Source organism: Burkholderia theae, assembly GCF_048565265.1.
Taxonomy (GTDB): Bacteria; Pseudomonadota; Gammaproteobacteria; order Burkholderiales; family Burkholderiaceae; genus Burkholderia; species Burkholderia theae.
Map to the genome: position 1 here is coordinate 2,429,196 of NZ_CP183461.1, position 56,966 is coordinate 2,486,161.

The window sequence follows — 56,966 nt, forward strand, 5'->3', positions numbered from 1 at the left end:
GTTCCAGTTCATCACGCTGGCCGGCTTCCACGCGCTGAACTACTCGATGTTCAACCTCGCGCACGGTTATGCCCGCACGCAGATGAGCGCGTTCGTCGAACTGCAGCAGGCCGAGTTCGCGGCAGCCGACAAGGGCTTCACGGCCGTCAAGCACCAGCGCGAAGTCGGCACCGGCTACTTCGACGCGGTGACGCAGACGGTCGAGCGCGAAGCATCGACGACCGCGCTGCACGGCTCGACCGAAGACGAGCAGTTCTTCGACGGCAAGAAGGTCGCGTAACACGCGTCACGCGTCGCATCGATGCCCGCCCTGTCTCGCGACGGCGCGGCATCGGCAACAGGACAACAATCAGGGAGGAGACGGCAGGCGCGCGATTCCGATCGCGCGACCGGCCGCGCGGCCCGCGGGCCGCCAGCAACGACGCGCGCCGGCTCTGTCCGGCGCGCCCTTTTTCCATGGCGCGACACGCGTGGCCAAGGCCGGCACCGCCCTACCGATAGACGATCACCGGGATTTTCGTATGGGTCAGCACACGCTGCGTCTCGCTGCCGATCAGCAGGCTGCCGAGCCCGCGGCGTCCGTGGGACGCCATGAAGATCACGTCGCAGCCGCCGCGTTCGGCCGCCTCGATGATGCCGAGATACGGCGACGGATGCACGCTCGTCCATGTGTCGCAGGCGACGCCGGCCGCCTTCGCGGCCGCTTCGACCTCGTCGAGATGCGCGCGCGCCTCGCGCTCGCTGCGCGCCCGGAAATCGGCGGGCGGCTCGATGATCACTTCGGAAAATGGCGAGTACGGATACTGCGGCAGGCACGCGTAGGCCGTCACGCGAGCGCTGACCGCGCGCGCCAGGTCGATCGCGCCGTCGATCGCCTTCTGCGACAGGTCGGAACCGTCGGTTGGAACGAGGATGTGCCGGAACATCGCGCCCTCCTTCGTCAGTCGCACGCCGCGCGCCGCGAGCCCATCCGAGCCGGCCGCAACGCATCTGGCATGCCTGTAACGATTGTAGTGTGCGAAACCGCGCATCCAGCACCCGAAGCGGGTTCGCCCTCATATCGGAAACGCGCGGGCACGCGCGGCCTACTCGCCCCAATAACCGGGCCGTTCGTACGTGTGCTTCAGGTAATCGAGAAACAGGCGCACGCGCAGCGGCAAGTGCCGGCGCTGCGGAAACACCGCGTGGATGCCGATCGGCGGCGCGGCGTACGTGTCGAGCACGCTGACGAGCCGGCCGGCCGCGATGTCGTCGCCGACTTCCCACCACGAACGCCACGCCAGGCCGTGGCCGGCGAGGCACCACTCGTGCAGCACCGCGCCGTCCGAGCATTCCATCGTGCCGTTCACGCGGATCGACACGACTTTGTCGTCCTCCTGGAACGCCCAGCCGCGTTGCTGGTTCGCGTTCGCCGCGAGCGCGAGGCAGTTGTGCCGCGCCAGTTCCGCGAGCGTGACCGGCGTGCCGCGCCGCGCCAGATACGCGGGAGACGCGACGCACACGCGGCGGTTCTCGCCGAGCTTCAGCGACACGAGCGACGAGTCGGGCAGCTCGCCGAGCCGCACAGCGCAATCGAACCCTTCGTTGACGAGATCGACCATCCGGTCGGACAGGTCGAGCGTGACCGACACGTCCGGATGCTCGACGCTGAATTCCGGCACGAGCGGCGCGACGTGCCGCCGGCCGAAACCTGCCGGCGCGGAAATGCGCAAGTGGCCGCTCGCCTTGACGCCGCCGGCGGACACGCTCGCCTCGGCGTTCTGCATGTCGTTGATGATCCGCTGGCAATCCTCGAGGAACGCCGAACCCTCGAACGTCAGCGTGAGCTTGCGCGTCGTGCGCACCAGCAGCTTGACGCCGAGCCGCTCCTCGAGCGCATCGAGGCGGCGGCCGATGATCGCCGGCGCGACGCCTTCCGCGTGCGCGGCCGCCGACAGGCTGCCTTTCGCCGCGACCGCGGCGAACGTTTCTATCTGTTTGAACCGGTCCATGACTCGCAAGGACGGCGCTGCCGCCCTTCAAATGGCTTAAGCGCTCAAGATTAGGTATATGAAAGTAAAAGATCAAGTGATGATTTGCGTCTTTTTTAGCACCTACGATCACGAATAGAATCGGTCCGACCTCTGAAACTGGAGCGCAAGGCTATGTCGGCCACAACGACACTCTCCTCTCCCGACGCAATCCTCTTCGACGCATTCGGCACGTTGTTCGACGTGCGCGCGGTCGTGCCCGCGGCAGAACAGATGTTTCCCGGTCACGGGGAACGGTTGTCGCAGCTGTGGCGACGCAAGCAAATCGAATACTCGCAGCTGCGCACGCTCGCCGATCCGGCCGGCGCCCGCTATCGCCCGTTCCGGGACATCACGCTCGACGCGCTGCGGTTCGCCGCGCGCCGGCTCGGGCTCGCGCTGAACAGCGCGGCCGAGAAGCGGCTGATGGACGAATACGCCTGCCTGTCCACCTATCCCGACACGGTGCCCGCGCTGCGCAAGCTGCGCGCGCTCGAACCGCGCCCGCCGCTCGCGATCCTGTCGAACGGCACCCCGCAGATGCTCGACATCGCGATCAAGAGCGCCGGCATGTCCGGATTGTTCGATCGCGTGCTGTCGGCCGACACCGTGCGCGCATACAAGCCGAGTCCGGCCGCCTACGCGCTCGGTACCGCCGCGTTCGGGCCGAACCCGCGCAACATCGTGTTCGTGTCGTCGAACGCCTGGGACGTCGCCGGTGCCGCGTGGTTCGGCTACACGACGTTCTGGCTCAACCGCACGGGCGCGCCCGCCGAGGAACTCGGCGTGCCGCCCGACGGTACGGGCACCGGCATGGCCGACCTGCTCGCATTCCTCGCCACCCCGGCTCCGTCCGGCAGACCCGCAAACCGCACGCGCCCCGGCCCGGGTGCATGACGTTCGCCATGCTGCCGCCTTCCCCCTTCACCGAAACCGCAACTGACCGACCAAGGAGATGAGACTCATGAGCACCCCGATCACGCTGCCGCAAGGCATGGCGATCACCGGCGAAATCAAGCCGGGTTACGAAGCGATCCTGACGCCCGACGCGCTCGAACTCGTCGCGGCGCTGCACCGCACGTTCGAACCGCGCCGCCAGGCGTTGCTGCAGGCGCGCGTCGAGCGCACCAAACGCCTCGACGCGGGCGAGCGCCCCGACTTCCTGGCTGACACGAAGGCGATCCGCGAAGGCGACTGGAAGGTTGCGCCGCTGCCGGCCGACCTGCAATGCCGCCGCGTCGAGATCACGGGCCCCGTCGAGCGCAAGATGATCATCAACGCGCTGAACTCGGGCGCCGATTCGTACATGACGGACTTCGAGGATTCGAACGCGCCGAGTTGGACGAACCAGATCGACGGCCAGATCAACCTGAAGGACGCGGTACGCCGCACGATCTCGCTCGAGCAGAACGGCAAGTCGTACCAGCTGAACGACAAGGTCGCGACGCTGATCGTGCGTCCGCGCGGCTGGCACCTCGACGAGAAGCACGTGACGGTCGACGGCCAGCGCGTGTCCGGCGGCATCTTCGATTTCGCGCTGTTCCTGTTCCACAACGCGAAGGAGCTGATCGCTCGCGGTTCGGGCCCGTACTTCTACCTGCCGAAGATGGAAAGCCATCTCGAGGCGCGCCTGTGGAACGACATCTTCGTCGCCGCGCAGGAAGCGGTCGGCGTGCCGCGCGGCACGATCCGCGCGACGGTGCTGATCGAGACGATCCTCGCCGCGTTCGAGATGGACGAAATCCTGTATGAACTGCGCGAGCACAGCTCGGGCCTGAACGCCGGCCGCTGGGACTACATCTTCTCGGCGATCAAGAAGTTCAAGAACGACCGCGATTTCTGCCTCGCCGAGCGTTCGAAGATCACGATGACGGTGCCGTTCATGCGCGCGTACGCGCTGCTGCTGCTGAAGACCTGCCACAAGCGCAATGCGCCGGCGATCGGCGGGATGAGCGCGCTGATCCCGATCAAGAACGATCCGGAAGCGAACGACAAGGCGATGGGCGGCGTGCGCTCGGACAAGCAGCGCGACGCGACCGACGGTTACGACGGCGGCTGGGTTGCACACCCGGGCCTCGTGCCGATCGCGATGGAAGAGTTCGTCAAGGTGCTCGGCGACAAGCCGAACCAGATCGCGAAGCAGCGCGACGACGTGCAGGTCGAGGGCAAGAACCTGCTCGACTTCCAGCCTGAAGCGCCGATCACCGAGGCCGGCCTGCGCAACAACATCAACGTCGGCATCCACTACCTCGGCGCATGGCTCGACGGCAACGGCTGCGTGCCGATCCACAACCTGATGGAAGACGCGGCCACGGCCGAGATTTCCCGTTCGCAGGTGTGGCAGTGGATTCGCTCGCCGAAGGGCGTGCTCGACGACGGCCGCAAGGTCACGGCCGAACTCGTGCGCGAATACGCGAAGGCCGAACTCGACAACGTGAAGCGTTCGGTCGGCGGCAACACGCAGCCGTACGAGCACGCCGCGGCGATCTTCGAACAGATGTCGACGTCGGAAGGCTTCACCGAATTCCTGACGCTGCCGCTGTACGAGGAAATCTGACGAAGCTGCCCGCCGCGATCGGCGACCGGCCACGCGCCGCCGCCGGTCGCATGCGATGACGGCATGAAAAAAGCGCCCCGCAGGGCGCTTTTTCTTTGCGGTGCGAGCGGCTGCCGCGCGGCCGATCAGGCGGCTTCCCGCTCGCGCCGGTGCTGGACCCAGTCGCCCGACTCAATGCGCGGACGCCCGGCGACCGCGTGCGCGGCGATCGGATAATACAGGCAGGCGTACTGCCGGCCGCCGAGCTCGACGGTCACGTGTTCCGGCTTGAACAGCGAGTCGACGCCCGGATAGACCCGCTCGATCTCGTCGAGCACGGGGACGAGCTGCTCGTCGACCTCGTAGACGTCGCCCCAGACCAGCGACTTGCCGGCCGGCCCGGCGATCATCCCCGGATACGTGCCGAAATCGTACAGTTCGCCCGGCAGCGCGACCGCGCCGAGCAGCGTCGGCGCGGCAATCCCGTGCCTGGCGGCCGCATGACCGATGTCGTTGGCCTCTCCGGTTCTCAAGGTGCCGTAGACGAATACGTGGCGCATCGTGGTTCTCCTCTTCGATTCGTATGTTGCCGTGTTCGCGCGCGATTCGTGCGAAATCGCCCAAGCATGGATAGACCATCGCATCGGCCCGATGGTTCGAACCCGCAAGTGCGCGCGGCCACGGCCGCCGCCGTGGATTCGCCAGGCTCCATACAAAGTTCATTTGAACACGGCATGATCGCCCGAAAAACCGCCGCATGCGCACGCGCGGCACCTTCTAAAATAACGGCATCGCCGCCGCGCTGCCCGAACCGTCCATGAATCCGCCCGTCCCAGCCGACGTATCGAAACCATACGACGTCATCGACATCCCGCCCGAATTCGCGCCGACCGCCGTCCATCCGATGCGCGTGCGCGCCCGGCAGGTCGATGCCGGCCGCCGCATCCCGCTGCACACGCATGCGTGGGCGCAGCTCGCGTACGCGTCACGCGGCGTGCTGCGCGTCGCGACGACCGGCACGACCTGGATGGTGCCGCCGTCCCGCGCGATCTGGGTGCCGCCGCACGTGACGCACGAGGTCGTGATCGTCGAAGAGGCGTATCTGCGCACGCTGTATATCGACGAGTCGATCGTGCCGGGCGGGCTCGACGCGTGCCGGGTCGTCGAAGTGACGGGACTGCTGCGCGAGTTGATCGTCGCGCTCGACGCACGTGACCTGAGCGCCGGGCGCGAACGCCTGCTGTGCGGGCTCGTGCTCGACGAGCTGAGTCACGCCGAACCGTTGCCGCTCGCGGTGCCGATGCCCGACGAGAAGCGGCTGCGCATGCTGTGCGAATCCGTACTCGCGCACCCGGCGCATGCGGAGTCGCTCGAACACTGGGCGAGCGAGGTCGGCGCGAGCACGCGCACGATTTCGCGGCTCTTCAAGCAGGAACTGGGGGTGAGCTTTTCGCAGTGGCGCCAGCAGGCATTGCTTGCGCGCGCGATCCCGCTGCTGAACCAGGGCCGCCCGCTGTCGCATATCGCGCGCGAACTCGGCTACCAGAGCCAGAGCGCGTTCTCGGCGATGTTCCGCCGCGCATTCGGCGAAAGCCCGCGCGCGTTCATGCTGCGCGGCTACGAGCACCGCGGTGCGGAAGGCAGCATCGCGGACGACGACACACCGGACGACGATGCGATCGGCTGACCGTCGTGTTCCGGACGCGTCAGCCGTTCAGACCGGCCGCACCATGTGACGGATCGATCCGAGTTGTGCAAGCCGCGACCCGGCGACCTGATACCCCATGCGCAAGTAGAGACGCGCGGCGGGGTTGTCGACGAACACGCGCAACTGGAGTTCCTGCAGCCCGCGCGCACGCGCCCAGCGGTGCGACATGTCGAGCATGTAGGTGCCGGCGCCCTGCCCGCGATGGCCGGCCGCGATCTGCACGTCGCGGATATGCAGCGAGTCGCCCTCTTCGGTCACCCGCAGCACGCCGATGCGCTCGCCGTCGGCCTCGAGGATGAAGTTCTCGGATTCGCGCCAGCTCGCATAGAACAGGTCGCTGCGCCACACGAGCCCATGGCGCTTGTAGTAGCCGCCCATGTTGCCGTGCGTCAGCGCTTCGGCGAACGGGAAATCGCCGGGCTCCGCAGGCCGGAGCTGATACAGGAGTCGCAGGTCAGTCGGATCGAGCATCGCGCAGGGATCAGGAACGCATCCCGCCACGATATAGCGCAGTCGCGTACGGATGCAATCGTGAATTTCTCGGAGCGGCTCGGCGCCTGAGACCCGGACGTCACGCGCCCGCCAGCCTGCTAACCGGAAACACAAATGAAAAAGCCCGCACAAGGCGGGCTTCTTCATTTTTTTGGCGGAGCGGACGGGACTCGCCTACATCCTGCAGGCCGCGGATGCGCGTGCACGCGCATCCCTTCGAGTCCCGCCGGAAGCCGCGCGGGCGGCTTCCTCCGCTCCGCAGTCACGCGCCCGCCAGCGGGCGCAACCGGAGATGCAAATGAAAAAGCCCGCACAAGGCGGGCTTCTTCATTTTCTGGCGGAGCGGACGGGACTCGAACCCGCGACCCCCGGCGTGACAGGCCGGTATTCTAACCGACTGAACTACCGCTCCAGTCTTGCTTCTTGCCTGGCAGGCGTCGGTTACTTCCTGCCGGCGCATCGTTTGTTCGAACGACGCCGAAATCTGGCGTCCCCTAGGGGATTCGAACCCCTGTACTCACCGTGAAAGGGTGATGTCCTAGGCCTCTAGACGAAGGGGACAACGTACTGCTTACATCTTTAATGAAAAAGCCCGTTCAAAAACGTTTTTTGAACGGGCTTCGTTCTGGCGGAGCGGACGGGGCTCGAACCCGCGACCCCCGGCGTGACAGGCCGGTATTCTAACCAACTGAACTACCGCTCCAGCTTTCTGCACCACCGCCTGCAGGACATCGTCACGTTCCTGCACGCGTTGCGACACTTCTACGAAACGCCGCTGAATCTGGCGTCCCCTAGGGGATTCGAACCCCTGTACTCACCGTGAAAGGGTGATGTCCTAGGCCTCTAGACGAAGGGGACAGCGTACTGCTTACATCTTTAATACAAAAGCCCGCTCAAAAACGTCTTGAACGGGCTTCGTTCTGGCGGAGCGGACGGGACTCGAACCCGCGACCCCCGGCGTGACAGGCCGGTATTCTAACCGACTGAACTACCGCTCCAACTTCCTTACCCAACCCGCAGGACGTCGGTTACGTTCCTGCAAGCCTCGCGACACTTCTATGAAACGCCGCTGAATCTGGCGTCCCCTAGGGGATTCGAACCCCTGTACTCACCGTGAAAGGGTGATGTCCTAGGCCTCTAGACGAAGGGGACATAATCTTTTCAGATCTGTCTGACTTTCGCTATTCACTTCTCATCAACAGCGAAGGCCGAAATTCTAACTGCTTTAGATCGTTCTGTGAAGCATTTATTACTACCGCTGCTGCTTCGCAAATCAATCCAATTTGTTCTGTTGGTGGAGGTAAGCGGGATCGAACCGCTGACCTCTTGCATGCCATGCAAGCGCTCTCCCAGCTGAGCTATACCCCCTTGCAGAACAGAAATGAGATTATATGGACCGTTTTTGAACTTGTAAATACCCTTTTTGCGATTCGAGCGAAATTTTTGCGAAGCTGCCGCACTGTCACGTACGGACAGCTTCATTCGCATACGAACCTCAGGCCAGTGCGGCCTCGATGCGCGACACCACGACGTCGCGACCGAACAGCACGAGCACCGCGTCGATCGACGGCGTATGCGTCGTGCCCGCCACCAGCAGGCGCACCGGCATCGCGAGCTGCGGCATCTTCAGCTTGTGCGTGCCGAGCGTCGCCTTCAGCGCAGCGGACACAGCCTCCTTCGTCCAGTCGGCCGCCTTCAGCGCGACGACGAGATCGGCCAGTGCCGGCCGCACCGCATCGGTCACGTGCTGCGCAAGCGCGTCGGCTTCCGGTGCCGGCACACGGTAGAACATCGTGGCGCCTTCGGCGATCTCCTTGACCGTCGTCGCGCGGTCCTTCATCAGGCCGACCACTGCGTCCAGCGCGGGGCCCGTCGCGATCGCCGCGTCGTCGATGCCGAGCGCGTCGAGGAACGGCTTCGCCAGCGCCGCAAGACGTGCGTTGTCGGCTTCCTTGATGTAGTGGGCGTTCAGCCAGCTCAGCTTGCTGTGGTCGTACTGCGCGGGCGACTTGCCGAGATGCTCGAGGTCGAACCATTCGACGAACTGTTCGCGCGAGAAGATCTCGGCGTCGCCGTGCGACCAGCCGAGGCGCGCGAGATAGTTGACGACGGCTTCCGGCAGGAAACCCGCGTCGCGATACGCCATCACGCTCATCGCGCCATGCCGCTTGCTCATCTTCTCGCCCTGCTCGTTCAGCACGGTCGGCAGGTGCGCGTAGACGGGCGCCTCGCCGCCGAGCGCGTTCAGGATGTTGATCTGGCGCGGCGTGTTGTTCACGTGGTCGTCGCCACGGATCACGTGCGTGATGCCCATGTCCATGTCGTCCACCACCACGCAGAAGTTGTAGATCGGCGTGCCGTCCGGGCGCGCGATCACGAGGTCGTCGAGCTCTTCGTTCGAGATCTCGACACGCCCCTTCACGGCGTCCTCCCAGACGACCGTGCCCGTCAGCGGATTGCGGAAGCGCAGCACGGGCTTCACGCCAGCCGGCGGCTCCGGCAGCACCTTGCCGGGCTCCGGACGCCACGTGCCGTCGTAGCGCGGCTTCAGGCCGGCCTCGCGCTGGCGTTCGCGCAGCGCGTCGAGTTCCTCGGCCGACATGTAGCACGGGTACGCGAGACCCTTCTCGAGCATCTGCGCGAGCACCTCGCGATAGCGGTCCATCCGCTGCATCTGGTAGATCGGGCCTTCATCGAAATCCAGGCCGAGCCATTGCATCCCCTCGAGGATCGCGTCGACCGCTTCCTGCGACGAGCGCTCGACGTCGGTATCCTCGATGCGCAGCACGAACGTGCCCTTCATCTTGCGGGCGAACGCCCACGGGTAAAGCGCGGAGCGGATGTTGCCGAGGTGGATGAAGCCGGTGGGACTCGGCGCGAAGCGGGTACGGACAGGACGGGTCATAAACGGTAACTCGAACGCCTGGGGCGCATGAATGATTCGACGCGGGATCGACGGCGGCAGCCCGGACAGCAACGGGGCCGGCGACACCCGGAACGGAAAAGAAGCCGGAATTATACTCGCGCCGGACATCGCGCCAAGCGCACCGCTTGCTTTATGATGTGCGCGCCGCGGCCGCCAGCCGGCGCGGCGCCGGCCGCACGGAACCCGTCGCGCGGCTGCGCTGAACCTATCGCCGCCGCGGGCCGTGTAACCCGCCGCCAAGCCGCCGGAGAACCATTCGATGTCGTCCCCTCGCCTGTCGCGCCGCCACTTCACGATCGCGTGCGCGTCCGCCAGCCTCGCCGCCTGTACGTCGTTCGGCGACAAGTCACGCCCCGACAACGCATCCAACCCCGCACAGCCGCACGAGAAGCCCGTGAAGATCGGCATCGCGCTCGGCGGCGGCGCCGCACGCGGCTTCTCGCACATCGGCGTGCTGAAGGCGCTCGAGGCGCGCGGCATCCCGGTCGAAATCGTCGTCGGCACGAGCGCGGGCTCGGTGGTCGGCGCACTCTATGCATCGGGCATGAGCGCGTTGCAGATCAACAAGATCGCACTCGACATGGACCAGGCGTCGATCAGCGACTGGGCGCTGCCGTTCCGGTCGCGCGGCCTGCTGCAAGGCGTCGCGCTGCAGAACTTCCTGAACAAGACGCTCAACAACCGACCGATCGAGAAGATGGCGAAGCCGCTCGGCATCGTCGCGACGGATCTGCAGAGCGGTCAGCCGATCCTGTTCCAGCAGGGCAACACGGGGCTCGCAGTGCGCGCGTCGTGCAGCGTGCCGTCGGTGTTCGAACCGGTCAAGATCGGCAACCGCGAATACGTGGACGGCGGCCTCGTGAGCCCCGTGCCCGCGTCGTACGCGCGCAAGATGGGTGCAAGCTTCGTGATCGCGGTCGACATCTCGGCCCGGCCGGACGGCGCGGCGACCAACAACCCGATCGAGATGCTGCTGCAGACCTTCACGATCATGGGCCAGACGATCAAGACCTACGAGCTCGACAAATACGCGGACGTCGTGATCCGCCCGAACCTCGCGGCCATGGGCGGCAGCGACTTCAACCAGCGCAACGCGGCGATCCTCGCGGGCGAGGAGGCAGTCGCGCGCATCATGCCGGAACTGCAGCGCAAGCTCGCGGCAGCGCGCGGCGTGGCTGCCGCGTAAGCGCGCGATACGCGGGACGGCGCGCGCCACCGTCCCGTGACCGCCGGAACGACGTCCGTCGCCTCGCCTGCGCCAGCCCCAAAACAAAAAACCCTGTCGCCTTTCGGTGACAGGGTTTTTTTATCCGGTCCGACTGACCGGCGAACGTCAGTTGCTGCCGTTCGCCGAATCGTCGCCAATCGTCGCGCGCACGCGCTGACGCAGATCTTCCGCCTTCATCGGGAACTCCGATTCGATCCGGCGCGCGCCGGTGAAACGCTTTTCCCAGTAGCCGCTGTCGAGATCGTCGACGCGGACGGTGCTGCCCGTCGACGGCGAATGCACGAACTTGTTGTCGCCGATGTAGATGCCGACGTGCGAGAACGTGCGGCGCATCGTGTTGAAGAACACGAGATCGCCCGGCTTGAGGTTGCTCATGCTCACCTTCTCGCCGACGCGGCTCATTTCTTCCGCACGGCGCGGCAGCGACATGCCGAGCGTGTCCTGGAACACGTAGCGCACGAAGCCGCTGCAATCGAGACCCGAATCCGGCGAACTGCCGCCCCAGCGATAGCGCACGCCGATCATGTTCAGCGCGCCGACGACCACGTCGCCTGCCTTGCCCGCCATGCCGGCAAGGAACGACTTCGCACCGCCGCTCGACGGCTGCGCGCTGGTCTGCTGGACGGAGGAAGTCGACCCGATTTGAGTCGAATTCGTGACATTCTGGTTAAAACTGCTGACTTCGTCGGCGAACGCGCCGGGAGCTGCTGCGAACAGGGCGCCGATGAACAGCCCGGCGATGGTGCGCGCGCATGCCTGGGTCAGGGATCGATGCTGCATTGGTCGATGGAATTTGCTTAAAAATCAGCTGATTGGCGGAAAATTTCGGTCGATACTAGCCAGCGCGTAATCGTTTGTCAAAACAAATTAAAAAATACAATCGAGATGGTCAGACCATTGGACGTCTATCACGCTTTCCAGACCGCTTTCAACAGCTTTTGTGTGTAAGGATGTGACGGTCTCGTGAAGATGTCGGTCACGTCGCCCGACTCGACGACGGCGCCGTCCTGCATCACCGCGACGCGGTGCGCCATCGCGCCGATCACCTCCAGATCGTGGCTGATGAATACATAGCCGAGGTTGTATTTCTGTTGCAAATTCGCGAGCAGTTTCAGCACCTGCTGCTGGATCGACACGTCGAGCGCGGAAGTCGGCTCGTCGAGGATCAGGATGCGCGGCTCCAGCACCAGCGCGCGCGCGATCGCGATCCGCTGGCGCTGCCCGCCCGAGAATTCGTGCGGATAACGGTGCAGCACCGTGCGGTCGAGGCCGACTTCGCGCAGCACCGCGAGCGATTTCGCGCGGCGCGCATCGAGCGACATGTCCGGGTGATGCAGTTCGAGCCCCTCGCCGACGATCCGCTCGATCGTGTGACGCGGCGAAAGCGAACTGAATGGATCCTGAAAGACGACCTGCATGTTCGAGCGCAGCGCGGTCTGCTCGCGGCCGCGATAGGTCGACAGCGCGCGCCCCTGGAATTCGATCTCGCCGCCCGCCGTCTTCTGCAGCCCGAGCAGCGCCATCGCAAGCGTCGATTTCCCGGACCCCGACTCGCCGACGATGCCGAGCGTCTCGCCCTGCCGCACCGACACCGACACGTCCGCGACGGCCGTCACGGGTACCGTGCCGAACCAGCCCGCGAAGCCCGGCCGCTTGCGCGCGAACTGCACGCTCACGTGGCGCGCGTCGAGCACGACGGGCGCGATCGGCATCACGGGCGCGACCGCGCGTTGCGGCCGGCTGTTCAGCAGCCGCTGTGTATACGGATGCTCGGGTTCCGCGAAGATCCGCTCGACGGGCCCGCTCTCGACGAGCCGGCCGCGCTCCATCACCGCGACGCGCTCGGCGAAGTGCCGCACGAGGTTCAGGTCGTGCGTGATCAGCAGGATCGCCATCCCGCGCTTTTCCGCTTCGTCGCGCTGCAGTTCCAGCAGCAGGTCGACGATCTGCGCGCGGATCGTCACGTCGAGCGCGGTGGTCGGCTCGTCCGCGAGCAGGAGGCGTGGCCGGCACGCGAGCGCCATCGCGATCATCGCGCGCTGCCGCTGGCCGCCCGACAACTGGTGCGGATAGCTGTCGACGCGCCTCTCGGGCTCCGCGATGCCGGTGCGCGCGAGCAATGCGATCGCGCGCTTGCGTGCCTCGGCGGCCGATACGCCGTCGTGCAGCACGATCGTCTCGCCGATCTGCACGCCGATCGTATACAGCGGGTTGAGCGCCGTCATCGGCTCCTGGAAGATCATCGCGATGTCCGAGCCGCGCAGCCCGCGCATCTCGCGCTCGCTCTTGACCGAAAGGTCCTGCCCCGCGAAGCGGATCGTGCCGCTCACGTCGGCGTCGCGCAGCAAGCGCAGGATCGACAGCGCGGTCACGCTCTTGCCTGAACCCGACTCGCCGACGAGCGCGACGCGCTCGCCGCGGCCGATCGAGAGCGTCACGTCGTCCACCGCGACCGTGTCGCCGAAGCGCACCTGCAGATGTTCGAGCGACAGCAGCGGCTCGCGCTGCGTCGATACGACCGGTTCGCTCATCGCTGGCCTCCCGCCGCGCGCACTGAATCGGCGATCCGCGTGTCGAGCGCGTTGCGCAGCGCGTCGCCCATGAAGGTCAGCAGCAGCAGCGTCGCGACCAGCACGCCGAACGTCGACAGCGAAATCCACCATGCGTCGAGGTTGCCCTTGCCCTGCGCGAGCAGCTCGCCGAGGCTCGGTGTCGGCGGCGGGACGCCGAGCCCGAGGAAATCGAGGCTCGTGAGCGCGAGGATCGAGCCGCTCATCCGGAACGGCAGGAACGTGATCACCGGCGTCAGGCTGTTCGGCAGCACGTGGCGCCAGATGATCTGCCAGTTCGTGAGCCCCATCGCGCGTGCCGCGCGCACGTAGTCCTGCGTGCGGTTGCGCAGGAATTCCGCGCGCACGTAGTCGGCCAGCCCGATCCAGCCGAACAGCGACAGCAGCACGATCAGCAGCAGGAAACTCGGCTCGAAGATCGACGCGAAGATGATCAGCAAATACAGCTCGGGCAGCGAGCTCCAGATCTCGATCAGCCGCTGCCCGACGATGTCGATGCGCCCGCCGAAAAAGCCCTGCACCGCGCCCGCGGCGATGCCGAGCAGCGTGCCGATCACGGTCAGGATCAGCCCGAATTCGACCGACACGCGGAACCCGTACACGAGCCGCGCGAGCAGGTCGCGCCCCTGCGCGTCGGTGCCCAGCCAGTTCGCGCGCGACGGCGGCGCCGGGTTCGGCACGGTCGAGAAGTAGTTCAGCGTGTCGTAGTAGTAGCGGTTCGGCGGGTAGACGACAAAATTGCCGGGCGCCTCGAGCCGCTTGCGCACATACGGATCGAGATAGTCGGCCGGCGTCGGGAAGTCACCGCCGAAGGCCGTCTCCGGATACGCATGGAACATCGGGAAATAATATTGGCCGTCGTAGCGCACGACGAGCGGCTTGTCGTTCGACCACAGCGGCGCGGCGAGGCTCGCGGCAAATGCGACGAAGAAGATCACGAAGCTCCAGTAGCCGAGGCGCTGCTGCCTGAAGCGCTGCCACACGCGGCGTGCGGGAGACGGCGACACGCGTGCGCGCGCCGCGTCGATGCGGGACGACACGATGGTCCGGTTCATCGCGACCCTCGCCCGGTGACGCCGGGCATGCGGACGGTCTGTTTCATGTCAGCGCTCCAGGTTTTCGAATTGAATGCGCGGATCGACCCATACATAACAAAGGTCGGAGATCAGCTTGGTTGCGAGCCCGATCAACGTGAACAGGTACAGCGTGCCGAGCACGACCGGATAGTCGCGCCGCACGACCGACTCGTACGACAGCAGCCCGAGGCCGTCGAGCGAGAACAGCGTCTCGATCAGCAGGCTGCCCGTGAAGAACGCGCCGATGAACGCGCCCGGGAAGCCGACGATCAGCGGCAGCATCGCATTGCGGAACACGTGCTTCCACAGCACGTTGCGCTCGGAGAGCCCCTTCGCGCGCGCGGTCAGCACGTATTGCCGGCGGATCTGGTCGAGGAACGCATTCTTCGTGAGCATCGTGATGACCGCGAAGCTGCCGACGACCGACGCCGTGATCGGCAGCGCAATGTGCCACAGGTAATCGAGCACCTTGCCGACGAGCGACAGCTGCGCGAAGTTGTCCGACGTGAGGCCGCGCAGCGGAAAAAGCTGCCAGAACGAACCGCCGCCGAACAGCACGAGCAGCAGCACGCCGAGCACGAAGCCCGGAATCGCATAACCGACGAGCACGACGAGACTCGTCGCGACGTCGAACGGCGAACCGTTGCGCACGGCCTTCGCGATGCCGAGCGGCACCGAAATCAGGTACGTGAGGAAGAACGTCCACAGCCCGATGCTGATCGACACGGGCAGCTTCTGCACGATCAGCGACCACACGCTCTGGTGGCGGAAGTAGCTGTCGCCGAGATCGAAGCGCGCGAAACGCTTCAGCATCAGCCAATAGCGTTCGAGCGGCGGTTTGTCGAAACCGTACAGCGCCTTGAGCTGCGCGAGCTGCTGCGCGTCGACGCCGGTGTGCGCACGCATCCCGAACGGCACCGCGCCCTGCTCCGTCGCGCCCTTGCGCAATTCCTGCACGGCCTGCTCGACCGGGCCGCCCGGCACGAACTGGATTACCGCGAACGTGAGGGTCAGCACGCCGATGAGCGTCGGGATCATCAGCAGCAGGCGTTTGAGGATGTAGCTCCACATAGGGCGTCGACTCGTGATCGGTAGGCGGGATTAATCGAAGGGCCGGCGCGGGTCAGTGATCGGGCTTCGCCCACCAGGTCGACACGACCCAGCCCTCGGCCGAATAGTACAGCGGCAGCGTCTGCGGATAAGCGAGCGTGCGCCGATACGCGACCCGGTGTGTCGTGCTGTACCACTGCGGGACCGCGTAGTAGCCGTGCATCAGCACGCGGTCGAGCGCGTGCGTCGCATCGAGCAGGTCGTCGCGCGACTGTGCGGTGCCGAGCGCGTGCAGCAGCGCGTCGACCGCCGGCGACTTCAGCCCGATGAAGTTGTCGGAGCCCGGCTCGTCGGCGAACTTGCTCGCGTAACGCGAGTACTGCTCGGCGCCCGGCACCTGCACGCCCGGCAAGCGGATCGTCGTCATGTCGTAGTCGAACGCATCGAGCCGCTTTTGCAGCAGCGCGTAATCGGCCGTGCGAAAACGTGCGTCGATGCCGAGCTTCGTCAGATTGCGCTGGTATGCGGTCACGACTCCTTCCATTGCACCGCCTGCATCGTCGAGGATCTCGAACGTGAACGGCTCGCCCTTCGCATTGCGCAGCGCACCGTCGCGATAGGTCCAGCCGGCCTGCGCAAGCAGCTCGCGCGCCTTCAGCAGGTTCGCGCGCAGCGAGCCCGGCGGGTTCGTCACAGGCTGCGTGACCATCGCGCCGAACACGGCCGGGTCGAGCTGCGCGCGCAGCGGCTCCAGCAGTTTCAGTTCGCCGGCGCTCGGCGTGCCGGTCGCCTGCAGGTCGGTGTCGGCAAAATAGCTGTCGAGACGCGTGTACGCGCTATAGAACAGTTGCCGGTTCAGCCATTCGAAGTCGAATGCGAGGTCGAGTGCCTGACGCACCCGCACGTCGCGGAACAGCGGCCGGCGCAGGTTCATGAAGAAACCCTGCATGCCCGCGCCGTTGTGCTGGCGGAATTCGCGCTTGACGAGCTCGCCGCTGTCGAAGCGCTTGCCGACGTCGCGCCGCGTCCAGTTGCGCGCGATGTACTCGACGAGCACATCGTATTCGCCGGCCTTGAACGCCTCGAGCCTCGCGACGCCGTCGCTGTACAACTTGTAGACGATCCGTTCGAAGTTATTGGTGCCGACCCGCACCGGCAGGTCGGCGCCCCAGTACGCGGGGTTGCGCCGGTAGGTGATCGTGCGTCCGTTGTCGTAGCGTTCGATCAGGTACGGGCCGCTGCCGATCGGCTGTTCGAACGCGAGCTGGTCGAACGGGATGCGCGAGCCGTCCGCGCGCAACCCCCACTTGCGCGAGAACACCGGCACGCCGCCGGCAATCAGCGGCAGCTCGCGATTCGCGCTGCGGAACTCGAAACGCACGGTGGCCGGATCGACGACCACCGCCTTCGCGATCTCCGCGAAATACGCGCCGAACTGCGGCGCGGCCAGCTTGCTCTTCAGTGTATCGAACGAAAACTTGACGTCGTCGGCCGTGACGCGATCGCCGTTCGAGAAGCGCGCGCGCGGATTCAGGTGGAACGTGACCGACCGGCGGTCGGGCGCGATGTCGATGTCGTCGGCAAGCAAGCCGTACGCGGATGCCGGTTCGTCCGAACTGCCCGTCGCGAGGCTCTCGAACAGCATGTCGATGCCCGGCGCGGGGTTGCCGCGCATCGTGAACGGATTGAACTTGTCGAACGACGTCAGCCGGTTCGGGTTCGCGAGCACGAGCGTGCCGCCCTTCGGCGCGTCGGGGTTGACGTAGTCGAAATGCTTGAAGCCCGGCGGATATTTCGGCTCGCCGTACTGCGCAATGGCGTAGGCCGCGTGCGCGGCCGTCGCGGCCAGCGCCGCCTGCATCGCGAACACCGCGGCAACGCGGCCGGCGGCCCGTACGGCACACAGCGCGCCGAAGCGGACGCGCGCGGCGGCGGCCCGGGGCGAACCCTTCGTCATAGAGGCCCTGTGGATCGAATGAGGGATGTAACGTGGGACGATTCTACCCATTCAATCGTTCGGGCCAAAAGAAAACCGCCACGCGGGCGGTTTCTTCACGAACGAACGTCGCGCACACGTCACGCGTGCGCGACGTGCCGATCAGTGCCAGCCGTTGTGGCGGCCGTTATCCCAGTGACCGCGATCGCGATCGCCGCTCCAGCCGCGGCCATGGCGGCGATACCACTCGTCGCGGCCCCAGTAGCGACGGCCGTCCCAGTAGCGGTCTCCATGCCAGCCGATCACGATGGCCGGACCCGGCGCATACACGGGGGCCGGTGCGTACATGGGCGCCGGCTGATAGACGACCGGCGGCGGCGGCGCATACACGGGCGCGGGCGCGACGTAGACCGGTGCCGGCACGCCGATGTTGATCCCGACATTGACTCCCGCCATTGCTGCGCCCGACACGAGCAAGGCCGTCACACCGGTCAAGAGCGAGGCAACACGCAAGGTCTTCATGGATTCCTCTTCTGGTTGTGTCATGTGTGATTCGACTATAACGGCAAGCGCCGTCTCCGCATATTTCAAGTTTGTAAGAACTGATGCGCCGCATCGCAACGGGAAGCCTGCGCTAACGTCTTGTAACAATCGACGCCTGCCCGCCCCTGCCCGCCCAGCCACGCCGGGGCCGCGCCGATGCCGACACGCGCCCGACTCGCGCTCGCGAGCCCGATACGCCGGTCGTCATCGCAACACCGGACGCGTCGCGCGGCGCGACTGTACCAAAACAAAAAGGCGGCACTTGCGTGCCGCCTTTTCTTCATCAACGCGCACGGATAGCGAACCCGGCGCCACGATGCCGCTCAGCGCGACATCATGTTCATGCTGACGTTGTGCATCACCCACAGCGTGCCGACGATCAGGATCGCCGCGGTCAGCACCGTATAGCTGAACGCCATCACGTTCCATCGCTGGCCCGACGAGCCGTTCATGTGCAGGAAGTACACGAGGTGCACGACGATCTGCACGAACGCGAGCGCGGCCAGCGCGATCAGCGACGCATGCGGCGACAGCACGCCGCCCATCACGAGGCCGAACGACGCGGCCGTGAGCAGCACCGACAGGATGAAACCGGCGACGTAGCCGCCGACACTGCCGTGCCCTTCTTCGAGTTGAGACGAATGCGTATGGGCCATTTAGATCACGCTCGCGAGATAGACAAAGGAAAACACGCAGATCCACACGATGTCGAGGAAGTGCCAGAAGAGGCTCAGGCACGTCAGGCGTCGCAGGTCGCGATCGGTCAGGTCGCCGCCACGGAACACGATCTGCCCGGCGAGCACGATCATCCACAGCAGGCCGGCCGTCACGTGCAGCCCGTGCGTGCCGACCAGCGTGAAGAACGCCGACAGGAACGCGCTGCGCTGCGGGCCCGCGCCTTCCGCGATCAGGTGCGAGAACTCGCGCAGTTCCATCGCGAGAAACGCCGCGCCGAGCACGAACGTCACCGCGAGCCATGCGAGCAGCGCGCCGCGCCGCTGCTTGTACGCCGCGAGCATCGCGAAACCGTACGTGATGCTCGACAGCAGCAGCGCGGCGGTTTCCACCGCGACGCCCGGAATATCGAACAGGTCTTTCGCGGTCGGCCCGCCCGCATACTGGTGGCCGAGCACCGCGAAGGTCGCGAACAGCGCCGCGAAGATCACGCAGTCGGTCATCAGGTACAGCCAGAAACCGAACACCGAATGCGACGGCGGATGGTCGTCGTGCTCGAGCAGGGTTGCGCTCAAGGTTTTCTGCAACATCAGTTGGCCTCCAGTTCCACGTCGTCGACCCGCGCGGCCACGCGCGTGGTCGGCTGCTTGCCTTCGATCTTCCGCACCGTCGACGCGGGGATGTAATAGCCGTCGTTATCGCGCGAGCTGTAGATCACCAGCGTCGCGACAATCCCGACGAGCCCGCCGATCGCCATCCACCAGATGTGCCATACCAGCGCGAAGCCGAGCACCAGGCTGAAGACCGCAACCACGAGGCCCGCGCAGGTATTCGACGGCATGTGAATGTCGCGGATCGACGCCGGGTTCGGCCGGCCTTCGCCGCGCGCCTTCATGTCCGTGTACGCGTCGAGCGTGCGCACCTGCGGAATCACCGCGAAGTTGTAGTCGGCCGGCGGCGACGTCGTCGCCCATTCCAGCGTGCGGCCGCCCCACGGATCGCCCGTCGTGTCGCGGTACTCCGGCAGGTTGCGGTTGCGGATGCTGACCACGAGCTGCAGCAACTGGCACGCGATGCCGATCGCGATCAGCACGGCACCGAACGCTGCAACCAGCAGCCACGGATGCCAGGCCGGGTTGTCGTAGTGGTTGAGCCGGCGCGTCATGCCCATGAAGCCGAGCACGTAGAGCGGCACGAACGCGACGTAGAAGCCGACCTGCCAGAACCAGAACGCGGCCTTGCCGAGCTTCTCGTTCAGCTTGAAGCCGAACGCCTTCGGGAACCAGTAGTTGAAGCCCGCGAGATAACCGAACAGCACGCCACCGATGATCACGTTATGGAAGTGCGCGATCAGGAACAGGCTGTTGTGCAGCACGAAGTCCGCGCCGGGAATCGCCATCATCACGCCGGTCATGCCGCCGAGCGTGAACGTGACCATGAAGCCGATCGTCCACAGCACCGGCGTCGTGAATTCGATCCGGCCGCGATACATCGTGAACAGCCAGTTGAACACCTTCACGCCGGTCGGGATCGCGATGATCATGGTCACGATGCCGAAGAACGCGTTCACGTTCGCACCCGAGCCCATCGTGAAGAAGTGATGCAGCCACACGAGGAACGACAGCACCATGATCGCGCAGGTCGCGTACACCATCGTCTTGTAGCCGAACAGCGGCTTCTTCGCGAACGTCGCGATGACTTCCGAGAAGATGCCGAACGCCGGCAGGATCAGGATGTACACCTCCGGGTGGCCCCACGCCCAGATCAGGTTCAGGTACAGCATCGCGTTGCCGCCGGCTTCGTTCGTGAAGAAGTGCATGCCGAGGTAACGGTCGAGGCCGAGCAGCGCGAGCGTCGCGGTCAGGATCGGGAACGACGCCATGATCAGCACGTTCGTGCAGAGTGCCGTCCACGTGAACACGGGCATCTTCATCAGCGTCATGCCCGGCGCGCGCATCTTGATGATCGTCACGAAGAAGTTCACGCCGGTCAGCAGCGTGCCGACGCCCGAGATCTGCAGCGCCCACAGGTAGTAATCGACCCCTACCCCGGGGCTGTACTGCAGCTCCGACAGCGGCGGGTACGCGAGCCAGCCGGTCTGCGCGAATTCGCCGATCACGAGCGAGATGTTGATCAGGATCGCGCTGACGGCCGTCATCCAGAAGCTCAGCGAGTTGATGAACGGGAATGCGACATCGCGCGCGCCGATCTGCAGCGGCACGACCAGGTTCATCAGGCCGACCATGAACACCATCGCCATGAAGAAGATCATGATCACGCCGTGTGCCGTGAAGATCTGGTCATAGTGGTGCGGCGGCAGGTAGCCGGGCGCGTTGTACGCGAGCGCGAGCTGCATGCGCATCATGATCGCGTCCGCGAAGCCGCGCAGCAGCATGATCAGCGCGACGATGATGTACATCACGCCGAGTTTCTTGTGGTCGACCGTCGTCAGCCATTCCGTCCACAGCCATTTCCACCGGCCGGTGATCGTCAGTGCGGCGAGAATGCCCAGCACGGCCAGCCCCATGAAGGCGCCGGCCACCATGATGATGGGCTGATCAAACGGGATCGCCGATAGTGTGAGTTTGCCGAACATGCGTTACCCCTTCGTGCCGCAGGCGGCGTCCTTCAGGTCGAGGACGTGGCCATCGTTGTATTTCGCGATGATGTTGTGGAAGAGCCGCGGATCGACCGACGAGAAGTAGCGCACGGGCGCCTTCTCGCTCGGCTGCGCGACGGTGCCGTACACGGTCGCGTCGAGCCGGTCCGGCGACGCCTTCACCTTCTGCACCCAGGCGTCGAACTGTTCGCGCGGCTCGGCGAGCGTGCGGAACTTCATGTCGGAGAAGCCGCGGCCGCTGAAGTTGGCGGACGTACCCGCGAAGTCGCCGGGTTCGTCGGCGATCAGGTGCAGGCGCGTCTGCATGCCGGCCATCGCATAGACCTGGCCGCCGAGCTGCGGGATGAAGAACGAGTTCATCACCGAATCCGACGTGATGCGGAAGTTCACCGGCGTGCCGACCGGAATCGCGAGCTGGTTCACCGACGCGATGCCGAGTTCCGGATAGATGAACAGCCACTTCCAGTCGAGCGCGACGACCTCGACGTCGATCGGCTTCACCGACGACTCGAGCGGCTTGTACGGGTCGAGCTCGTGCGTGGTCTTCCACGTGAGCACGCCGAGGAACAGGATGATCAGCGTCGGCACCGTCCAGATCACGACTTCGATCGCGGTCGAGTGCGACCAGTTCGGCGCGTAGGTTGCATTGCGGTTCGATGCGCGATAACGCCACGCGAACCACAGCGTGAGCAGGATCACCGGCACGACGACGATCAGCATCGCCCAGGTGGACGTCGCGATCAGTGCCTTTTCGGCAGCACCCACGCTTCCTTTCGGATTTAGTACATCTAAATTACAGCCTGACAGGCTTAGCGCCGCGCCGATTGACATCAGCGCCGACCAGCCTCTTGAAGCTCTTCTTTTCATCACACAGCCCGAGGGTCATTGAATTCGTTTGCGTATGCCCGATGCGCATTCGATCCACGAAAGTGGCCGCATCATACGTCGCGCGAGTGCGATGAAAAACCGGTGGATGCGGCAAATCATCATTGCAAAATCTGCCGTGAGACACATTGTCGCGGGGCAATTTCACGCAGCCGAACGCCGGCCCGGCGAACCCTGCGCCGGACCTCGATCGATGCGTGCGCAACGGGTGCATCGTCGTGCGATGCACCCGCCGTGCGCGACGCCTGGGCGATCAGTCGTGCGACGATGCCATGTAAGACGGCTGCGGCTGCACGGGGCTGTCCCCGGCCGGCACTTTCGATCGGCTGGCGTCTTCGATCAGCCGCGTCACGGTCGGATCGATTGCGTCGGTGAACGGCTTCGGATAGATGCCGACCATCAGCACGATCAGCGCGAGCGACCCGAACATCACGATCTCGCGACGGTTCAGGTCGGCGAGCTTCGCGATCCGCTCGCTCGAGACCTTGCCGAACACGACGCGCTTGAGCATCCACAGCGTGTACGACGCGCTGAGGATCAACGTCAGCGCCGCGATGGCGCCGACCCAGAAGTTGAAGCGGATCGCGCCCATGATGACCATGAACTCGCCGACGAACCCCGACGTGCCCGGCAGGCCGACGTTGGCCATCGCGAACAGCAGCGTGAAGGTCGCGAATCGCGGCATCACGCCCGCCACGCCACCGTACGCGGCGATCTCGCGCTGCTTCGTGCGATCGACGAGCACGTTCACGCAAAGCAGCATCGCGCCCGCGACGAACCCGTACGACACGAGCTGCACGATCGCGCCTTCGATACCGATCCGGTTGAACAGGAACAGCCCGAGCGTGACGATCCCCATGTGCGCGACCGTCGAATACGCGAGCAGCTTGCCGAGGTCCGTCTGCGCGAGCGCGATCAGGCTCGCATAGACGATCGCGAACAGCGACAGCGCGATCACGGCCGGCGCGAAGAAGTGGCTCGCGTCGGGCGTGATCGGCAGCGCGAAGCGCAGGAACCCGTAGCCGCCGAGCTTGAGCATCGCGAGCATCAGCGCGGCGCCCGTCGGGCCGTCCGTGTAGACGTCGCTCAACCACGTGTGGACCGGCCACATCGGCACCTTGACCGCGAACGCGGCGAAGAAGCCGAGGAACACCAGCAACTGCGGCGCGAAGCCGAGCTGCAGCGTGCGCCACACGGCCATGTCGAACGTATGCGATTGCGCGTACAGGTACAGCATCGCCATCAGCAACAGCAGCGAGCCGGCGAACGAGATGAAGAAGAACTTCACGGCCGCGTACACGCGACGCTCCCGCCCCCACGTACCGATCAGCAGGTAAAGCGGGATCAGCGTCGCCTCGAAGAAGATGAAGAACAGCAGCCCGTCCTGTGCGACGAACACGCCGACCATCAGCCCCGACAGGATCAGGAACGACGCGTAGTACTGCGCGACACGCACCGTGACCGATTCCCACGACGCGACCACCACCACGACCGTCGTGAATGCGGTCAGCACGACGAGCCACAGCGACGCGCCGTCGATGCCGACCCGCCATCCGGAATTGAACGCCGCCAGCCAGTCACGGCTTTCGACGAACTGCATCGCGGCCGAGTGCGACTCGAAACCGGCGACCAGCGGGACGATGGCGGCAAACCCGGCCAACGCGCCGACGAGCGCGATCAGTCGAGTACGGCGTGGATGTTGATCGGAACCGGCGCGCAGCAGGCACACGCCGAACAGGATCGGAACCCAGATGGCCAGGCTCAGGAAGGGGAAATCGTGCATTTCAACAAGGCCTTGAGGATGTCGCACACTGCATTTGAGACAGGCGAAACGTAAGAAACGAAATCAAATCGTCAGGTAGATTTCGTGAATCATCGGTGTTGGGAAAATGTAAAGAGGCATCATGACGAAGCTTGATGCTGCTCAATCGCGATCGGGTTAACGAGCATAAAGCGATTGATTATTTTCTGCAGCGCAACAGAGCATCGATTTTTTGGCGTCGAGCCATGCTGCTGATTTAATTGAGTAATTTTTTGTGTTCCGCGGCGACGTACGCTGCGCAAATCGACGCAGTGCCGCAATTTTGACGCGAGCGCATCGTTCCGGAGGGTCGGAGCATGCTGGTTGAGGCTACGCGCGACGGCGATCGTCCGGCGTCTCAAACCTTACAGCGATACTTTCATTTGTATTTCAATTTGCTTTGATCGATGCGGCTCGAGCGAATGCCCGCTCCCCTGCTTAGTGTCGCCGCATGCACCGCATCGTTCCTGCTCCCGGCCGCTAACGCTGGTGACTCAGCCGGTCCCAGACGCGCATCGTCACCGCGCGATAGTGATTGTGTTGCGCGGGAAAATGGACGAAACGGCTGTTGCGCGTCGCATAAACCGGCGATGACGCGAGCGTCATCGCATCGACGATATGGCGCGCATCGATCATGCCGGACGCCAGCATCTCCACATAGATCGCCTGCTGGTCGCCGCCGCTCGCGTAGACCGACGAACGATCGCCGAAACTCTCGATTCGCGCGCAAATGCGCTCGACCAGTTCGCGCATCGGCGCGACGTTACGCACGCCGATCATGCAAGAGTTGATCGCCCAGGCCGTGTGATCGGTGCCGATCACGAAGTCGCGACCGTCGATCGTGCTGTCGATGGCCTGGCTCTGGTCGATCGCCAGGATGTCCGCATCGACCCAGAACACGAACGCATGATGCGGCAGATGTTCGCGTATCAGGTGCAGCTTCGCCCAGTTCGCATTGATGCCGGCCGGCAGAAATGCGGGCGCTTCGCGATAGGCGTGGTAAGCGTAGCCGTGCCGCGTGCAGTAGCGTACGAAGTTCTCCTCGTGCAGGTCACCGTAGCCCGCGATATGCGATGTATGCAGGCTCACGAACGCCACCGGCGCGTGAGGATTCACGTGCCGCTCCGCATCGCGCGTGCGCCGCTGCGCGGCCTGCCAGGCATCAATGGCACGCGTGCGATCGCCGCGCTGGTAACGTTCGGAATCGTCGACGAGCGCGATCACATAGCGGAAGTCGTAGTCGGCTGCCGGCGCCCACCCGTCGTCCACCTGTCGCCATTCGGGCGCGTTGTGCGCAACGAGCGGCCGCACGCCAGCGATCGAATCGATCGCGAGCCCGTCACCCCAGATCGTCTGTACCGACGGGAAATGGCCGTTCGCGAGCGGCACGTCGAACGGCAGCGGCGGAAAGCACTCCGCAAGCAGCGTCGCCTCGCACGCATGTTGCCGCTCCGGAAGGCGCATCGCCCACTTGCCAAACTCGACTACCAGCTTGCGCAACCGCTCGCGCACGTCGGGTACGTTGCGGAAGATCATCCCGCTTGCGGCCGGCAGTGCAGACTTCGGCGTCTGCGTGGTGACGATTGCGTCGTAACCGTGCGCGACATCGGGCAGCGCGTGCGGATCGAACACGACGGAGAACGGATCGAGCACGAGCAGCAATGCGCCCGGCTCCATCGCGACGAGCTGCGCGATGATCGTGTGGTACTTGTGCAGCACCTGCTGGCGCTCGCCGTACACGTGCATGCCGTCAACCGTCGCATGCCGGTAGCCGTGCAGCCGCGCATAACGCTCGTGGTTATCGACCAGTCCGTCGACAGGGCGATGGGAAAGAACAGTCAGAACGGAATGCGGGCTGGCCAAGAGCGTCACCTAGAGTCGTGCCAAACGATAGGTGATATGTAGCGCATTACCGCCCGCCAAGTCGAGCACTCATTGCCTTGATCGGCTGCACCGACCGAGCCGCCCGCGAACGCGATCCGGCAGCATCGAATGCGGGGCACATGCTGCCGCGGAAAAGAAAAAGCCCCGCAAGTCCGAGAACTTGCGGGGCTTTGTCACCGCTTTTGGCGGAGACGGAGGGATTCGAACCCTCGATCCAGGTTTTGGCCCAGATGCTCCCTTAGCAGGGGAGTGCCTTCGACCTCTCGGCCACGTCTCCCAAACTTTCGCTCGCACCAGGGAGGCAGTGCGACGAGAACGAAATAGTATAGGGTTTCGAACCGCGCGTCAATTTCCGTGATGCAATTTCGTCATCGCATCACGAAAATTTCATCAAGCCTGGTCGAGTTCGAACGCCTTGTGCAGCGCGCGGACGGCCAACTCCATGTATTTCTCGTCGATCAGCACCGAAATCTTGATTTCGGACGTCGAGATCATCTGGATGTTGATGCCCTCTTCCGACAGCGTGCGGAACATCTTGCTCGCGACGCCCACGTGCGAACGCATGCCGACGCCGACGACCGACACCTTCGACACCTTCGGGTCGCCCTGCACCTGCTCGGCATTCACATGGCCCTTCACCTGGTTGGTGAGGATGTCCATCGCCTTCTGGTAATCGCCGCGGCCGACCGTGAACGTGAAGTCCGTCTTGCCCTCGACGCTCTGGTTCTGGATGATCATGTCGACGTCGACGTTCGCGTCGGCGACCGGGCCGAGGATCTGATACGCGATGCCCGGCTTGTCGGGCACGCCCATCACAGCAATGCGTGCTTCGTCGCGCTGGAACGCGATGCCGGAAATGACTGCCTTTTCCATGGTCTCGTCTTCTTCAAAAGTAATCAGGGTGCCCGAGCGCATTTCTTCGTCGAGCGCAATCAGCGGATCGGTCAGGCTCGACAGCACGCGCGTCTTCACCTGGAATTTGCCGGCGAATTCGACCGAGCGGATCTGCAGGACCTTCGAGCCGAGGCTGGCCATTTCCAGCATCTCCTCGAACGTCACGCGATCGAGGCGCCGCGCCTCTTCGACGACACGCGGATCGGTCGTGTACACGCCGTCGACGTCCGTATAGATCAGGCACTCTTCGGCACCCAGTGCGGCCGCGACCGCCACCGCCGACGTGTCCGAGCCGCCACGGCCCAGCGTCGTGATGTGACCGTCCGGATCGACGCCCTGGAAGCCCGTGATGATCACGACCTTGCCGGCGTTCAGATCGGCCTTCACGCGCTCGTCGTCGATCGAGTGAATGCGCGCTTTCGTGAACGCGCTGTCGGTCTTGATCGGGACTTGCCAGCCCGCATAGCTCACGGCCTCGACGCCGATTTCCTGCAGCGCGATCGACAGCAGGCCGACGCTGACCTGCTCGCCGGTCGACGCGATCATGTCGAGCTCACGCGGGCTCGGCTGGCTCGAAATCTCTTTCGCAAGACCGAGCAGACGGTTGGTTTCGCCGGACATCGCCGAAGGCACGACCACCATCTGGTGCCCGGCCTGATGCCATTTTGCGACGCGTTTCGCGACGTTCTTGATGCGCTCGACCGAGCCCATCGAAGTGCCGCCGTATTTGTGTACGATGAGTGCCATTGTCGTTCTGAACTGGAGGAGAAACCGCACGGGCGCGCTGGGCAGGCCGCGGTGCCGTTCGGTCACGCGGCTTGTGGCTGTGGACGGACGACGAGGGAGACGGCTGGGACGCAACGCGCAAGCGTGACGGAATTTGCCCGGAAGGCCGATCAGGCCGCGCAAACCGGGTACGTCACGCGGAAAACCTGCACAAATCGCTCAAAAATCGAGCCGAGCAAACGTCCGAGCGTACCCGATAGAAGCCCGCTTGACAAGCCGCCCGCCGTGTCCGCAGCCGTTCCGGCGCTGTTTACCAAATGGTGAAAATGGGCACGCTATCGCGCCGCCGGAAGCCTGCCCGCGGTTACGCGATCAGCAGGTCGGGACGCCATTCGATCCGGCGCCACGCGCCGTCGCCGGACGCCCCGCGGTCGGACTCGCCGACATCACGGTTCACGCCGAGCCGCGGCACGTAGATCAGCCGGTCGCCCGCGAACAGCAGCGGCACGTCGCGCTGCCAGGCCGGCACGCCGCGCTCCTGGAACAGGTTCTTCAGCGTCCGGCCCGGCCCGCCCGGCGACGTGCGCATCCGCTCGCCGCCCGCCCGGGCGCGCACGGCCAGCCGCGCGCCGCGCAGCAGCGCCTCCGGCACCGCGCCGGCGCTTTCCGCATCGGCCGGCGCGAACACGAACGTGCCGCGCCATCCCGGCAAGTGCCAGACTTCCTGCCCGTCCCATGCGAGCGCCGCTTCCGGGTGCGGCGTGCCCGTGCCGTCGTCGGCCGGTTCGGCGCTGTCGCCCGCTTCCCAGTAGACGACATCGCGATAGAGCCGCAGGCACTGTCCCGCATGGTCGACGCGCAGCGCATGGGCATCGTGCGCGGCGCGCAACTGCCGCATCATGTTGGCGAGCCGGGCGGCCGACGCGCCCGGCAAGCCGAGCCGGCGCATCCAGAAGCGCAGCAGGTTCGCGCCGCGCGTGTCGTCGAACGCGACCAGCGACTCGCGCGACAGCGCGTGCCCGTCATCGCGCGCGGCAACGGCGAAATCCAGTTCGGCCAGATCGTCGAGCAGCCGCTGCGCGGCGGCCGCATGCTGGGCCGCGCGACCGAGCGCATCGCGAAAGCCCGGGAAATGCCCGGCCAGCGCCGGCAGCACATCGATGCGCAGCGCATTGCGCGCATAACGCGTATCGCCGTTCGATTCGTCGTCGATCCACGCAAGCTCGTGCTGCGCCGCATAGCGCTCAAGTTGTGCGCGCAACAGTCGCAGCAACGGACGCACGCGCTCGACGCTCACACCGTCGGGCCGGTAGCGCGGCGCCATCGCAGCGAGCCCCGCGATCCCCGCGCCACGCAACAGTTGCAGCAGCACGGTCTCGGCCTGGTCGTCCGCATGCTGCGCCAGCCACAGCGTGGCCGAACCGTGGCGTTCGCACATCGCGTCGAGAGCCGCATAGCGCCGCTCGCGCGCACTCGCCTCGATACCGAGGCCGCTGTCGCGCGGCACGTCGACCCGCATCGCTTCGAATTCGACGCCGAGCCGGGCCGCGCTCGCTTCGGCATGCGCGACCCACGCGTCGGCGTTCGCGCTCAGGCCGTGATGCACGTGCAGCGCGACACAGCGCGACGCACCCGCGACACGGACGGCTGCATCGAGCAGCACCGTCGAATCGAGGCCGCCGCTGTAGGCGATCGCGATACGCGCATCGGGCGGCATGCCGGAAAGCGCAACGCCGACCGCGTCGAGTACGACGCGGTCGGCGGAGAATTCGGTCGGTGGGATCACGAGACGGACGCGCGCGCAGCGGCGCGCGAAATGAACACGCGGCCGGTCATGCGCCCGGCGTGGTTTCCTTGAACTTGCCGTAGGCCATCAGGCGCTCGAAACGGCGCTCGCGCACCGCATCGATGCTCATGCCCTGGAACTGGCGCAGCGAATCGGCGAGCGCGCGGCGCAGCAGCGCGGCCATGCCCTTCGGATCGCGATGCGCGCCGCCAAGCGGCTCGTTGATGATCTTGTCGATCAGGCCGAGCGCCTTCAGGCGGTGTGCGGTCAGGCCCAGCGCTTCCGCTGCTTCGGGCGCCTTCGCGGCGCTCTTCCACAGGATCGACGCGCAGCCTTCCGGCGAGATCACCGAGTAGGTCGAGAACTGCAGCATCATCACGGTGTCGGCCACGGCGATCGCGAGCGCGCCGCCCGAACCGCCCTCGCCGATCACCGTCGTGATGATCGGCGTCTTCAGCTCGGCCATCACGTACAGGTTGCGGCCGATCGCCTCCGACTGGCCGCGCTCTTCCGCGCCGATGCCCGGATACGCGCCCGGCGTGTCGACGAACGTGAAGATCGGCAGCCCGAACTTCTCGGCGAGACGCATCAGGCGTTCGGCCTTCCGATAGCCTTCCGGACGCGGCATCCCGAAGTTGCGCGCCGCGCGTTCCTTCGTGTCGCGGCCCTTCTGGTGGCCGATCACCATGCACGGATGGCCGCCGAAGCGCGCGAGGCCGCCGACGATCGACAGATCGTCCGCGAACGCGCGGTCGCCATGCAGCTCGTGGAAATCGGTAAACAGTTCCGCGACGTAGTCGAGCGTGTACGGACGCTGCGGATGCCGCGCAATCTGTGAAACCTGCCACGGCGACAGGTTCGCGTAGAGGTCTTTCGTCAGTTGCTGGCTTTTCTTCGACAGCCGCTCGATTTCTTCCGAAATATCGACAGCCGAGTCGTCCTGCACGAATCGCAGCTCTTCGATCTTGGCCTCGAGTTCGGCGATCGGCTGTTCGAAATCCAGAAACGTGGTCTTCATGTGTTCGAATCCTTGGGTCTTGCGGCAGCGCGTATTCTACCCGCGCGGGCGACACTCAAAACCGGCTCTCAACTATTGATGTTTAAAACCCGATAGCCGCCGCTCAGGCGTCGGCGTCGGGCGCATCGAGACTGCGCCACATATACCAGGTCGCGACGGTGCGCCACGGCTCCCAGTTGGCAGCGACCTCGCGCGCCTCGCTGCGCGTGACGGGTTCCCCGCTGAAATAATTGACGCTGATCGCGCGGATCAGGCCAGGATCGTCGAGCGGCAGCACGTCCGGCCGCGACAGGTTGAAGATCAGGAACATCTCGGCCGTCCAGCGGCTGATGCCGCGGATCTGCGTGAGTTCCGCGATCACGTCCTCGTCGTCCATCGACGTCCATTTGTCGACGTGCAGCGCACCCGACACGAAATGCTGGGCGAGATCGAGGATGTATTCCGTCTTGCGCTTCGACAACCCGCATGCGATCAGCTTGTCCGCGCCGAGCCGGATCACCGGTTGCGGCGCGAGTTTCGGACAGGCGTCCTCGATGCGCGCCCACAGCGACTGCGCGGACGGAACCGAAATCTGCTGGCCGACGACCGAGCGCGCGAGCGTGACGAACGGATCGCCACGCTTCACGAGATGCGCGGGACCGAACTTCGGGATCAGTTTCTTCATGATCCGATCGCGCTTGACGAGGTCGGCGCACGCCTTGTCCCAGTACGCTGGACGCACGATCACCTCCGCGCCGTCGGCGTCGGACACGCGCGTCTTGCGAGCCGCGTCGGCGGCCGGCAGCGTCGCCGTCGGCTGCGCATGACCGTTGAGCGCGCCGGTCGGCACGGCGCGCGTCGCGTCCGCCTTTGCCACCGGCGCACGCTTGGCTGCCGGACGCGCGGCGACCGGGGTCGCGCGCCTGACCGGCGCTTTTCTGGCCGTTGCCATCTTGCCTCCTACCTGACGGATCGGTCAGTGGAACGCACCGCGCTCATACGCGACGCCATTCGGTCGATCCGCCCGGTTTGTCTTCAAGTGCGATACCGGCCTCGAGCAGTTCCGCCCGGATCCGATCCGCTTCGGCATAGTCTTTCGCTTGCTTCGCCGCGACGCGCGCGGCGATCTTCGCTTCGATCTCGTCGGCGGCGAACGCGCCCGCCTGCGCGGCGCCGGACGCCTGCTGCAGGAACGTGCGCGGTTCGCGGCCCAGCAGGCCGAGCAGGCCTGCCAGCTGTTTCAGTTGCCGCGCAAGCGACGCGTCGCGCGTGCGATTCACCTCGCCCGCCAGCTCGAACAGCGTCGCCACCGCGACCGGCGTGTTGAAGTCGTCGTTCATCGCGGCCGCGAAACGCTGCGCGTGCGGTTCGTTCCAGTCGAGCGCGAGCGTGTCGGCCTCGACATCCTTCAGCGCGGTGTACAGGCGCGTGAGCGACGCGCGCGCATCGTCGAGATGCACGTCGCTGTAGTTGAGCGGCGACCGGTAGTGCGTGCGCACGATGAAGAAGCGCATGACCTCGGCGTCGTACCGCTCGAGCACTTCGCGGATCGTGAAGAAGTTGCCGAGCGATTTCGACATCTTCTCGTTGTCGACCTGCACGAAGCCGTTGTGCAACCAGTAGTTGACGAACGTCTGGCCGGTGGCGCCTTCGCTCTGCGCGATCTCGTTCTCGTGGTGCGGGAACTGCAGATCCTGCCCGCCGCCGTGGATGTCGAAATGTTCGCCGAGCAACGTGCAGCCCATCGCCGAGCACTCGATGTGCCAGCCCGGGCGGCCCATCCCGTACTTCGACGCCCACGACGCGCCTTCCGGATCTTCCGGCTTCGCGCGTTTCCACAACACGAAATCGAGCGGATCTTCCTTCGCGTCGTTCGCGGCGACACGCTCGCCCGCGCGGAGATCGTCGAGCGACTTGCCCGACAGCTTCCCGTAGTTCGCGAACTTGCGCACCGAGTAATTGACGTCGCCGTCGGTCGCCTGATACGCGTAGCCGTTCGATTCGAGCGTCTCGATCATGCCGAGCATCTGCGGAATGAATTGCGTCGCGCGCGGCTCGATGTCGGGCCGCTGGATGCCGAGCGCGCTTTCATCCTCGTGCATCGCGCCGATGAACCGGTCGGTCAGCGACTTGATCGTCTCGCCGTTCTCGACCGCGCGGCGGATGATCTTGTCGTCGATGTCGGTGATGTTGCGCACATACGTGACCCGATAACCGATCGCACGCAACCAGCGCTGGACGAGGTCGAACACGACCAGCATGCGCGCGTGGCCCACGTGACAATAGTCGTAGACGGTGATCCCGCATACGTACATCCGCACTTCGCCGGAATGGCGCGGCACGAAGACTTGCTTGTCACGCGCGAGCGTGTTGTAGATGCGCAGTGATTCCATAGAGATGAACCGTGAGCCGAAGGAAACCGCCCTGGCGAAGCTCGCCCAGCATGCGACACGGACGGACCATCTGCTGCGGCGCCAGGCCGAGCGTCCTCGTATCACATGGGGCGGTCAGGCTGCAAGCACAGCGGTGACGGCCACGAGAGGCAAAGAAAGACTGTCTGCGGCTCGCCGGAACGCACAGACGTTTTGTTAGAATGGCTCGGAGTATAACATTCCGATTTACGCCTATGAAACCTCATCGCGGCCGCGCGCAGAGCGCTGCGACCCTCGTTGCGACCACCGTCATGGGCGTCGCGCTGACGCTTTTCGCGGCCCCCGCGGCGCATGCGCAGAAGGCCCCGGCGACCGCCGACGGCACCCCAGAAATCGACTCGTCCATCGCCGGCAAGCAGTGGAAGCAGGCGCTCGCGCAGCTCGACGCACGCATCGCGTCGAACCCGCACGACGTGCAGGCGCAGTTCAAGCGCGGCACCGTGCTGGCCCGCCTGAACCGCGACGACGACGCGATTCAGCAGTTCGTCGCGATCACGCAGGCGTACCCCGAACTGCCCGAGCCGTACAACAACCTCGCGGCGCTCTATGCGAAGCACGGCCGCTACGACGAAGCGCGCACCGCGCTCGTCACGGCCACGCAATCGAATCCGAGCTACTCGCTCGCGTACGAGAACCTCGGCGACCTGTACCTGCGCCTCGCGGCCGAGTCGTACAAGCGCGCGCAATCGCTCGGCCGCACCAGCGGCGCGACCGCCCAGCGCCTCGCCGACCTGCAGAAGATCGTGTCGCCGCCGAAGGCCGCGCCGAACGCCCGCTCGGCCGCGCCGGCAACGCGCGACTACACCGACCGCGCAGCCGCGAACGTGAGCACCACCACGCTGCCGATGTCGCCGACGTTCCAGTTCAACGGTCCGTCGGGCGCACTGGCGGCGCCGTACGTCGCGCCGTCGCAATAAGCGGCGCGGCCTCCCTTTCCCTCCCAACCTGAGGATCGCAATGAAACGTCTGTTGCTGGCGCTTGGCGGCGCCGCCCTTCTCGCGACTGCGCCCGCGTTTGCGCAATCGGCTACCGCGCACCCCGTCGTGCAGCTGAAGACCTCGCAGGGCGACATCCGAGTCGAGCTCTACCCGGAGAAGGCGCCGAAGTCCGTCGCCAACTTCCTCGATTACGTGAAGGCCGGCCAGTACAACGGCACGATCTTCCATCGCGTGATCAAGGGCTTCATGATCCAGGGCGGCGGCTACAAGACCAACTTCGAGGAAAAGCCGACCCGCGCGCCGATTCCGCTGGAGAGCCGCAATGGTCTGAAGAACCTGACGGGCACGATCGCGATGGCGCGCACCAGCGACCCGAACTCGGCCACCGCACAGTTCTTCATCAATACGGTGGACAACAGCGGCCTCGACTACCCGAACCCGGACGGCAACGGTTATGCGGTGTTCGGCAAGGTCGTGTCGGGCCTCGACGTCGTGAAGAAGATCGAAGGCGTGGCGACGACCTCGCGCGGCCCGATGCAGGACGTGCCCGCGCAACCGATCGTGATCGAATCGGCCAGCATCGTCTCGAAGTAAGAACCTGCCGGCACGTCCGGCGACTCACGCGGCCGCGTCGCACGACCGGCCGCGTGCCATTTAAACCGCCTCATCGAAGGAATTCATCATGGTTGAACTGCATACGAACCACGGCGTGATCAAGCTCGAGCTCGACGCCGAGAAGGCACCGAAGACGGTCGAGAACTTTCTGAACTACGTGAAGAAGGGCCACTACGACGGCACCGTGTTCCATCGCGTGATCAAAGGCTTCATGATCCAGGGCGGCGGCTTCGAGCCGGGCCTGAAGCAGAAGCCGACCGACGCGCCGATCGACAACGAGGCGAACAACGGCCTGAAGAACGACAACTACACGGTCGCGATGGCGCGCACGAACGATCCGCACTCGGCAACCGCGCAGTTCTTCATCAACGTGAACGACAACGACTTCCTGAACCACTCGTCGCCGACGCCGCAGGGCTGGGGCTACGCGGTGTTCGGCAAGGTCGTCGAAGGCCAGGACGTGGTCGACAAGATCAAGGGCGTCAAGACGGGCAACGCTGGTTTCCACCAGGACGTGCCGGCCGACGACGTCGTGATCGAAAAGGCCGTCGTGGTCTGACGCGCAGCAAGTAACGGAGGCACTTCGATGTTGCAGGAGAGTCCGCCGCGAAGCGTCTCCGCGGGCGTGCCGGGCGAGCGCGAGTACGCGCAAGCCGCACGCCCGTTCCTGTTTCTCTCCGATCTGCACCTGAGCGAAGCGATTCCGAAGACGGTCGCCGCGTTCGAGCATTTCGTGAAATACACTGCCGACAGCGCCGACTCGGTGTTCATCCTCGGCGACCTGTTCGAATACTGGATCGGCGACGACATACTCGACGACGATCCGTTCGCGGCACGCATGGCCGCGCTGATGCACACGTTCTCGGAGCGCGGGATCGCGCTCTACGTGATGCACGGCAACCGCGATTTCCTGCTCGGCCGGCGCTTCATGAAGGCGGCCGGCGCGATGCTGCTGCCCGACCCTTCGCTGATCATGGCGTTCGGCCAGCGCATCGTGCTCGCGCACGGCGACGCGCAATGCACGGCCGACCGCGGCTATCAGGTGTTCCGCCGCTTTGCACGCAATCGCGCCGCGCAATGGCTGTTTCTCGCGTGGCCGCTGCGCTGGCGCCGCGCGCTCGCGCAGCGCATGCGCTCGAACAGCGAAGCGGGCCGGATGCGCCCTGCTTCGGCGATCTACGATGTCACGCGTGAAGGCGTGGCCGCGCTGTTCCGGAAAAGCCGCGCGGCCGTGATCATTCACGGTCACACGCACCGCCCCGCGCACCACGCCGAACCGGGCGGCATCCGCTGGGTACTGCCCGACTGGGATCTCGATCACGGCACGCCGCGCGGCGGCTACCTGCGCGTCGACGCGGAAGGCATCCACGCGATGCCGCTCGACTGACGCCGCGGCTGCCGTCGCACTGACCGGCAGCCGTCGGCGTTCATTGCATTACGCCTGGCGTTCGACCGCCTTTCCTTCCAGCACCGCCGACAGCCTGCGCAGGTCGAGGCGCGCCGCATCGGCGCCCTGCAGCGTTTCCAGATGCGTGCCGAGCCGCTCGAGCGCCGCGACGATTTCGTCGACGCGGCGGCTTTCCTTCGCCGCGTGATCGATCAGGCCATGAATCGCGAGCGACATCGGATCGTCCGCGTTCGGCGTGATCCCGTACGCGCAGAACGCCGCGCGTTCGGGCTGCGGCTTCGGCTGCGCCGGCATCACGATGCGCGCCGGATTGCCGACCGCCGTCCCGCCCGCCGGCACCGGCTTCACGACGACCGCATTCGAACCGATCTTCGCGCCCGCGCCGACCGTGAAACCGCCGAGCACCTTCGCGCCCGCGCCGACGATCACGCCGGCCTCGAGCGTCGGGTGGCGCTTCGCGCCGCGCGTGAGCGACGTGCCGCCCAGCGTCACGCCCTGGTAGATCGTGCAGTCGTCGCCGATGATCGCCGTCTCGCCGATCACGACACCCATGCCGTGATCGATGAACACGCGCCGGCCGATCGTCGCGCCAGGGTGGATTTCGATACCCGTCAGGAACCGCCCGGCCTGCGACGCGAAACGCGCGAGCCAGTAGCGTTTCGCCCGCCAGCATGCGTGCGCGAAACGGTGCAGCACGAGCGCATGCAGCCCCGGATAACAGGTCAGCACTTCCCAGGCACTGCGAGCGGCGGGATCCCGCTCGCGAATCGTTGCAACGTCTTCGCGCAGTCTCGTGAACATGATCTGATCGGGGAAAAAAGCCGGCGCGCACCGCCGGCAATGACCGGCCGTTATCGCACCGGGTAATTTGCTTATGACGTCCGGCGATTGTAGGGCCAGTCGCGCACGGCCGCACGAGGCCGCGCGTTCACCCCGCCGGCGGCGCGGGTATTCGGGCGGGAGGCTTGCTGTGGCGGCGCTCGCGGGATATCCGGCCGGGCGCAACGCTCCCGGCACGGCGCCTTCATTCCGGCGGCCGACCCAACGCCGGCCGGGATGCGGCACCTGAACGCCCGGTTGCCGGTACGCCGGCCGCTTACGCGTCGCCGTCAGGCTTGCCCGATTTCAGCAGGATGTGCTTCGCGACGCCGCGCAGGATGTTGACCTCCTCGCGCTCGAGGCCCGTGCGCGCGAACAGGCGCCGCAGCCGCGGCATCAGTTTCTTCGGATTGCGCGGATCGAGGAAATCGAGTGCGATCAACGCGTTCTCGAGATGCACGTACATCCGCTCGATCTCGTCGCTCTGCGCGAGCGTGCCGACCTCGGCCGACGGTTGCGCCGACGGCTCGCTCGCCTGCTCGAGAAATGCGACGCGCAGCTCGTACGCGAGCACTTGCACGGCCTGCGCCAGGTTCAGCGAACTGTAGGCCGGGTTCGCCGGGATATGCGCGAGCGCGCTGCACTGCTCGACATGCTCGTTCGCGAGACCGGTGCGCTCGTTGCCGAACACGAGCGCGATGTCGCCTGTGCCGACCTGCGCGCACGCCTGCGTGGCGGCCGCGCGCGGCGCGAGGCGCGGCGGGCCGTATTCGCGCGTGCGTGCGGTCAGCGCGATCGACCAGTGGACGCCGGACAGCGCGTCGCCGAGCGTCGGCACGACGTGCGCGGACGCGAGGACGTCGTCCGCGCCGCTGGCCATCGCGATCGCCTCGGGATCGCTCTGCACGTGCGGCACGCGCGGCGCGACCAGCACGAGACGCGAAAAGCCCATCGTCTTCAGCGCGCGGGCGGCCGCCCCGACATTGCCGGGATGGCTCGGCTCGACGAGCACGAAGCGGGTTGACGTAAAGCCACCAGACGGCGGCCGGGACGAGGCCGCGCCCGGATCGGACGGCGCGGCGGTGTTCTGCGGGGTTTCCACTACGATACGACTCGGTTCATCAGAATGGCAGTATGGTATCGCCATCGCCCCCGCAAACCCACTCGTCCGGACGGCCAGTGGGGGTTTCCCCGCATTCCGGTCGCCTGAAACCGCCGAAAATCGGGTAAAATCATGCCTTTACGCGTCGCACACCGTGCGGCGCGGGTCGTACCCCGTTCTTTGTCAATTCGCGTCTCATCTCGCCCGGCACGCTTGCGCCGTTCCGGGCGGTTGTTCCACTTCGTGGCGGCCCGTGCCGCCGGCTACAGGATCCAGGCTCATGCATCCCATGCTCAATATCGCTGTCAAGGCTGCGCGCCGCGCCGGACAGATCATCAATCGCGCGTCGCTCGATCTCGACCTGATCGAGATCCGCAAGAAGCAGCAGAACGACTTCGTCACCGAAGTGGACAAGGCCGCCGAAGAGGCGATCATCGAGACGCTGAAGACCGCCTACCCCGACCACGCGATCCTCGCGGAGGAATCGGGCGAATCGGAGAACGAATCCGAATTCAAGTGGATCATCGATCCGCTCGACGGCACGACCAACTTCATCCACGGCTTCCCGTACTACTGCGTATCGATCGCGCTCGAGCACAAGGGCGTCGTCACGCAGGCCGTCGTCTACGATCCGAACAAGAACGACCTGTTCACGGCCACGCGTGGCCGTGGCGCGTACCTGAACGACCGCCGTATCCGCGTCGGCCGCCGCGACCGCCTGTCGGATGCGCTGGTCGGCACCGGCTTCCCGTTCCGCGAAAAGGACGGCCTCGACGCATACGCGCGCCTCTTCACCGAAATGACGCAGGCCTGCACGGGCCTGCGCCGTCCGGGCGCGGCAGCACTCGATCTCGCGAACGTCGCGGCTGGCCGCCTCGACGCATTCTTCGAGCAAGGCATCAACGTGTGGGACATGGCAGCGGGCAGCCTGCTGATCACCGAAGCCGGCGGCCTCGTCGGCAACTACACGGGCGACGCCGATTTCCTGCATCGCCATGAGATCGTCGCCGCGAACCCGAAGATCTACGCGCAGATGATTCCGATCCTGAATCGCTACAGCCGCGTGCATCCGGCAGCGGAGTAATCGCCGCCCGCACCGCCGGTGCGGCGCGCTTCGACGGCCCGTGTCCGCTTCGTGCGGCACGGGCCGTTGGCAAAGGGGTGCCGCGTGCTTTGCATGCCGCTACCGCCCTTTTCCCTGACGGCCGCATTTGTGCGTGGCATCGATATCGATGTGCTATGTTGACCAGCATGAACGACAAGGGCGGCTATGCCCGCCTGGCGTGGCTTTCGCACCGACCGCTCGCCGGCACCGTCATGATGGAGCGACTTTCGCATCCCGATGATTCGGCGGCGGAAAACCTTCCCCGCACAAGGGGCGCTTCATGCTCGCGTCCTGAAGTTGCCCGCGTTGCCCGGCCTGGTCAGTGTGCAGCCCCTCGTACAGCTTGTTCCAGCGATGAATGGTTCGCGTCCGAGATGCCCGCGCGGCGAACAACGCCGCCACCAGCATGCCGGCCCCGCCTGTTTCAACACCGCCACGACGCCGTGGCGACAGCATCCGAGTACCCATGTTACGGCTAAGCGAAGTTAAACTCCCCCTCGACCATCCCGAAAGCGCGCTCGAAGCCGCGATTCGCGCGCGTCTCGCGGACCTTGGCGTGCCGGCAGACGGGCTCCTCCGTTACACCGTGTTCCGCCGTGCGCACGATGCGCGCAAGCGCTCCGACATCAAGCTGACGTACATCGTCGACGTCGAAGTCCAGGACGAAGCGGCCGCGCTCAAGCGACTCGCCGGCACCCCGCATTGCAGCGTGACGCCCGATATGGCGTACCACTTTGTCGCGAAGGCCCCCGAGCACACTGCTTTCCTGCGCCCGGTCGTGATCGGCATGGGGCCGTGCGGCCTGTTTGCAGGACTGATCCTCGCGCAGATGGGCTTCCGTCCCATCATCCTCGAACGCGGCAAGGCCGTGCGCGAGCGCACCAAGGACACCTTCGGCCTGTGGCGCAAGAGCGTACTCAACCCCGAATCCAACGTGCAGTTCGGCGAAGGCGGGGCCGGGACGTTCTCCGACGGCAAGCTGTACAGCCAGATCAAGGATCCGAACCACTATGGCCGCAAGGTGCTGGACGAATTCGTCAAGGCCGGCGCGCCGGAAGACATCCTGTATCTGAGCCGGCCGCACATCGGCACGTTCCGCCTCGTCAGCATGGTGGAAAAAATGCGCGCGTCGATCCACGAACTGGGCGGTGAAGTGCGTTTCGAAACCCGCGTCGACGACATCGAGATCGATCAGGGCAAGGTGCGCTCGCTCAAGCTCTCGAACGGGGAAACGCTCCGGTGCGACCACGTGGTGCTCGCGGTGGGCCACAGCGCGCGCGATACGTTCCAGATGCTGCACGATCGCGGCGTGTATATCGAAGCCAAGCCGTTTTCGCTGGGTTTTCGCATCGAACATCCGCAGGGGCTGATCGATCGCAGCCGCTTCGGCAAGTTTGCGGGCCACAAGCAGCTCGGCGCGGCCGACTACAAAGTGGTTCACCACTGCAGCAATGGGCGCGCGGTCTACAGCTTCTGCATGTGCCCTGGCGGCACGGTGGTCGCGGCAACCTCCGAGCCGGGTCGCGTGGTCACCAACGGCATGAGCCAGTATTCCCGGGCCGAGCGCAACGCGAATGCGGGCATCGTCGTCGGCATCACGCCGGAAGACTATCCCGGCGGCCCGCTGGCGGGTATTGCGTTCCAGCGCAAATGGGAAGAACGCGCGTTCGAACTCGGCGGCGGCGATTACTGCGCACCGGGCCAGCTGGTCGGCGATTTCATCGCAGGCCGGCCGTCGACGTCGCTGGGCTCCGTGGAGCCGTCGTACAAGCCTGGCGTGCGTCCGACCGATCTCAGCACCGCGCTCCCGGACTACGTGATCGAAGCAATCCGTGAAGCACTGCCCGAGATCGACAAGAAGATCGCGGGCTTCGCGATGCACGATGCCGTGCTCACCGGCGTCGAGACGCGCACTTCGTCACCGATCCGGGTGCGACGCAAGGACGACTACCAGAGCATGAACGTCGAAGGCCTGTATCCGGCCGGCGAAGGCGCGGGGTATGCGGGTGGCATCTATTCGGCAGCCATCGACGGCATCGAAGTCGCGCAAGCGGTGGCACTCAGCATGACGTCGGCACACGCGTCCTGAGGCACCGGGCCGAATCGGCGCGCGAATGTTCGTGAGCCGAGCCAGGCCGACTGTCGATTGTCCGCCCGAGAGCGGGATCGAATCACCGTATGGGGCCGCCAGCCGCCGGACGCAATGTCCGACGGCTGGCCAAACGGCGAACTTCGTACTTGCAGGTCGGGCCGCTGGTAAAGTCGGGCAACCAAAACAACAACTTCTTGCGTGACCTGTGGCCACGCTGTCGCCCGAGGCCTTTGCCGGTCACACGCCGACGCAGCAGCAGTACCCAAACCCTGGCAGATAAGCCCTCGACGGACTACTTACGCTGTCAGCTACGCCACATGACTTTCAGCTGTCGACACCGACGCGCAAGCGAACGCTCGATCCAACCACGCGATCCGACCGCTCCAGCAACCCATCCGGCCACTCACCCTCTACGCTGAAAAGATTCCTGACGGCGTCGTGAAAGTCGCAGCGCAGCCAATGGATCGCTTTCGGTCAGCAACCGCGAGCCGAGGGCGTATGTGCCGCAGGCTCCAAAGCCATGCATGCGCCATTAGACATTCGAGATGTCGGCGCATGACCATCAAGCAGACACGATCCCGGACGACACCGCAGAACGCATTTTCCTTCACTTAATGCGGCAATAGCGCTGAGCGCCCTGCCTGACTACCGCAGTAGCGGTTGATCGTCGCGAATTCCTCGTCCGAGATCAATTCCGACCCAATATATAAAGACGCGAAGTATCGAGGTGTAATATAAGCGACCGAAAAAGGGCAAACGAAGGACCCGGTGCGCCGGTCAAGAATAACCCACACTCGGCCGGCAATGCTGGTTTCTGCCACGACGGAGTGCTCCGCAAAGTATAGGCGTCGGTTTCGCGGCCGCATCACTCACGCAATGGCTGCCGTCGTGCCCTCTTTTGCCGACACACAAACAAAAACTCACCATCGATAATTCAGAGGACGAGAATGCCTATCGAAAAACCACTTTTCAAGACCCTCGCAACGGTCTTGATCACGTCGTTTCTTGCAGCATGTGGTGGTAGCTCCAGTAGCGGACCGGATACCGGGCCTACCCAATCGCCGGCGGTCACCAACACCATCAAGTCGGGAATATTCACGGCCTGGACACAAGGCAACATCAACGCAACCGTCAATATCCCGGGTTCAGGAGCCACGTCTGTCAGCGTCGGCCCGGCCAGCGCGGCTCCGTTCTGGACCGGCAGTAATTTTATGGTGATGGGAGCGAATACATCCAGCAATACAGTCACCTATCTGGCTTCGCCGGACGGTATCAACTGGGCCGCGCAATATACAACGCTTCCGAACCCCCTTGGCTCCGGCTACAACATGCTGGTGCTGAACATGACGTCCGATGGCAATGGAAATATCGCGGCATACGGGGTTGATGTTGCAACCAACGGCTCGGTCGGACAGGTGTTCGTCGCGTTTGCCGATGCGTCGACGATGACCTGGCAAGTCTCATTGCTGGGCGTGCAGCAGAGCGTGCTGCCGCCAGTTGCGGTCAACGGTGGCTCGCCGGGACACGAGTACGGCATTGCCTATGCGTATGGCCGGTGGTATCTCGGTTATCAGCCATATGGCGCCGCGGTGACTTACGTCGAGTCAGTGAATCGAGGCAATTCCTGGCAAACGTCGGGAGCGGGCAGCCTGGTGTTTCTGAGCAATTTCAAAGGAGACAACCTCTATCGCTCGGCGAAAGCGGTCTCCTCGGATCTGACGGCATGGAGCGCGTATCAGCCATCGGTCAACGGAACCAACTATTTTCAGTTCACGTCAACGGCGATCTCGAATACCAAGGCGATCGTGTTTGCGCCCGCTGGAAACCAGGCTGTGGCGAACGGGGGATTGACGGGGATCAAGACGCTCACGTCTCAAGACGGGAAAACATGGGGAGCCGGTGACATCAACACTGGCGCGACAGCGGCATTCACTTGCAACGACCGCCTCTTCATGCTGACGTCGTCGGTTCCCCCGGTAGCCACAAGCTACATCTCGGACGACGGCATCAACTGGACCCAAGTCACGTTGCCGGCGCTGAATACTGGCGCCAATGAAAGCTATCTCACCGGGGCCTGTTTGCCGGCTACCCAGCGTGCCGTGGTCTTCACCAGCGGGACGGGTGGCAATCGCGTGTTCTATTCGAACTGACGAGTGCCCGGGCCGTTGACCTGAACGGCCGGTAACGTCCTCCGCGGCCATTCGAATGCCGACGTCGGAATCTCGACGTCGGCGGGACGCAGGTGACCACAAGGAGAAGATTGCGCGGAAGCATCGGGACCATGGGCAAACTCGGGCACCCAAGAACGTCACGCCGGACCCACGAGCGCCAAACCGACCGATGCCCTCGCCGGCCATACGCCGATGATGCGGCTGTGCCTGCGGCTCACGTAACAAGGCCCGGCGCACAAAGCTACGCCAAGACCTACGCCAGCACTTTTCCGGATTGGCTGTTGCCGCCCCGTTGCGGACCTTGGCGTCTTGGCACGGCGGACGATTACCGTGGAATTAACGGGACCGTGACCAGGGTGTAAATCTGCGTGGTCGAGATGCATCATGGGGGCGTCAAAAGCCCCCTCGCTGTCCGGGTTTCCAGCCTGTCATCGGTGGGGACGTCACCACGAAAACATCATGCGGAGGGCTTTCCGATCGAATGAATTCGGCTGCCCTTTGATTGTTTCGTTCAGCAGCGCCCGGATCAACAGGAGGCCCAGCGCCATCCCAAATGCAATCGAACCTCGCTTCGAATCCAGGGAAATGCCATATGCCTCCTTCGATCCGGGCGACAACCAAGCCGTGCTGAACCGCCAGCTCACAAACTGCAATCGCCGCGTCGGTAGAAAGCTTCATCACAATGCTTCCATCGAGGGAGAAAAAGTCATCCGACGAATCGTAGACGCGAAAATGGTCGATGGTCATTGGGTTCATTCCAAATTAATCCGGGCGTCAGGAGTCCATTTTGAACCGCTCTTCGCGATTGCGGACGACGCCAATGACCGCTTCGCGCAACGGTTATCGACTAGTCCGCTTCTGGCCGAGGCTGAGTAAAAACTGCCGCGGCGGCCACTTAGGCATGGACACAAAGACTTGCTTCAGTCCAGGTGATTGAACGCGTTTTTACGCAGCCTCGGCCGGTAGCTGCCGCTCGTCATCACCGGCAACTGGCCAAATGGCGAACTTCGCGCCCGCACGTGACGCGACTGGTAAACTCGGGCAACCAAAGCAACAACTTCATGCCTGACCTATGACCACGCTGTCGCCCGAAGCCTTCGCCGGCCATACTCCAATGATGCAGCAGTACCTGCGCATCAAGGCCGATCATCCCGACACGCTTGTCTTCTACCGGATGGGCGACTTCTACGAGCTGTTCTTCGAAGACGCGGAAAAGGCCTCGCGCCTGCTCGACCTGACCCTCACGCAGCGCGGCGCATCGGCCGGCACGCCGATCAAGATGGCCGGCGTGCCGCATCACGCGGTCGAGCAATATCTCGCGAAGCTCGTGAAGATGGGCGAATCGGTCGCGATCTGCGAGCAGATCGGCGATCCGGCCACGTCGAAGGGCCCGGTCGAGCGCAAGGTCGTACGCGTCGTCACGCCCGGCACGCTGACCGATGCCGCGCTGCTGTCCGACAAGAACGACGTCTACCTGCTCGCGATGTGCACGGGTCACAACAAGCGCGGCGTCGCGGTCAACATCGGCCTCGCGTGGCTGAACCTCGCAAGCGGCGCGCTGCGGCTCACCGAAATCGAGCCCGAGCAGCTCGGCGCCGCGCTCGAGCGCATCCGGCCGGCCGAAATCCTGACGGCGGACGGCGCGACCGACGCCGTGCCGGCTGGCACGGGGGCAACCAAGCGCGTGCCGGCGTGGCACTTCGACATCGCGTCGGGCACGCAGCGCCTGTGCGACCAGCTCGATGTCGCGAGCCTCGACGGTTTCGGCGCGCATTCGCTGACGAGCGCATGCGGTGCGGCCGGCGCGCTGCTGCTCTACGCAGCGGCCACGCAAGGCCAGCAACTGCGGCACGTGCGCAGCCTGAAGGTCGAGAACGAAACCGAATACATCGGGCTCGATCCGGCGACGCGCCGCAACCTCGAACTGACCGAGACGTTGCGCGGCACCGAATCGCCGACGCTGTATTCACTGCTCGACACCTGCTGCACGACGATGGGCAGCCGCCTGCTGCGCCACTGGCTGCATCACCCGCCGCGTGCGTCGGTCGCCGCGCAGTCGCGCCAGCAGGCAATCGGCGCGCTGCTCGATGCGCCCGCGAACGCGAGCCTCGATGCGCTGCGCAGTGCACTGCGCCAGATCGCCGACGTCGAACGGATCACCGGGCGTCTCGCGCTGCTGTCCGCGCGCCCGCGCGACCTGTCGAGCCTGCGCGACACGTTCGCCGCGTTGCCGGCGCTGCGCGAGCGCATCAGCGCGATCGTCGCGAATGCGGACGCGCTCACCCGCGTCGACGCGGCGCTCGCGCCGCCCGCCGAATGCCTCGACCTGCTGACGAGCGCGATTGCGCCCGAGCCGGCCGCGATGGTGCGCGACGGCGGCGTGATCGCACGCGGCTACGACGCCGAGCTCGACGAGTTGCGCGACATCTCCGAGAACTGCGGGCAGTTCCTGATCGATCTCGAAGCGCGCGAGCGTGCGCGCACCGGCATTGCGAACCTGCGCGTCGAATACAACAAGGTGCACGGCTTCTACATCGAGGTCACGCGCGGTCAGACCGACAAGGTGCCCGACGATTACCGCCGTCGCCAGACGCTTAAGAACGCCGAGCGCTACATCACGCCCGAACTGAAGACCTTCGAGGACAAGGCGTTGTCCGCGCAGGAGCGCGCGCTGTCGCGCGAACGCGCACTGTACGATGCGGTGCTGCAGGCGCTGCTGCCGTTCATCCCCGAGTGCCAGCGCGTCGCGTCGGCGCTCGCCGAGCTCGACCTGCTCGCCGCATTCGCCGAGCGGGCCCGTGCGCTCGACTGGGTCGCGCCGACCTTCACCGACGAGATCGGCATCGACATCGAACAGGGCCGCCACCCGGTCGTCGAGGCGCAGGTCGAGCAGTTCATCGCGAACGACTGCCGGTTCGGCACCGAGCGCAAGCTGCTGCTGATCACCGGCCCGAACATGGGCGGTAAATCGACATTCATGCGGCAGACCGCGCTGATCGCGCTGATGGCGTACGTCGGCAGCTACGTGCCGGCCAGGTCGGCATGCTTCGGTCCGATCGACCGGATCTTCACGCGCATCGGTGCAGCCGACGATCTCGCGGGCGGCCGCTCGACGTTCATGGTCGAAATGACCGAGGCCGCGGCGATCCTCAACGACGCGACGCCGCAAAGCCTCGTGCTGATGGACGAGATCGGCCGCGGCACGTCGACGTTCGACGGCCTCGCGCTTGCGTGGGCCATCGCGCGACACCTGCTTGCGCACAACACCTGCTACACGCTGTTCGCGACGCACTACTTCGAGCTGACGCAACTGCCGGCCGAATTCCCGCAAGCGGCCAACGTCCACCTGTCGGCCGTCGAGCACGGCCACGGCATCGTGTTCCTGCACGCGGTCAACGAAGGCCCGGCGAACCAGAGTTACGGTCTGCAGGTCGCGCAGCTCGCGGGCGTTCCGGCGCCCGTGATCCGCGCCGCGCGCAAACACCTCGCCTATCTCGAACAGCAGTCGGCCACGCAGCACACGCCGCAACTCGACCTGTTCAGCGCGCAGCCGGCGATCGCCGACGATCTCGAATGCGCGGACGCACCGGCGCGGCCCGACACGCCGCATCCGGCGCTCGAAAAACTGCGCAACATCGACCCCGACGATCTCAAGCCGCGCGAGGCGCTCGACCTGTTGTACGAACTGCGCACGCTGGTCCGGTCGCACGATGCCGACGGGCTCGCGTAAGCGCATCCCGCAGGGCCTGACGGCCCGCGCCGCCGCCGCGATCGTCGCGGCGGTGCTCGCGCTCGCGCAGGCCGACGCGCTGGCTGCGCCGCCGAAGCGCACCACCGCGCCCTACTCGTTCGCGGTCGTGTCGGGCGTCATCAACGTACCGGCGGACGAACCGGCCGCGCAGCGGCTGCTCGATTCGATCGCGCGCGAGCGCAACCTCGCGTTCGTCGTCTATGCGGGCGATCTCAAGGGCTCGAAGGAAGCGTGCCGCGATGCGCTGTATTCGCAGCGCGGCGCGATCCTGGACGCGGCACGCGTGCCGCTCGTGTTCATTCCCGGCCACGACGACTGGATAACGTGCAATACGGCGGCTGGCGGCGGCTACGATCCGGTCGAGCGGCTCGACTTCCTGCGGCAGACGCTGCTCGCCGATTCGGCGCTGCCCGACCCGGGCGCGCTGCAGATCACGCGGGAAAGCGAAGTTGCGCGGTTCCGGCCGTATCGCGAGAACGCACGCTGGATGCGCGACGACATCGTCTATGTCGCGCTCAACGCACCGGCGCCGAACAACCATTTCCTGACGGCCGGCGGCCGCAACGGCGAATTCGAGGATCGCGTCATCGCGAACGGTTTCTGGATCGACCACGCGGCCGAATACGCGAAGCGGCGCGAGGCGCGTGCGATGGTGGTGATTTTCGAAGGCGATCCGCAGTTCGAGCGCTACGAACGCGCGGAGCGCTTCGCATGGCTGCGTTTCAACCGGCCGCGCGTGCGTGACGGCTTCCGTGAACTGAAACGAACGCTGGTGAAGGCGGCGGCGACGTTCCGCGGCCCGATACTGGTGATGCACGCGAGCGGCGAACCGCTTGCGAACGGCTTTCTGATCGATCGCCCGCTACGTGCCGACGACGGTGAACTGGTCGGAAACGTGACGCGTGTCGCGATCGGACCGCGCCATCCGGCAAATCAGTGGGTGAAGGTGAGTGTGTCGCCGGCGAAGCAGACCATCTTCAACGTGAGCCTGCAGGAGGTGCCGAAGAACCTGCCGGTGCCGCCTGCGCTGCCGCTCGTACCGCACGACGATGTCCCGCTGCCGCAGATGCCGGAAATCCCCGCGTTGCCGGCGCTGCCCGACTCGTCGTCGGTCGCGCCGCCACTGCAGGGCGACGGCGCCGCACCCGGCGGCGCGTCGTGGCCTGCGCCGCCCCCTGCATCGGGGCCGGCGCCCGGCCTGCCTGCAAGCTCAGTGCAGGGTGCGCCCTGACGGCGATTCGCCGTCTTCCTCTTCGTCCTCGTCGACGATTTCAAGCCCTTCCGCGCCATGCGCGTGCTCATGCTCGATTTCGTCTTCGGTGGCTTCGCGAACGTCCTGCACCGTGAGTGCGAAACGCAGCGCCATGCCGGCCAGCGGGTGATTGCCGTCGAGCACGACCTTGTCGTCGGCGATGTCGGTGACCGTATAGATCAGCGAATCGACGTCCTCGTCACCGTCTTCCGGCGTGCCTTCGAACTGCATGCCCACTTCGATCGGCTCGGGAAAACGATCGCGCGGCTCGATCTTCACGAGTTCGGGATCGTAGTCGCCGAACGCGTCCTGCGGCTCGAGCTGCACCTGTGCCTGGTAACCCGGTTCCTGGCCGTCGAGTTGTTCCTCGATCTTGGGGAACGTGCCATCATAGCCGCCGTGCAGATAGACCATCGGCTCGTCGCTTTCCTCGATCAGATTGCCCTGTGCATCCGACAGCTTGTAAGTGACCGACACGACGGTGTTTTTTGCGATTTTCATCCAATTCTCCCAAATACAAGTCTCATTATACGATGCGCAACCGGTCTCAAGCCGAACCGCGGGATGCCGCTGCCGCCCCGCTCGGCGCGCCGCCTTCCGATCTTCCCACACCGCTGCTCGGCGGACTCACGCCGGCGCAGTTCATGCGCGACTACTGGCAGAAAAAACCGCTCCTGATCCGCCAGGCGATCCCCGGCGTTGCGTCGCCGGTCACGCGCGACGCGCTGTTCGAGCTGGCAGCGGACTATGACGCGGAATCGCGACTGATCACCCATTTTCGTAACAAGTGGCAACTGTCCCACGGTCCGTTCGAGCCGGACTCGCTGCCTGCCGTCACGCGCAAGGCCTGGACCCTGCTTGTGCAGGGGCTCGACCTGCATGTCGATGCGGCACGCGCGTTGCTCGACCGGTTCCGCTTCATCCCGGACGCGCGCCTGGACGACCTGATGATTTCGTATGCGACGGACGGCGGCGGCGTCGGCCCGCACTTCGATTCATATGACGTATTTCTGCTGCAGGTCGAAGGCCGGCGCCGCTGGCGCGTCGGTGCGCAGAAGGACCTGTCGCTGCAGCCGGACGTGCCGCTGAAGATCCTCGAAAACTTCGAGCCGAGCGACGAATGGGTGCTGGAGGCCGGCGACATGCTGTACCTGCCGCCGCACATCGCGCACGACGGCGTCGCCGAAGGCGAATGCATGACCTGCTCGATCGGCTTCCGGGCCCCTTCCGCAGGCGAACTGGGCGCCCAGTTCCTGTACTATCTTGCGGAGCGCGGCGGCCTGCGCGACGGGGGCGGCGACGACCTCTACCGCGATCCGAAGCAGCCGGCCGTCGACACACCCGCGCAACTGCCTCCGGCCATGGTCGAACGCGTCGCCGAGATCGTCGACGCCATCCGCTGGCGCAAACGCGACGTCGCCGAATTCCTCGGTTGTTACCTGAGCGAGCCCAAGCCGAACGTCGTATTCGACCCGCCGGCGCGCCCGCTTTCCGAGGCCGCGTTCGTCGCGCAAGCGTCGCGCCGTGGCGTGTGTCTCGACAGAAGGGCCGCATTGATGTATAACGCGCGCTCGTACTTCATTAATGGCGAGGAAGGACCACTCGAGCATGCCGAGGAATGGCTGCCCGAACTGGCCAATCAACGCCAGATGGAGGCGAAACGGTTTGTAACACTATCCCGGGCTCCCTCGATGACAGCTTTATTGCACGAGTGGTATCGTGCGGGCTGGATACGGGTCGGGGACCGGAATTAGTGTGAGTCGCCCCGTATGCCCATACGGATCAAATTCTGTATGGGAAAGACAACGTATTGACCCCGCATTTGTCGACGGTCGATAGGAAAGTGCATATAATTTCCGCCCAAGCCGTAGGGAAGATTCACGCTCTAGAAGTGCATCTCCACCAGCGGCCCAGGTCGGTGTTGGAGCACATTACCGGTATTGTTTCGCGCTGTTGCTTACCTTTAACCATAAAAGGACGTGATCATGAAGAAATCCCTCCTCGTAGCTTCCCTGTTGGCTGCTGTTGCACTGGCTGCTTGCAACAAGAGCGCTGATCAAGCTGCTTCGTCGGCTGCAAGCGACGCGGCTGCTGCCGCTTCGACGGCTGCTTCGGCAGTTGCTGGTGCTGCGAGCGATGCTGCTGCTGCTGCTTCGTCGGCAACGGCTGCTGCGAGCGACGCTGCTGCTGCAGTGGCGTCGGCTGCTTCGGCAGCGACGGCTGCTCCGGCTTCGGGCGCAAGCCAGTAAGCCTCAGCATTCAGCTGAAAAAAAACCGGCCCGAGGGCCGGTTTTTTTACGTCTGCCGTTTGCGGATCGATCGCCCGGCAGTCGTACCGGGCCGCCGCAGCGGCCCTGCCCCGCTCATCCGAGCGTCAGCCAGTCGAACCCCGCGTCCTGCGTGGCGACGATCACATCCTCCCCGCTCGTCCCCAGCACGCCGGCAAACGCCTGGCGGGCCAGTTCCGGCAGGTTGTTCTGCTGGCTCAGGTGCGCCGCGACCAGGTGCTTGAGGCGGCTGCGTTCGAGCGACGCGAGGATGTCGGCCGCCGCGTCGTTGCTCAGGTGGCCGTGGTTGCCGCCGATGCGCGCCTTCAGCGACTGCGGATAGCGGCTCGCGGCCAGCATCGCGGTGTCGTGGTTGGATTCGAGCACCAGCGCGTCACAGCCGCTCAGGACGGTCGTGATGTGCGGCGTGGCCATCCCGACGTCCGTCAGCACGCCGAGCCGGCGGCAGCCGTCCATAAAGACGAACTGGAGCGGCTCCCGGGCGTCGTGAGGGACCGTATAGGGCATCACGGCCAGATCGCGTATCGCGGCCGTCTCGTCGCCCCACAGCACGTGGAGATCGACATCGGCCTCGTCCGCGCCTACCGCGCGTGCGGTGCCCCAGCTCATGTAGAGCGGCAACGACGCACGCCGGGCAAGCGTCAACGCGCTGCCGACATGGTCGCTGTGTTCATGGGTGATGAGGATCGCATCGAGATCGTCGATGCCGAGATTCAGTCGGCCGAGCCGGCGCTCGACCTCCTTGGCGGAAAAGCCGCAGTCGAGCAGCACGCGAGTGGTCGTCGTGCCGCTCGAGGCCTCGACGACCAGCGCGTTGCCTTCGCTGCCGCTTCCGAGGCTGGCGAATCGCACGCGCTCAGTTCAGCTGCGCGTGGAGCAGCGAAATGATCCGCTGCGCGTCCGACGAGTTGTCGACCTGGCCGTCTGCGCCGACCACCGCAACCTGCGTGCCGCCGCTGCCTTGCGCGCGCACGTTGACCATGAATTCCTTGCCCGGCTTCGCGGCCGACGGGCCGCCGTAGAACAGCTTGCCGAACAGGCCGTCACGCTTGAGCTCTTCCATCGAATTCGCATAGCGCACGGTGTACACGCCCTTCTCGCGGTCGCGATTGTCGACCGTGAAGTTGGTACGGTCGAGCGCCAGGCCCACGCGCAGCCACGCGCGGTCGAACGATTCGGCCAGCTGCAGCGTCGCTGCGCCACTGCTCGTATCGGTCACCTGCGCCGGTGCCGTCGCGGGACGCGCGTCGGTCAGCAGTTGCTTCGCCTGCGCGTCGGTCAGGCCGAACTTCTGCATCAGCTTCGACAGGAACACGGCTTCGAGCACCGGGTTGCGCGGACGCTCTTCCCAGCGCGACGACGTGCCGCCCTGCGGACCGACCATCATTTCTTCCATCGCGCTGTGCGTGATCGAGATGTCGGTGTTGCCGTCCGACGTGCGGTTCACGAGCGTACGGAAGCGGTCGCGCGTGCCGGACGAGTACGCGAAATCGATGACCTTGCCGATCGTGCGGCGGAACCAGTCGTCGGGAATGTTCGCGCGGTTTTCAGCCCAGTCGGTGGCCATGATGCCCGTCGACGGCGCATCGGTCTTCAGCGAGAAGCCGTTCTCCTGCCAGAACTCCTTCAGGATCGGCCACAGCTGCTCGGGCGTCCGGCCATCGACGACGAGCCAGCGGCGATCGCCGTCGCGCTCGATGTGCATGCCGAGCGGATCCTGCGCGCTCGGGATGCCGTCGGTCGCGTTGCCGGCCTGCGTCGTGACCCGCGGCGGCAGCGTGCCGAGCCCCGCGTTGGTCGGCGGCGCGACGAACTGCTGGGTCGTCGGCACCGGCTTCAGGTCGCTCGGCACCGCGAGCGGCGGCGCCGAACCGGTGTTCTTGTAGTTGACCCGGTCGGGGGCCAGATAGTCGTTCAGCGTATCGCAGCCAGCGAGCGCGCCCAGCGCCAGCGCCACCACCGACATCTGGATGGCGCGAGAGGAAAAGGCGAAACGTTTCATGAAATCCTTCGTCTTGCTAGAACGCTCGTCAGGAGCGGCGCCGGACGGAGCCGGCCGGTGCGGGTTAATCAGGGGTCGAGCCGGCGGCCGCAGGACGCGGCCGCCTCGGCATCAGGCGAGGACGCCGGCCTCGACAAGGGCCGAACGCACGGCATCGTGGCAGCGCTCGTCGAGCGCCGTGAGCGGCAACCGGATGCCGCCCTGCATCTTGCCCATCGCCTGCAGCGCCCATTTCACCGGGATCGGGTTCGCCTCGATGAACAGGTTCTTGTGCAGCGACAGCAGCTTCATGTGCAAATCGCGGGCCGTCTTCACGTCGCCGGCCAGCGCAGCGCGGCACAGCTCGCTCATCGCGCGCGGCGCGACGTTCGCCGTCACCGAGATGTTGCCGTGGCCGCCGAGCAGCATCAGCGCGATCGCGGTCGGATCGTCGCCGCTGTAGATCGCGAAATGCTTCGGTGCCGCCTTGATCAGCTGCGCGGCGCGATCGATGTTGCCGGTCGCTTCCTTCACGCCGATGATGCCCGGCACCTGCGCGAGGCGCAGCGTCGTCTCGTTCGCCATGTCGGCGACCGTGCGACCCGGCACGTTGTACAGGATCACCGGCAGATCGACCGCTTCGGCGATCGTCTTGAAGTGACGGTACATGCCTTCCTGCGTCGGCTTGTTGTAGTACGGCACGACCTGCAGCGTCGCGTCCGCACCGACAGCCTTTGCGTGTTTCGTCAGCTCGATCGCCTCGGCGGTCGAGTTGCCGCCCGCGCCCGCGATGATCGGGATGCGTTTCGCCGCATGCTCGACCGCCGTGCGGATCATCAGGATGTGCTCTTCGACGTTGAGCGTTGCCGACTCGCCGCTCGTACCGACCACGACCAGCGCATCGGTGCCTTCCGCGATGTGCCAGTCGATCAGTTTGCGAAACGCCGGCAGGTCGAGACTGCCGTCTTCGAGCATCGGGGTGACGATCGCGGGGATGCTGCCGCGGATTTGAATGCCGTCTTGGGTGCCGTTAGCCATGAAACGCGATTGAGATTATGTACCGGTAAACATTGAGATTGTAGCGGATTAGCCGGGCAGTTCGTAACGTGGAATTCCCGCCCCCGCCTTCGGGGTCGCGCCCTCGCGCACCGCGCAGAGACGCTGGACGAATGCCTCGCGCGGCGCGGCGACGAAACCGTCCTCGTACGCAACCACCCGCAGGCGGCCGTGCACGGCGTCCAGCAGCTCGCCCAGGGCGAGCAGGAACGCGGGGTTGGACGGTTTCCCGACCGTTTCGTTTCCTTGCGCGAAGGTTTCGTAGATCAGCACGCCGCCCGGCGCCACTGCATCGAGCAGATGGGGCCAGAGCGGACGATGCAGATAATGGGTGACGATCACGGCCGAAAACCGCTCGCCGGCCGGCAACGGCCACGGCGCGCCTTCGAGGTCGGCGTCGCGGGCATCGACGCCCGGGATCGTCCGCAACGCAGCCAGCGCGGCCGGATCGCGATCGAGCGCGACGACCGGGTGCCCGTGCGATGCGAACCAGCGCGCATGGCGGCCACCGCCCGCGGCAACGTCAAGCACCGCCCCGCCCGCCGGAACGAGCCGCGACCATTGCGCGACCCAGCGCGACGGCTCGGTTTGGGCGACGTGGCCGCCCGCGGCGGCGATGACGGATGCACTCATCGGGATCAGTTGTACGACAGGCCCATCGCGTCGCGCACGTCGCGCATCGTTTCCGTCGCGTACTTGCGCGCCTTGTCGCAACCGTCCGCGACGATCGCGCGCAGCAGCGACGGATCGTCCATGTACTTCTGCGCGCGCTCGAGCATCGGCTGCTGCTCGCGCAGGATGCCTTCGACGACCGGCTGCTTGCAGTCGAGGCAGCCGATGCCCGCCGAGCGGCAGCCCTTCTGCACCCACTCGTGCGTCGCTTCGTCCGTATAGACCTGGTGCAGCTGCCACACCGGGCACTTGTCGGGGTCGCCCGGATCGGTGCGACGCACGCGCGCGGGATCGGTCGGCATCGTGCGGACCTTCTTCGTGATCGTCTCGGCGTCTTCACGCAGGCCGATCGTGTTGCCGTACGACTTGGACATCTTCTGCCCGTCGAGGCCCGGCATCCGCGACGCTTCGGTCAGGAGCGCCTGCGGCTCGACCAGGATGATCTTGCGCGCGCCTTCGAGATAGCCGAACAGGCGCTCGCGGTCGCTCATCGACAGGCTCTGCGATTCCTGCAGCATCGCACGCGCCTGTTCGAGCGCCTCGTCGTCGCCCTCCTGCTGATATGCGATGCGCAGCTCGTGATAGAGCTTCGCGCGCTTGCCGCCGAGCTTCTTCGCCGCGTCGAGCGCCTTCTCCTCGAAACCGGGCTCGCGGCCGTACAGGTAGTTGAAGCGGCGCGCGATCTCGCGCGTCATCTCGACGTGCGGCACCTGATCCTCGCCGACCGGCACGAGCGAGCCGCGATACAGCAGGATGTCAGCCGCCATCAGCACCGGGTAGCCGAGGAAGCCGTAGGTCGACAGGTCCTTGTCCTTCAGCTTCTCCATCTGCTCCTTGTAGGTCGGCACGCGTTCGAGCCAGCCGAGCGGCGTGCTCATGCCGAGCAGCAACGCGAGTTCGGCATGCTCGGGCACCTTGCTCTGGATGAACAGCGTCGCCTGTGCCGGATCGATGCCGGACGCGAGCCAGTCGATCAGCACGTCCCACACGTTCTTCTCGATGACCTCGGGCGTCTCGTAGTGCGTCGTCAGCGCATGCCAGTCGACGACGCAGAAAAAGCACGGGTACTCGGACTGCAGCTTCACCCAGTTTTTCAGCACGCCGTGGTAATGGCCGAGGTGCAGCGACCCGGTGGGTCGCATGCCGGAGAAAATACGTTCTGGGAACATGATTGTCGTTAGAAAAGCGAGGCGAAGGGAGACAGGATGGCGCTCAGGACGGCGTAGCCGACATTGACGAGCGGGCGCAGCCAGAAGTTCGTCAGCACGCCCGTCGCGACCAGCACGAGGACGATGATGAAACCGTACGGCTCGATGCGCGACAGCGCGATCGATTGCTTCGGCGGCAGCAGCGCCGCCAGGATGCGGCCGCCGTCGAGCGGCGGCAGCGGAAACAGGTTCAGCACGCCGAGCACGAGGTTCGCGCTGACGCCGGCCAACGCCATCCGCGTGAAGAACGGCTCGTCGACGCCGATGGCGGGCAGCACGAGGGTCAGCAGGCCCCAGACCAGCGCCTGCACGAAATTGCAGGCCGGGCCCGCGAGCGCGACCCACAGGCTGCCCCAGCGCGGATCGCGCAGGTTGCCGAACGAAACCGGCACCGGCTTCGCATAACCGAACAGGAACGCGCCGCCCGTCAGGAAATACATCGCGAGCGGAATCGCGATCGTGCCGATCGGATCGATGTGGCGCATCGGATTGAACGACACGCGCCCCATCATGTAGGCGGTGTTGTCGCCGAGCAGGCGGGCGGCGTAGCCGTGCGCGGCCTCGTGCAGCGTGATCGCGAAGATCACGGGCAGCGCGTAGACAGCGATGGTCTGTATCAGGGAAGCATCCATATCGCGTTATTGTAACAAGCGCACTCGCGCAAAAAAGGACGGCGCGCTTACGCGGCCGAGAGTCCGAACGGTTCGAGCGCGCCGCGCCCCGCGCGCACGAGTTCCGGCTCGTCGCCGGTCAGGTCGATCACCGTCGACGGCTCGCGCGGGCATGCGCCGCCGTCGATCACGAGGTCGACCTGTTTCTCGAGTCGCGCGCGGATGTCGTCGGGATCGTTGAGCGGCTCGTCGTCCGGCGGCAGGATCAGCGTCGTGCCGAGCAGCGGCTGGCCGAGCGACTCCAGCAACGCAAGCGTGATCGCGTGATCGGGCACGCGCAGCCCGATCGTCTTGCGCGACGGGTGCGACAGCCGGCGCGGCACTTCCTTCGTCGCCTGCAGGATGAAGACGTACGGGCCCGGCGTCACCGACTTGATCTGCCGGTACTGGCGGTTGTCGACCATCGCGAAATTCGCAAGCTCGGACAGGTCGCGCACGAGCAGCGACAGGTGCTGCTTCTCGTCGAGGCCGCGAATCCGGCGCACGCGCTCGACCGCATCCTTGTCGTCGAGATGGCACGCGAGCGCATAGCTCGAATCGGTCGGCATCGCGATCACGCCGCCCTTGCTGACGATCTCCACGGCCTGCTTGATCAGGCGCGGCTGCGGATTATCCGGATGAATCCTGAAGAACTGGGACATGGGGACACGTAAAGAGGGAGGAATCGGATGCGCAGTCGGCGGCGATACGGGCGGCGGGCAGCCGCCCGGCGTCACAGCCAGCGTTCCCAGACCGGCGTCAGGTCGGGCGGCAACGGCGGCAGGCCGCCGAGTTCGACACGGCCCTCGCCCGGTGCATGGAAATCCGAGCCGCGCGACACTTCGAAGCCGAAGCGGCGCGCAACGTCCGCGTATTCGCGGTACTGGTCGGGTGTGTGGCTGCCCGTGACGACCTCGATCGCGCGGCCGCCCAGGTCGATGAACTCGCCGAAGAACGCGTCGAATTCGACGGGCGTATAGCGGTAACGGCCCGGATGCGCGACCACCGCTTCGCCGCCCGCCGCACGAATCCACGCGACCGCGTCGGACAGCGCCGCCCAGCGATGCGGGACGAACCCGGGCT

51 protein-coding genes and 8 tRNA genes (2 of these 59 cut by a window edge) are annotated in these 56,966 nt (G+C 65.4%); 17 read left to right on the forward strand and 42 right to left on the reverse strand.

Going from position 1 to position 56,966, the window contains the following annotated elements; all coding sequences use genetic code 11:
* Positions 1–280, forward strand: the 3' portion of a protein-coding gene (gene aceA, locus ACN22W_RS11490; RefSeq protein ID WP_419684332.1) for an isocitrate lyase. It extends 1,028 nt beyond the left edge of the window; only the last 280 of its 1,308 coding nucleotides appear in the window; its start codon lies off the left edge, out of view; it ends in the stop codon at positions 278–280.
* Between the two features lie 211 nt (positions 281–491).
* Here the strand turns inward: aceA and ACN22W_RS11495 are convergent, their stop codons facing one another.
* Positions 492–926: a universal stress protein gene (locus ACN22W_RS11495; RefSeq protein WP_048248914.1), complete on the reverse strand. Its 435-nt coding sequence runs from the start codon at positions 924–926 to the stop codon at positions 492–494.
* Positions 927–1,085: 159 nt separating this feature from the next.
* Complete coding sequence (locus ACN22W_RS11500) at positions 1,086–1,991, reverse strand: LysR family transcriptional regulator (protein ID WP_419684334.1); 906 nt, start codon at positions 1,989–1,991, stop codon at positions 1,086–1,088.
* Positions 1,992–2,144: 153 nt separating this feature from the next.
* Here ACN22W_RS11500 and ACN22W_RS11505 point away from each other — a divergent pair, with 153 nt between their 5' ends.
* Together ACN22W_RS11505 and aceB are read left to right on the forward strand one after the other, a co-directional pair.
* A complete protein-coding gene (locus ACN22W_RS11505; protein ID WP_129512454.1) occupies positions 2,145–2,906 on the forward strand; it encodes a haloacid dehalogenase type II in 762 nt (253 codons plus the stop codon).
* A 67-nt stretch (positions 2,907–2,973) separates the two neighbouring features.
* Positions 2,974–4,566: a malate synthase A gene (gene aceB, locus ACN22W_RS11510; RefSeq protein ID WP_048248681.1), complete on the forward strand. Its 1,593-nt coding sequence runs from the start codon at positions 2,974–2,976 to the stop codon at positions 4,564–4,566.
* A gap of 125 nt (positions 4,567–4,691) precedes the next feature.
* On the opposite strand, the gene ACN22W_RS11515 is transcribed toward aceB, so the two are convergent.
* On the reverse strand, positions 4,692–5,105 hold the full coding sequence (locus ACN22W_RS11515) for a gamma-glutamylcyclotransferase family protein (protein WP_419684336.1): 414 nt from the start codon (positions 5,103–5,105) through the stop codon (positions 4,692–4,694).
* A gap of 257 nt (positions 5,106–5,362) precedes the next feature.
* On the opposite strand from ACN22W_RS11515, the gene ACN22W_RS11520 reads away from it, so the two are divergent.
* The gene (locus tag ACN22W_RS11520; protein WP_419684338.1) at positions 5,363–6,232 is read left to right on the forward strand and encodes an AraC family transcriptional regulator; all 870 of its coding nucleotides are present in this window, start codon (positions 5,363–5,365) and stop codon (positions 6,230–6,232) included.
* A gap of 27 nt (positions 6,233–6,259) precedes the next feature.
* Here the strand turns inward: ACN22W_RS11520 and ACN22W_RS11525 are convergent, their stop codons facing one another.
* The 9 genes from ACN22W_RS11525 to gltX all read right to left on the reverse strand — a co-directional run bounded on the left by ACN22W_RS11525 (position 6,260) and on the right by gltX (position 9,650).
* Entirely contained in the window at positions 6,260–6,724 is a 465-nt protein-coding gene (locus tag ACN22W_RS11525; protein WP_048248684.1) for a GNAT family N-acetyltransferase, read from the reverse strand.
* A 356-nt stretch (positions 6,725–7,080) separates the two neighbouring features.
* Positions 7,081–7,157: transfer RNA gene (locus ACN22W_RS11530), tRNA-Asp, on the reverse strand.
* A 73-nt stretch (positions 7,158–7,230) separates the two neighbouring features.
* A tRNA-Glu gene (locus ACN22W_RS11535) sits at positions 7,231–7,306 on the reverse strand.
* A gap of 65 nt (positions 7,307–7,371) precedes the next feature.
* Positions 7,372–7,448 (reverse strand) — tRNA-Asp (locus ACN22W_RS11540).
* Positions 7,449–7,527: 79 nt separating this feature from the next.
* Positions 7,528–7,603: transfer RNA gene (locus ACN22W_RS11545), tRNA-Glu, on the reverse strand.
* A 63-nt stretch (positions 7,604–7,666) separates the two neighbouring features.
* Positions 7,667–7,743 (reverse strand) — tRNA-Asp (locus ACN22W_RS11550).
* A 78-nt stretch (positions 7,744–7,821) separates the two neighbouring features.
* Positions 7,822–7,897: transfer RNA gene (locus ACN22W_RS11555), tRNA-Glu, on the reverse strand.
* A gap of 140 nt (positions 7,898–8,037) precedes the next feature.
* Positions 8,038–8,113: transfer RNA gene (locus ACN22W_RS11560), tRNA-Ala, on the reverse strand.
* Between the two features lie 127 nt (positions 8,114–8,240).
* Positions 8,241–9,650 (reverse strand): glutamate--tRNA ligase, encoded by a 1,410-nt coding sequence (gene gltX, locus ACN22W_RS11565; protein ID WP_412021588.1) that lies wholly within the window; start codon positions 9,648–9,650, stop codon positions 8,241–8,243.
* Between the two features lie 280 nt (positions 9,651–9,930).
* On the opposite strand from gltX, the gene ACN22W_RS11570 reads away from it, so the two are divergent.
* Positions 9,931–10,857 (forward strand): patatin-like phospholipase family protein, encoded by a 927-nt coding sequence (locus tag ACN22W_RS11570; RefSeq protein WP_419684341.1) that lies wholly within the window; start codon positions 9,931–9,933, stop codon positions 10,855–10,857.
* A 147-nt stretch (positions 10,858–11,004) separates the two neighbouring features.
* On the opposite strand, the gene ACN22W_RS11575 is transcribed toward ACN22W_RS11570, so the two are convergent.
* From ACN22W_RS11575 to cysS, 18 genes are all read right to left on the reverse strand, one after another.
* The gene (locus ACN22W_RS11575; protein WP_419684343.1) at positions 11,005–11,679 is read right to left on the reverse strand and encodes a C40 family peptidase; all 675 of its coding nucleotides are present in this window, start codon (positions 11,677–11,679) and stop codon (positions 11,005–11,007) included.
* Positions 11,680–11,807: 128 nt separating this feature from the next.
* Positions 11,808–13,430: an ABC transporter ATP-binding protein gene (locus ACN22W_RS11580; RefSeq protein WP_419684345.1), complete on the reverse strand. Its 1,623-nt coding sequence runs from the start codon at positions 13,428–13,430 to the stop codon at positions 11,808–11,810.
* Entirely contained in the window at positions 13,427–14,524 is a 1,098-nt protein-coding gene (locus tag ACN22W_RS11585; RefSeq protein ID WP_129512460.1) for an ABC transporter permease, read from the reverse strand. Before ACN22W_RS11585 ends, ACN22W_RS11580 begins: the two co-directional genes overlap by 4 nt.
* Before the next feature lie 48 nt (positions 14,525–14,572).
* A complete protein-coding gene (locus ACN22W_RS11590) occupies positions 14,573–15,616 on the reverse strand; it encodes a microcin C ABC transporter permease YejB (protein WP_048248692.1) in 1,044 nt (347 codons plus the stop codon).
* A gap of 52 nt (positions 15,617–15,668) precedes the next feature.
* Positions 15,669–17,552: an extracellular solute-binding protein gene (locus ACN22W_RS11595; RefSeq protein WP_419684348.1), complete on the reverse strand. Its 1,884-nt coding sequence runs from the start codon at positions 17,550–17,552 to the stop codon at positions 15,669–15,671.
* Between the two features lie 141 nt (positions 17,553–17,693).
* On the reverse strand, positions 17,694–18,053 hold the full coding sequence (locus tag ACN22W_RS11600; RefSeq protein ID WP_419684350.1) for a hypothetical protein: 360 nt from the start codon (positions 18,051–18,053) through the stop codon (positions 17,694–17,696).
* 344 nt (positions 18,054–18,397) lie between these two features.
* Positions 18,398–18,730, reverse strand: a complete 333-nt coding sequence (cyoD, locus tag ACN22W_RS11605) for a cytochrome o ubiquinol oxidase subunit IV (RefSeq protein ID WP_193098658.1) — start codon at positions 18,728–18,730, stop codon at positions 18,398–18,400.
* Positions 18,731–19,339, reverse strand: a complete 609-nt coding sequence (gene cyoC, locus ACN22W_RS11610; protein ID WP_048248698.1) for a cytochrome o ubiquinol oxidase subunit III — start codon at positions 19,337–19,339, stop codon at positions 18,731–18,733.
* Positions 19,339–21,345 (reverse strand): cytochrome o ubiquinol oxidase subunit I, encoded by a 2,007-nt coding sequence (gene cyoB, locus ACN22W_RS11615; RefSeq protein WP_419684353.1) that lies wholly within the window; start codon positions 21,343–21,345, stop codon positions 19,339–19,341. Before cyoB ends, cyoC begins: the two co-directional genes overlap by 1 nt.
* 3 nt (positions 21,346–21,348) lie before the next feature.
* Positions 21,349–22,236 (reverse strand): ubiquinol oxidase subunit II, encoded by an 888-nt coding sequence (gene cyoA / locus ACN22W_RS11620; RefSeq protein ID WP_343494650.1) that lies wholly within the window; start codon positions 22,234–22,236, stop codon positions 21,349–21,351.
* A 271-nt stretch (positions 22,237–22,507) separates the two neighbouring features.
* Positions 22,508–24,037, reverse strand: coding sequence for a complex I subunit 4 family protein (locus ACN22W_RS11625; protein WP_419684355.1), 1,530 nt, complete (start codon positions 24,035–24,037; stop codon positions 22,508–22,510).
* 498 nt (positions 24,038–24,535) lie between these two features.
* The gene (locus ACN22W_RS11630) at positions 24,536–25,918 is read right to left on the reverse strand and encodes a hypothetical protein (RefSeq protein ID WP_419684357.1); all 1,383 of its coding nucleotides are present in this window, start codon (positions 25,916–25,918) and stop codon (positions 24,536–24,538) included.
* Between the two features lie 204 nt (positions 25,919–26,122).
* Positions 26,123–26,216: transfer RNA gene (locus tag ACN22W_RS11635), tRNA-Ser, on the reverse strand.
* 113 nt (positions 26,217–26,329) lie between these two features.
* Entirely contained in the window at positions 26,330–27,580 is a 1,251-nt protein-coding gene (locus tag ACN22W_RS11640; RefSeq protein WP_048248705.1) for an aspartate kinase, read from the reverse strand.
* Between the two features lie 343 nt (positions 27,581–27,923).
* A complete protein-coding gene (gene tilS, locus ACN22W_RS11645) occupies positions 27,924–29,345 on the reverse strand; it encodes a tRNA lysidine(34) synthetase TilS (RefSeq protein WP_419684359.1) in 1,422 nt (473 codons plus the stop codon).
* A 46-nt stretch (positions 29,346–29,391) separates the two neighbouring features.
* On the reverse strand, positions 29,392–30,363 hold the full coding sequence (locus ACN22W_RS11650; RefSeq protein WP_048248707.1) for an acetyl-CoA carboxylase carboxyltransferase subunit alpha: 972 nt from the start codon (positions 30,361–30,363) through the stop codon (positions 29,392–29,394).
* 103 nt (positions 30,364–30,466) lie between these two features.
* Entirely contained in the window at positions 30,467–31,294 is an 828-nt protein-coding gene (locus ACN22W_RS11655) for a DNA-3-methyladenine glycosylase family protein (protein WP_419684361.1), read from the reverse strand.
* Positions 31,295–31,337: 43 nt separating this feature from the next.
* Complete coding sequence (gene cysS, locus ACN22W_RS11660; protein ID WP_129512472.1) at positions 31,338–32,735, reverse strand: cysteine--tRNA ligase; 1,398 nt, start codon at positions 32,733–32,735, stop codon at positions 31,338–31,340.
* A gap of 233 nt (positions 32,736–32,968) precedes the next feature.
* Between cysS and ACN22W_RS11665 the strand changes: the two genes are divergently transcribed.
* From ACN22W_RS11665 to ACN22W_RS11680, 4 genes are all read left to right on the forward strand, one after another.
* Positions 32,969–33,691 carry a tetratricopeptide repeat protein gene (locus ACN22W_RS11665; protein ID WP_164991958.1) on the forward strand — a complete coding sequence of 241 codons (723 nt, stop codon included), beginning with the start codon at positions 32,969–32,971 and terminating at the stop codon, positions 33,689–33,691.
* Between the two features lie 40 nt (positions 33,692–33,731).
* Positions 33,732–34,307: a peptidylprolyl isomerase gene (locus ACN22W_RS11670; RefSeq protein ID WP_031399425.1), complete on the forward strand. Its 576-nt coding sequence runs from the start codon at positions 33,732–33,734 to the stop codon at positions 34,305–34,307.
* Between the two features lie 88 nt (positions 34,308–34,395).
* The gene (locus ACN22W_RS11675) at positions 34,396–34,887 is read left to right on the forward strand and encodes a peptidylprolyl isomerase (RefSeq protein WP_048248715.1); all 492 of its coding nucleotides are present in this window, start codon (positions 34,396–34,398) and stop codon (positions 34,885–34,887) included.
* A gap of 27 nt (positions 34,888–34,914) precedes the next feature.
* Positions 34,915–35,715 carry a UDP-2,3-diacylglucosamine diphosphatase gene (locus ACN22W_RS11680; RefSeq protein WP_419684365.1) on the forward strand — a complete coding sequence of 267 codons (801 nt, stop codon included), beginning with the start codon at positions 34,915–34,917 and terminating at the stop codon, positions 35,713–35,715.
* Between the two features lie 48 nt (positions 35,716–35,763).
* On the opposite strand, the gene cysE is transcribed toward ACN22W_RS11680, so the two are convergent.
* Together cysE and ACN22W_RS11690 are read right to left on the reverse strand one after the other, a co-directional pair.
* Positions 35,764–36,537 (reverse strand): serine O-acetyltransferase, encoded by a 774-nt coding sequence (gene cysE, locus ACN22W_RS11685; protein ID WP_048248916.1) that lies wholly within the window; start codon positions 36,535–36,537, stop codon positions 35,764–35,766.
* Positions 36,538–36,832: 295 nt separating this feature from the next.
* Entirely contained in the window at positions 36,833–37,657 is an 825-nt protein-coding gene (locus ACN22W_RS11690; protein ID WP_412021576.1) for an RNA methyltransferase, read from the reverse strand.
* Between the two features lie 280 nt (positions 37,658–37,937).
* Here ACN22W_RS11690 and ACN22W_RS11695 point away from each other — a divergent pair, with 280 nt between their 5' ends.
* The 3 genes from ACN22W_RS11695 to ACN22W_RS11705 all read left to right on the forward strand — a co-directional run bounded on the left by ACN22W_RS11695 (position 37,938) and on the right by ACN22W_RS11705 (position 43,004).
* Positions 37,938–38,741: an inositol monophosphatase family protein gene (locus ACN22W_RS11695; RefSeq protein WP_048248720.1), complete on the forward strand. Its 804-nt coding sequence runs from the start codon at positions 37,938–37,940 to the stop codon at positions 38,739–38,741.
* 487 nt (positions 38,742–39,228) lie between these two features.
* A complete protein-coding gene (locus tag ACN22W_RS11700; RefSeq protein ID WP_419684368.1) occupies positions 39,229–40,851 on the forward strand; it encodes an NAD(P)/FAD-dependent oxidoreductase in 1,623 nt (540 codons plus the stop codon).
* A gap of 950 nt (positions 40,852–41,801) precedes the next feature.
* Positions 41,802–43,004 (forward strand): hypothetical protein, encoded by a 1,203-nt coding sequence (locus ACN22W_RS11705; protein WP_419684370.1) that lies wholly within the window; start codon positions 41,802–41,804, stop codon positions 43,002–43,004.
* A 414-nt stretch (positions 43,005–43,418) separates the two neighbouring features.
* Here ACN22W_RS11705 and ACN22W_RS11710 read toward each other — a convergent pair whose 3' ends face one another.
* Entirely contained in the window at positions 43,419–43,772 is a 354-nt protein-coding gene (locus ACN22W_RS11710; protein WP_419684372.1) for a colicin immunity protein, read from the reverse strand.
* A gap of 325 nt (positions 43,773–44,097) precedes the next feature.
* Between ACN22W_RS11710 and mutS the strand changes: the two genes are divergently transcribed.
* Together mutS and ACN22W_RS11720 are read left to right on the forward strand one after the other, a co-directional pair.
* On the forward strand, positions 44,098–46,755 hold the full coding sequence (gene mutS, locus ACN22W_RS11715; protein ID WP_419684374.1) for a DNA mismatch repair protein MutS: 2,658 nt from the start codon (positions 44,098–44,100) through the stop codon (positions 46,753–46,755).
* A complete protein-coding gene (locus tag ACN22W_RS11720; RefSeq protein WP_419684376.1) occupies positions 46,736–48,007 on the forward strand; it encodes a hypothetical protein in 1,272 nt (423 codons plus the stop codon). Before mutS ends, ACN22W_RS11720 begins: the two co-directional genes overlap by 20 nt.
* Here the strand turns inward: ACN22W_RS11720 and ACN22W_RS11725 are convergent.
* Positions 47,987–48,529: an FKBP-type peptidyl-prolyl cis-trans isomerase gene (locus ACN22W_RS11725; protein ID WP_048248723.1), complete on the reverse strand. Its 543-nt coding sequence runs from the start codon at positions 48,527–48,529 to the stop codon at positions 47,987–47,989. The genes ACN22W_RS11720 and ACN22W_RS11725 overlap by 21 nt on opposite strands.
* Positions 48,530–48,561: 32 nt before the next feature.
* Here ACN22W_RS11725 and ACN22W_RS11730 point away from each other — a divergent pair, with 32 nt between their 5' ends.
* From ACN22W_RS11730 to ACN22W_RS11740, 3 genes are read left to right on the forward strand one after another with little or no spacing between them, the layout of a single operon-like run.
* Entirely contained in the window at positions 48,562–49,782 is a 1,221-nt protein-coding gene (locus tag ACN22W_RS11730) for a JmjC domain-containing protein (RefSeq protein ID WP_419687413.1), read from the forward strand.
* A gap of 56 nt (positions 49,783–49,838) precedes the next feature.
* Positions 49,839–50,084, forward strand: a complete 246-nt coding sequence (locus ACN22W_RS11735) for a hypothetical protein (RefSeq protein ID WP_075122947.1) — start codon at positions 49,839–49,841, stop codon at positions 50,082–50,084.
* Complete coding sequence (locus tag ACN22W_RS11740; protein ID WP_034195863.1) at positions 50,014–50,277, forward strand: hypothetical protein; 264 nt, start codon at positions 50,014–50,016, stop codon at positions 50,275–50,277. Before ACN22W_RS11735 ends, ACN22W_RS11740 begins: the two co-directional genes overlap by 71 nt.
* A gap of 114 nt (positions 50,278–50,391) precedes the next feature.
* On the opposite strand, the gene ACN22W_RS11745 is transcribed toward ACN22W_RS11740, so the two are convergent.
* The 8 genes from ACN22W_RS11745 to ACN22W_RS11780 all read right to left on the reverse strand — a co-directional run.
* The gene (locus ACN22W_RS11745) at positions 50,392–51,168 is read right to left on the reverse strand and encodes an MBL fold metallo-hydrolase (protein ID WP_412021571.1); all 777 of its coding nucleotides are present in this window, start codon (positions 51,166–51,168) and stop codon (positions 50,392–50,394) included.
* Between the two features lie 4 nt (positions 51,169–51,172).
* The gene (gene bamC / locus ACN22W_RS11750) at positions 51,173–52,318 is read right to left on the reverse strand and encodes an outer membrane protein assembly factor BamC (protein WP_048248726.1); all 1,146 of its coding nucleotides are present in this window, start codon (positions 52,316–52,318) and stop codon (positions 51,173–51,175) included.
* A 111-nt stretch (positions 52,319–52,429) separates the two neighbouring features.
* On the reverse strand, positions 52,430–53,335 hold the full coding sequence (gene dapA / locus ACN22W_RS11755; protein ID WP_343494642.1) for a 4-hydroxy-tetrahydrodipicolinate synthase: 906 nt from the start codon (positions 53,333–53,335) through the stop codon (positions 52,430–52,432).
* 48 nt (positions 53,336–53,383) lie between these two features.
* Complete coding sequence (locus tag ACN22W_RS11760; protein WP_419684381.1) at positions 53,384–53,986, reverse strand: class I SAM-dependent methyltransferase; 603 nt, start codon at positions 53,984–53,986, stop codon at positions 53,384–53,386.
* Between the two features lie 5 nt (positions 53,987–53,991).
* A complete protein-coding gene (locus ACN22W_RS11765) occupies positions 53,992–55,194 on the reverse strand; it encodes a tryptophan--tRNA ligase (RefSeq protein ID WP_419684383.1) in 1,203 nt (400 codons plus the stop codon).
* An 8-nt stretch (positions 55,195–55,202) separates the two neighbouring features.
* Positions 55,203–55,865: a site-2 protease family protein gene (locus ACN22W_RS11770; protein ID WP_129512479.1), complete on the reverse strand. Its 663-nt coding sequence runs from the start codon at positions 55,863–55,865 to the stop codon at positions 55,203–55,205.
* A gap of 47 nt (positions 55,866–55,912) precedes the next feature.
* Positions 55,913–56,545 (reverse strand): L-threonylcarbamoyladenylate synthase, encoded by a 633-nt coding sequence (locus tag ACN22W_RS11775; protein ID WP_129512480.1) that lies wholly within the window; start codon positions 56,543–56,545, stop codon positions 55,913–55,915.
* 71 nt (positions 56,546–56,616) lie between these two features.
* Positions 56,617–56,966, reverse strand: partial view of a 3',5'-nucleoside bisphosphate phosphatase gene (locus ACN22W_RS11780; protein ID WP_343494639.1) — the end only. 481 nt of this gene lie beyond the right edge of the window; the window shows 350 of its 831 coding nt (coding positions 482–831); its start codon lies off the right edge, out of view — the gene reads right to left on this strand; the stop codon is at positions 56,617–56,619.

Excerpts from the sequence above, each read along its gene's own strand:
- ACN22W_RS11515 (WP_419684336.1), bottom strand. The coding sequence starts at position 5,105 with ATGCGCCACGTATTCGTCTACGGCACCTTGAGAACCGGAGAGGCCAAC.
- ACN22W_RS11505 (WP_129512454.1), top strand. The coding sequence starts at position 2,145 with ATGTCGGCCACAACGACACTCTCCTCTCCCGACGCAATCCTCTTCGAC.
- ACN22W_RS11525 (WP_048248684.1), bottom strand. The coding sequence starts at position 6,724 with ATGCTCGATCCGACTGACCTGCGACTCCTGTATCAGCTCCGGCCTGCG.
- ACN22W_RS11655 (WP_419684361.1), bottom strand. The coding sequence starts at position 31,294 with ATGGCAACGGCCAGAAAAGCGCCGGTCAGGCGCGCGACCCCGGTCGCC.
- ACN22W_RS11495 (WP_048248914.1), bottom strand. The coding sequence starts at position 926 with ATGTTCCGGCACATCCTCGTTCCAACCGACGGTTCCGACCTGTCGCAG.
- ACN22W_RS11775 (WP_129512480.1), bottom strand. The coding sequence starts at position 56,545 with ATGTCCCAGTTCTTCAGGATTCATCCGGATAATCCGCAGCCGCGCCTG.
- cyoA (WP_343494650.1), bottom strand. The coding sequence starts at position 22,236 with ATGAAAAGAAGAGCTTCAAGAGGCTGGTCGGCGCTGATGTCAATCGGC.
- ACN22W_RS11640 (WP_048248705.1), bottom strand. The coding sequence starts at position 27,580 with ATGGCACTCATCGTACACAAATACGGCGGCACTTCGATGGGCTCGGTC.
- ACN22W_RS11670 (WP_031399425.1), top strand. The coding sequence starts at position 33,732 with ATGAAACGTCTGTTGCTGGCGCTTGGCGGCGCCGCCCTTCTCGCGACT.
- ACN22W_RS11650 (WP_048248707.1), bottom strand. The coding sequence starts at position 30,363 with ATGAAGACCACGTTTCTGGATTTCGAACAGCCGATCGCCGAACTCGAG.
- ACN22W_RS11680 (WP_419684365.1), top strand. The coding sequence starts at position 34,915 with ATGTTGCAGGAGAGTCCGCCGCGAAGCGTCTCCGCGGGCGTGCCGGGC.
- ACN22W_RS11760 (WP_419684381.1), bottom strand. The coding sequence starts at position 53,986 with ATGAGTGCATCCGTCATCGCCGCCGCGGGCGGCCACGTCGCCCAAACC.
- ACN22W_RS11585 (WP_129512460.1), bottom strand. The coding sequence starts at position 14,524 with ATGAACCGGACCATCGTGTCGTCCCGCATCGACGCGGCGCGCGCACGC.
- ACN22W_RS11600 (WP_419684350.1), bottom strand. The coding sequence starts at position 18,053 with ATGAAGACCTTGCGTGTTGCCTCGCTCTTGACCGGTGTGACGGCCTTG.
- ACN22W_RS11570 (WP_419684341.1), top strand. The coding sequence starts at position 9,931 with ATGTCGTCCCCTCGCCTGTCGCGCCGCCACTTCACGATCGCGTGCGCG.
- ACN22W_RS11500 (WP_419684334.1), bottom strand. The coding sequence starts at position 1,991 with ATGGACCGGTTCAAACAGATAGAAACGTTCGCCGCGGTCGCGGCGAAA.
- ACN22W_RS11580 (WP_419684345.1), bottom strand. The coding sequence starts at position 13,430 with ATGAGCGAACCGGTCGTATCGACGCAGCGCGAGCCGCTGCTGTCGCTC.
- ACN22W_RS11720 (WP_419684376.1), top strand. The coding sequence starts at position 46,736 with ATGCCGACGGGCTCGCGTAAGCGCATCCCGCAGGGCCTGACGGCCCGC.
- cysS (WP_129512472.1), bottom strand. The coding sequence starts at position 32,735 with ATGGAATCACTGCGCATCTACAACACGCTCGCGCGTGACAAGCAAGTC.
- mutS (WP_419684374.1), top strand. The coding sequence starts at position 44,098 with ATGACCACGCTGTCGCCCGAAGCCTTCGCCGGCCATACTCCAATGATG.
- ACN22W_RS11705 (WP_419684370.1), top strand. The coding sequence starts at position 41,802 with ATGCCTATCGAAAAACCACTTTTCAAGACCCTCGCAACGGTCTTGATC.
- ACN22W_RS11765 (WP_419684383.1), bottom strand. The coding sequence starts at position 55,194 with ATGTTCCCAGAACGTATTTTCTCCGGCATGCGACCCACCGGGTCGCTG.
- ACN22W_RS11590 (WP_048248692.1), bottom strand. The coding sequence starts at position 15,616 with ATGTGGAGCTACATCCTCAAACGCCTGCTGCTGATGATCCCGACGCTC.
- ACN22W_RS11625 (WP_419684355.1), bottom strand. The coding sequence starts at position 24,037 with ATGCACGATTTCCCCTTCCTGAGCCTGGCCATCTGGGTTCCGATCCTG.
- ACN22W_RS11665 (WP_164991958.1), top strand. The coding sequence starts at position 32,969 with ATGAAACCTCATCGCGGCCGCGCGCAGAGCGCTGCGACCCTCGTTGCG.
- dapA (WP_343494642.1), bottom strand. The coding sequence starts at position 53,335 with ATGGCTAACGGCACCCAAGACGGCATTCAAATCCGCGGCAGCATCCCC.
- ACN22W_RS11730 (WP_419687413.1), top strand. The coding sequence starts at position 48,562 with ATGCGCAACCGGTCTCAAGCCGAACCGCGGGATGCCGCTGCCGCCCCG.
- ACN22W_RS11675 (WP_048248715.1), top strand. The coding sequence starts at position 34,396 with ATGGTTGAACTGCATACGAACCACGGCGTGATCAAGCTCGAGCTCGAC.
- ACN22W_RS11725 (WP_048248723.1), bottom strand. The coding sequence starts at position 48,529 with ATGAAAATCGCAAAAAACACCGTCGTGTCGGTCACTTACAAGCTGTCG.
- cysE (WP_048248916.1), bottom strand. The coding sequence starts at position 36,537 with ATGTTCACGAGACTGCGCGAAGACGTTGCAACGATTCGCGAGCGGGAT.
- ACN22W_RS11695 (WP_048248720.1), top strand. The coding sequence starts at position 37,938 with ATGCATCCCATGCTCAATATCGCTGTCAAGGCTGCGCGCCGCGCCGGA.
- aceB (WP_048248681.1), top strand. The coding sequence starts at position 2,974 with ATGAGCACCCCGATCACGCTGCCGCAAGGCATGGCGATCACCGGCGAA.
- cyoD (WP_193098658.1), bottom strand. The coding sequence starts at position 18,730 with ATGGCCCATACGCATTCGTCTCAACTCGAAGAAGGGCACGGCAGTGTC.
- ACN22W_RS11700 (WP_419684368.1), top strand. The coding sequence starts at position 39,229 with ATGTTACGGCTAAGCGAAGTTAAACTCCCCCTCGACCATCCCGAAAGC.
- ACN22W_RS11520 (WP_419684338.1), top strand. The coding sequence starts at position 5,363 with ATGAATCCGCCCGTCCCAGCCGACGTATCGAAACCATACGACGTCATC.
- bamC (WP_048248726.1), bottom strand. The coding sequence starts at position 52,318 with ATGAAACGTTTCGCCTTTTCCTCTCGCGCCATCCAGATGTCGGTGGTG.
- ACN22W_RS11770 (WP_129512479.1), bottom strand. The coding sequence starts at position 55,865 with ATGGATGCTTCCCTGATACAGACCATCGCTGTCTACGCGCTGCCCGTG.
- ACN22W_RS11595 (WP_419684348.1), bottom strand. The coding sequence starts at position 17,552 with ATGACGAAGGGTTCGCCCCGGGCCGCCGCCGCGCGCGTCCGCTTCGGC.
- cyoC (WP_048248698.1), bottom strand. The coding sequence starts at position 19,339 with ATGTTGCAGAAAACCTTGAGCGCAACCCTGCTCGAGCACGACGACCAT.
- gltX (WP_412021588.1), bottom strand. The coding sequence starts at position 9,650 with ATGACCCGTCCTGTCCGTACCCGCTTCGCGCCGAGTCCCACCGGCTTC.
- cyoB (WP_419684353.1), bottom strand. The coding sequence starts at position 21,345 with ATGTTCGGCAAACTCACACTATCGGCGATCCCGTTTGATCAGCCCATC.
- ACN22W_RS11575 (WP_419684343.1), bottom strand. The coding sequence starts at position 11,679 with ATGCAGCATCGATCCCTGACCCAGGCATGCGCGCGCACCATCGCCGGG.
- ACN22W_RS11710 (WP_419684372.1), bottom strand. The coding sequence starts at position 43,772 with ATGACCATCGACCATTTTCGCGTCTACGATTCGTCGGATGACTTTTTC.
- ACN22W_RS11740 (WP_034195863.1), top strand. The coding sequence starts at position 50,014 with ATGAAGAAATCCCTCCTCGTAGCTTCCCTGTTGGCTGCTGTTGCACTG.